General features: G+C 52.9%; 46 protein-coding genes (1 of these 46 running past the window's edge). 26 read left to right on the top strand and 20 right to left on the bottom strand.

The window, feature by feature from the left end; all coding sequences use genetic code 11:
• Positions 1-400 carry the start of a hypothetical protein gene (locus VE954_RS26455; RefSeq protein WP_324958528.1) on the bottom strand. It extends 1766 nt beyond the left edge of the window, so only the first 400 of its 2166 coding nucleotides appear in the window; the start codon lies at positions 398-400; the stop codon falls past the left edge of the window.
• A gap of 312 nt (positions 401-712) precedes the next feature.
• Between VE954_RS26455 and VE954_RS26450 the strand changes: the two genes are divergently transcribed.
• Genes VE954_RS26450 through VE954_RS26440 form a run of 3 tightly spaced genes read left to right on the top strand, consistent with a single transcriptional unit; the run spans position 713 to position 3171 of the window.
• Entirely contained in the window at positions 713-1819 is a 1107-nt protein-coding gene (locus tag VE954_RS26450; protein ID WP_324958526.1) for a hypothetical protein, read from the top strand.
• 10 nt (positions 1820-1829) lie between these two features.
• The gene (locus tag VE954_RS26445) at positions 1830-2747 is read left to right on the top strand and encodes a hypothetical protein (RefSeq protein WP_324958524.1); all 918 of its coding nucleotides are present in this window, start codon (positions 1830-1832) and stop codon (positions 2745-2747) included.
• Between the two features lie 22 nt (positions 2748-2769).
• Complete coding sequence (locus tag VE954_RS26440; protein WP_324958522.1) at positions 2770-3171, top strand: response regulator; 402 nt, start codon at positions 2770-2772, stop codon at positions 3169-3171.
• A gap of 35 nt (positions 3172-3206) precedes the next feature.
• Here the strand turns inward: VE954_RS26440 and VE954_RS26435 are convergent, their stop codons facing one another.
• Together VE954_RS26435 and udk are read right to left on the bottom strand one after the other, a co-directional pair.
• Positions 3207-5357: a hypothetical protein gene (locus VE954_RS26435; protein WP_324958520.1), complete on the bottom strand. Its 2151-nt coding sequence runs from the start codon at positions 5355-5357 to the stop codon at positions 3207-3209.
• 326 nt (positions 5358-5683) lie between these two features.
• On the bottom strand, positions 5684-6325 hold the full coding sequence (gene udk / locus VE954_RS26430) for a uridine kinase (RefSeq protein ID WP_324958518.1): 642 nt from the start codon (positions 6323-6325) through the stop codon (positions 5684-5686).
• Between the two features lie 316 nt (positions 6326-6641).
• Between udk and VE954_RS26425 the strand changes: the two genes are divergently transcribed.
• The 6 genes from VE954_RS26425 (at position 6642) to VE954_RS26400 (ending at position 13538) form a co-directional block, all read left to right on the top strand.
• The gene (locus tag VE954_RS26425; protein WP_324958636.1) at positions 6642-6893 is read left to right on the top strand and encodes a PHB depolymerase family esterase; all 252 of its coding nucleotides are present in this window, start codon (positions 6642-6644) and stop codon (positions 6891-6893) included.
• 5 nt (positions 6894-6898) lie between these two features.
• Positions 6899-7459: an alpha/beta hydrolase family esterase gene (locus tag VE954_RS26420; protein WP_324958516.1), complete on the top strand. Its 561-nt coding sequence runs from the start codon at positions 6899-6901 to the stop codon at positions 7457-7459.
• A gap of 98 nt (positions 7460-7557) precedes the next feature.
• A complete protein-coding gene (locus VE954_RS26415; protein ID WP_324958513.1) occupies positions 7558-8376 on the top strand; it encodes a hypothetical protein in 819 nt (272 codons plus the stop codon).
• A 445-nt stretch (positions 8377-8821) separates the two neighbouring features.
• Positions 8822-10060, top strand: coding sequence for an efflux RND transporter periplasmic adaptor subunit (locus VE954_RS26410; RefSeq protein ID WP_324958511.1), 1239 nt, complete (start codon positions 8822-8824; stop codon positions 10058-10060).
• Complete coding sequence (locus VE954_RS26405) at positions 10057-12105, top strand: ATP-binding cassette domain-containing protein (RefSeq protein WP_324958509.1); 2049 nt, start codon at positions 10057-10059, stop codon at positions 12103-12105. Before VE954_RS26410 ends, VE954_RS26405 begins: the two co-directional genes overlap by 4 nt.
• Positions 12106-12107: 2 nt before the next feature.
• The gene (locus VE954_RS26400; protein WP_324958507.1) at positions 12108-13538 is read left to right on the top strand and encodes a TolC family protein; all 1431 of its coding nucleotides are present in this window, start codon (positions 12108-12110) and stop codon (positions 13536-13538) included.
• A 36-nt stretch (positions 13539-13574) separates the two neighbouring features.
• Here the strand turns inward: VE954_RS26400 and VE954_RS26395 are convergent, their stop codons facing one another.
• Both VE954_RS26395 and VE954_RS26390 read right to left on the bottom strand, forming a co-directional pair.
• Positions 13575-14087, bottom strand: coding sequence for a peroxiredoxin (locus VE954_RS26395; protein ID WP_324958505.1), 513 nt, complete (start codon positions 14085-14087; stop codon positions 13575-13577).
• Complete coding sequence (locus VE954_RS26390; RefSeq protein WP_324958503.1) at positions 14084-14938, bottom strand: alpha/beta hydrolase; 855 nt, start codon at positions 14936-14938, stop codon at positions 14084-14086. The genes VE954_RS26395 and VE954_RS26390 overlap by 4 nt, the downstream gene beginning before the upstream one ends.
• Before the next feature lie 139 nt (positions 14939-15077).
• Here VE954_RS26390 and VE954_RS26385 point away from each other — a divergent pair, with 139 nt between their 5' ends.
• A complete protein-coding gene (locus VE954_RS26385; RefSeq protein WP_324958501.1) occupies positions 15078-15701 on the top strand; it encodes a hypothetical protein in 624 nt (207 codons plus the stop codon).
• On the opposite strand, the gene VE954_RS26380 is transcribed toward VE954_RS26385, so the two are convergent.
• The 4 genes from VE954_RS26380 to VE954_RS26365 are packed head-to-tail and all read right to left on the bottom strand — an operon-like array spanning position 15698 to position 22149.
• Positions 15698-15997 (bottom strand): hypothetical protein, encoded by a 300-nt coding sequence (locus VE954_RS26380; RefSeq protein ID WP_324958499.1) that lies wholly within the window; start codon positions 15995-15997, stop codon positions 15698-15700. The genes VE954_RS26385 and VE954_RS26380 overlap by 4 nt on opposite strands.
• Positions 15998-16016: 19 nt before the next feature.
• Entirely contained in the window at positions 16017-17579 is a 1563-nt protein-coding gene (locus VE954_RS26375) for a sensor histidine kinase (RefSeq protein ID WP_324958497.1), read from the bottom strand.
• Entirely contained in the window at positions 17537-20644 is a 3108-nt protein-coding gene (locus VE954_RS26370) for an efflux RND transporter permease subunit (protein ID WP_324958495.1), read from the bottom strand. The genes VE954_RS26375 and VE954_RS26370 overlap by 43 nt, the downstream gene beginning before the upstream one ends.
• Positions 20641-22149, bottom strand: a complete 1509-nt coding sequence (locus tag VE954_RS26365) for a TolC family protein (protein WP_324958493.1) — start codon at positions 22147-22149, stop codon at positions 20641-20643. Before VE954_RS26365 ends, VE954_RS26370 begins: the two co-directional genes overlap by 4 nt.
• A 287-nt stretch (positions 22150-22436) precedes the next feature.
• On the opposite strand from VE954_RS26365, the gene VE954_RS26360 reads away from it, so the two are divergent.
• The 4 genes from VE954_RS26360 to VE954_RS26345 all read left to right on the top strand — a co-directional run bounded on the left by VE954_RS26360 (position 22437) and on the right by VE954_RS26345 (position 27208).
• Positions 22437-22817 carry a rhodanese-like domain-containing protein gene (locus VE954_RS26360; RefSeq protein WP_324958491.1) on the top strand — a complete coding sequence of 127 codons (381 nt, stop codon included), beginning with the start codon at positions 22437-22439 and terminating at the stop codon, positions 22815-22817.
• A gap of 75 nt (positions 22818-22892) precedes the next feature.
• Entirely contained in the window at positions 22893-25643 is a 2751-nt protein-coding gene (locus tag VE954_RS26355; protein ID WP_324958489.1) for a 7TM diverse intracellular signaling domain-containing protein, read from the top strand.
• Between the two features lie 234 nt (positions 25644-25877).
• A complete protein-coding gene (locus VE954_RS26350; RefSeq protein ID WP_324958487.1) occupies positions 25878-26888 on the top strand; it encodes a universal stress protein in 1011 nt (336 codons plus the stop codon).
• On the top strand, positions 26885-27208 hold the full coding sequence (locus tag VE954_RS26345) for a hypothetical protein (RefSeq protein WP_324958485.1): 324 nt from the start codon (positions 26885-26887) through the stop codon (positions 27206-27208). The genes VE954_RS26350 and VE954_RS26345 overlap by 4 nt, the downstream gene beginning before the upstream one ends.
• On the opposite strand, the gene VE954_RS26340 is transcribed toward VE954_RS26345, so the two are convergent.
• From VE954_RS26340 to VE954_RS26330, 3 genes are all read right to left on the bottom strand, one after another.
• Positions 27192-27701 (bottom strand): GNAT family N-acetyltransferase, encoded by a 510-nt coding sequence (locus tag VE954_RS26340; RefSeq protein WP_324958483.1) that lies wholly within the window; start codon positions 27699-27701, stop codon positions 27192-27194. The two genes, VE954_RS26345 and VE954_RS26340, sit on opposite strands and share 17 nt — an antisense overlap.
• Positions 27702-27844: 143 nt before the next feature.
• Entirely contained in the window at positions 27845-28219 is a 375-nt protein-coding gene (locus VE954_RS26335; RefSeq protein ID WP_324958481.1) for a hypothetical protein, read from the bottom strand.
• A gap of 170 nt (positions 28220-28389) precedes the next feature.
• Positions 28390-29088: a pirin family protein gene (locus tag VE954_RS26330; RefSeq protein ID WP_324958479.1), complete on the bottom strand. Its 699-nt coding sequence runs from the start codon at positions 29086-29088 to the stop codon at positions 28390-28392.
• A gap of 268 nt (positions 29089-29356) precedes the next feature.
• Between VE954_RS26330 and VE954_RS26325 the strand changes: the two genes are divergently transcribed.
• The 3 genes from VE954_RS26325 to VE954_RS26315 all read left to right on the top strand — a co-directional run bounded on the left by VE954_RS26325 (position 29357) and on the right by VE954_RS26315 (position 32961).
• Positions 29357-29998, top strand: coding sequence for a hypothetical protein (locus VE954_RS26325; protein ID WP_324958477.1), 642 nt, complete (start codon positions 29357-29359; stop codon positions 29996-29998).
• On the top strand, positions 29995-32649 hold the full coding sequence (locus VE954_RS26320; RefSeq protein ID WP_324958475.1) for a C25 family cysteine peptidase: 2655 nt from the start codon (positions 29995-29997) through the stop codon (positions 32647-32649). Before VE954_RS26325 ends, VE954_RS26320 begins: the two co-directional genes overlap by 4 nt.
• A 129-nt stretch (positions 32650-32778) precedes the next feature.
• Positions 32779-32961, top strand: coding sequence for a hypothetical protein (locus VE954_RS26315; RefSeq protein WP_324958474.1), 183 nt, complete (start codon positions 32779-32781; stop codon positions 32959-32961).
• 52 nt (positions 32962-33013) lie between these two features.
• Here the strand turns inward: VE954_RS26315 and VE954_RS26310 are convergent, their stop codons facing one another.
• Positions 33014-33652 carry a YceI family protein gene (locus VE954_RS26310; protein WP_324958472.1) on the bottom strand — a complete coding sequence of 213 codons (639 nt, stop codon included), beginning with the start codon at positions 33650-33652 and terminating at the stop codon, positions 33014-33016.
• Between the two features lie 277 nt (positions 33653-33929).
• Between VE954_RS26310 and VE954_RS26305 the strand changes: the two genes are divergently transcribed.
• Entirely contained in the window at positions 33930-36092 is a 2163-nt protein-coding gene (locus tag VE954_RS26305) for a S46 family peptidase (protein WP_324958470.1), read from the top strand.
• Here VE954_RS26305 and VE954_RS26300 read toward each other — a convergent pair.
• Positions 36064-36909 carry a TIGR02147 family protein gene (locus tag VE954_RS26300; RefSeq protein ID WP_324958468.1) on the bottom strand — a complete coding sequence of 282 codons (846 nt, stop codon included), beginning with the start codon at positions 36907-36909 and terminating at the stop codon, positions 36064-36066. The genes VE954_RS26305 and VE954_RS26300 overlap by 29 nt on opposite strands.
• Before the next feature lie 336 nt (positions 36910-37245).
• Complete coding sequence (locus VE954_RS26295) at positions 37246-37974, bottom strand: DUF4197 domain-containing protein (RefSeq protein ID WP_324958466.1); 729 nt, start codon at positions 37972-37974, stop codon at positions 37246-37248.
• Between the two features lie 116 nt (positions 37975-38090).
• Between VE954_RS26295 and VE954_RS26290 the strand changes: the two genes are divergently transcribed.
• The 4 genes from VE954_RS26290 (at position 38091) to VE954_RS26275 (ending at position 41391) form a co-directional block, all read left to right on the top strand.
• The gene (locus VE954_RS26290) at positions 38091-38873 is read left to right on the top strand and encodes a hypothetical protein (protein ID WP_324958464.1); all 783 of its coding nucleotides are present in this window, start codon (positions 38091-38093) and stop codon (positions 38871-38873) included.
• On the top strand, positions 38870-39361 hold the full coding sequence (locus VE954_RS26285; RefSeq protein ID WP_324958462.1) for a DUF4385 domain-containing protein: 492 nt from the start codon (positions 38870-38872) through the stop codon (positions 39359-39361). The genes VE954_RS26290 and VE954_RS26285 overlap by 4 nt, the downstream gene beginning before the upstream one ends.
• Positions 39362-39655: 294 nt before the next feature.
• Complete coding sequence (locus VE954_RS26280) at positions 39656-40567, top strand: chlorophyllase/cutinase-like alpha/beta fold protein (protein WP_324958460.1); 912 nt, start codon at positions 39656-39658, stop codon at positions 40565-40567.
• A 113-nt stretch (positions 40568-40680) separates the two neighbouring features.
• A complete protein-coding gene (locus VE954_RS26275) occupies positions 40681-41391 on the top strand; it encodes a c-type cytochrome domain-containing protein (RefSeq protein WP_324958458.1) in 711 nt (236 codons plus the stop codon).
• 62 nt (positions 41392-41453) lie between these two features.
• Here VE954_RS26275 and VE954_RS26270 read toward each other — a convergent pair whose 3' ends face one another.
• The gene (locus tag VE954_RS26270; protein ID WP_324958456.1) at positions 41454-44228 is read right to left on the bottom strand and encodes a hypothetical protein; all 2775 of its coding nucleotides are present in this window, start codon (positions 44226-44228) and stop codon (positions 41454-41456) included.
• A 104-nt stretch (positions 44229-44332) separates the two neighbouring features.
• Complete coding sequence (locus VE954_RS26265) at positions 44333-44722, bottom strand: response regulator (RefSeq protein ID WP_324958454.1); 390 nt, start codon at positions 44720-44722, stop codon at positions 44333-44335.
• Between the two features lie 181 nt (positions 44723-44903).
• Here VE954_RS26265 and VE954_RS26260 point away from each other — a divergent pair, with 181 nt between their 5' ends.
• From VE954_RS26260 to VE954_RS26245, 4 genes are all read left to right on the top strand, one after another.
• Positions 44904-45368 carry a (2Fe-2S)-binding protein gene (locus VE954_RS26260; protein WP_324958452.1) on the top strand — a complete coding sequence of 155 codons (465 nt, stop codon included), beginning with the start codon at positions 44904-44906 and terminating at the stop codon, positions 45366-45368.
• A gap of 2 nt (positions 45369-45370) precedes the next feature.
• Positions 45371-47494: a xanthine dehydrogenase family protein molybdopterin-binding subunit gene (locus VE954_RS26255; RefSeq protein WP_324958450.1), complete on the top strand. Its 2124-nt coding sequence runs from the start codon at positions 45371-45373 to the stop codon at positions 47492-47494.
• A 237-nt stretch (positions 47495-47731) separates the two neighbouring features.
• The gene (locus VE954_RS26250; protein ID WP_324958448.1) at positions 47732-50545 is read left to right on the top strand and encodes a 7TM diverse intracellular signaling domain-containing protein; all 2814 of its coding nucleotides are present in this window, start codon (positions 47732-47734) and stop codon (positions 50543-50545) included.
• A 175-nt stretch (positions 50546-50720) separates the two neighbouring features.
• Positions 50721-53498, top strand: a complete 2778-nt coding sequence (locus tag VE954_RS26245; RefSeq protein WP_324958446.1) for an ATP-binding protein — start codon at positions 50721-50723, stop codon at positions 53496-53498.
• Between the two features lie 40 nt (positions 53499-53538).
• On the opposite strand, the gene VE954_RS26240 is transcribed toward VE954_RS26245, so the two are convergent.
• From VE954_RS26240 to VE954_RS26230, 3 genes are all read right to left on the bottom strand, one after another.
• On the bottom strand, positions 53539-54291 hold the full coding sequence (locus VE954_RS26240; protein ID WP_324958634.1) for a trypsin-like serine protease: 753 nt from the start codon (positions 54289-54291) through the stop codon (positions 53539-53541).
• A gap of 409 nt (positions 54292-54700) precedes the next feature.
• Positions 54701-55372: an IS6 family transposase gene (locus VE954_RS26235; RefSeq protein ID WP_324958444.1), complete on the bottom strand. Its 672-nt coding sequence runs from the start codon at positions 55370-55372 to the stop codon at positions 54701-54703.
• Positions 55373-55681: 309 nt separating this feature from the next.
• Positions 55682-57589, bottom strand: a complete 1908-nt coding sequence (locus VE954_RS26230; protein WP_324958442.1) for a prolyl oligopeptidase family serine peptidase — start codon at positions 57587-57589, stop codon at positions 55682-55684.
• Between the last annotated feature and the right edge of the window lie 82 nt (positions 57590-57671).

Raw genomic sequence — 57671 nt, 5'->3', positions numbered from 1 at the left:
AGTTACTGCGTGTCACCGGAAGCGTAATGAGAGGGGGTGTCTCATCCCGAACCAATTGCACCCGATTCAGCCCATCCTGATCCACCAGGGTCTGGCTAGCCTCGGCTTGAAGCGGAAGCCGCAGGAAGACTTTTTCCTGCTTCTTGATCTGGAGACAGCCTGAGCTGGTAGGGCGGTACTGATCGCTGGGAACGGACACGAAACCTTCACCGAAAATTTCATAGGGTACGCTTGTCAGATCTACCGTTTGACCCTCTGCATCATGGATCCGGTAAAGTGAAAACTCCGCGTTTGGAAGGAAAACTTCAAAACCACAGACCAAACGTATGTAATCGATATGGTTATCGAGCCGACTGCACGCGGAGAGCGCAAAAGTTATAAAAGCCAGTCGAAACAACACTATTACACCCTGCTTCGCCTCAGTGAATCATTATGACGCACTTTCGGCGACATAATAGCTCACTTGGACGCTATGTCAAGAGCATCTTTATTCCGAATAACCTATTGCAATTATTATATTATTTTATCAAATGCAATCTGGCATTTGGGCTCGACCCTTCCGACGATTGATAGGCCTTGAAGGAGTCGGATGTATGCAGGTTTCAGCAAGACTTCCTCTGAGTTCTGCACCTATGACCTCAATCTCATTGACGCAGCCCTGTCGGTTTCGGGTACAATAAGCTTTATGACCTACATCTTGAGGGAGCGCCCTATGCGATTCGCCCGAAGCACTGCGCTTCTGCCGTTGCTCTATGTATCCTGTCCGGCTGGAGCTGCAGAGCGTGAAGCGCTCTTTGTTTCGCCACGTGCAGCGGGGCGCGGCGATACGTTTGTGGCCGCTTTCGATTCCAATGAAGCCACCCGACTCAACCCAGCGACGCTGGCTGAAAGCCGATCCACGTTTCAGCTGAGATTCCTGCAGTTCGATGGCATTGTTGGGCAAAACTCCATGGATACCATGTCGGATCTCATGAACATGGGCTCGGTCGACGACGGACTGGGCTTTCTGCGCAGCTTTGATGACAAGTTTGGCAAAAGACAATATCTTCGAGGCCAGCTGTCAGCACTGTCGATGCGAATCAAATCCTTTGAAGTGCAGCTCTTCGGAACCAATGCCTCATGGCTGGAACTTCGCGACCCCACGACGCCTCAAGCTGAGTTTGAATCGGATACCATGGCCGGCGTGCAGTTCTCCTATGCGAGGCCCCTCGGTTCGCAGCTCATTCTAGGCGCCACCTTCCGCCCGATGTACCGCCTTTATATTCATGGCCAAATGAGTTTCACCGACATCGTGGAATTTGTTCCCCCATCGGCAACAGAGTTTGATGATTACGCACCGCTGCAAAGCGGCCAAGGCTATGGCGGTGATCTGGGTCTGATCTGGCGGCCAAAGCCTGCCCTTCGCCTGGGTGTGACTGTCCAGAACGTTGGGGATACGGCGTTTGAAAACAGCGATAAAACCAAAACACCGCCCAAGTTGGAATCTGTTGTCAGCGCAGGCGGCCTCTATCGCATGAAATTTGGCGCCTGGGATCTGGACCTGTCCGCAGAAATGCGTGATCTGATGAATCGCCAGGGGCTCAACCTCACACGCCTTCTGCATGCCGGTGCTGAATTCGGTCGGAGTTTTTATGGCAAGGATCATGATGTGGGCGCCACAGCGGGTGTTCGTGAAGGCTATCTGACAGCAGGAGCTTTTATCGATGCCTGGGCCTTCCGTCTTGATATTTCCAATTACGCTGTCGAACTGGGAGAAACTCCAGGACAGCGTATGGACCGCCGCTGGGCCGGAACTTTGCAATCCACTATGAGTTTTTGAGGAGTACCCCATGTGGCGTCGCCTGTTGATAGCGCTTCCCGTTTTTTGGACCCTGACGGCCTGTGATTTTAATCTGTATCAATCCGTGGTGAAACCGGAAACGGATCGCGCCCTTATGGAAGACGCCCGCATCAAAATTGATGAGCAGGACTATGCGGGAGCTTTGAGCACCCTCGAAAAGGTCGAACGCGATAGCAATGATTTGCGCCTCCTCCGTAGCACGGCCCGCCTGGGCCTTTCCGGACTCAGCATGTGGACGATTCTCACCGATATCGTGGACGGCACAGGCTTTGAGAGCAGCAGCGGCAACGGAGTGGATAATCTTTTCGATCAAATCTCGGGCGCTGTCGTGGGCGAAGGCGACGAACGCACCCTGCGCCTGACCGCTCTGACGGAAAGTGTCACAGATCTTCTCGCAGCACCCGATCGCAGCGCCAGCCGCGTGAAAAATCTGGCCTGCTTTCTGGCCGGCGTCATGGCACTCCCTACCGTAGCCGATGCCACAACCGCCATTCAAAACACGACGACCAGCCTCGCGAGCCTCGCATCTACGGTCGACGTGACAAATCCCAATGCCCAATGTCCAGACCTGTCCTCGCTCAATACGAGTCTCACTACGATTGCCACCGTGCAGACCCAGTTCAGTTTGATTCTGGACGCCACAACAGATTGCAAGCTTCTCGACGCCACCGGGACGGGAGAGGACCTGAATGCCATCGAAACTCAATTGGCCAAATTCAACCAGAATGCCGATGCTGGCTGTTCCACCACCCCAGCTTGCGGATCAGGTGCAGCCTGCCAGGCCCTGGGCCTGCAGTGTGTTTATGATGCTTTGACGACGGGATCGGGCGTGTCCACAGCCGATGATGGACAGGTGACCAAATGTGAACTGGTCCAGAACTGTTTAACTCCAGGTACCTGTTTCTAAACGTTGGCTGAGGAACCGTTGCATGATCCAGAAACCGTGTCTCATTATTGCTGAAGACAGCCGAACCATTCGAGACCAGCTGCTCTTCTTTCTCAAATTGCCTGAATTGGATGTCCTGCCTGCCGAAGACGGCGTCGAGGCCCTGGCGCTCTTTGATGCGAACAAGGACCGGGTGCGCGTCGTGCTTACCGATATTCATATGCCTCGCCTGGAAGGTCTTGATTTAGCGAAGATCCTGCGTCAGGAGCGGGGTTTTACCGGACCCATTATTGTTCTGACCCAGCAAGGCGACAACTCGATGATCCGCAAAGCCAAGGAGCTTGGCGTCAACGGGTGGCTGATCAAACCTTTCAAAGGGGAAGAGCTGCTGCTGATCATCAAGCGCTTGCTGGACCAACAGGAAAGAAAGAAGGAGGTCAGCTGACCTCCTTTTTATTCTCTATTGTGTTTCTCTAGTGTTTAGCGAGTGACCTTGTAGAGACTGACGTCAACCTTGGCGTTCATCGGCAGATCCGGGAAGCCCAGGTGGTTGTCGTTGATCGTATAGATCGTCGTTTCCACACCATTGACAGCCACTTTCCAGCGGTACTGGGACAAGTCCATGTCCAGCGAACCGAGGTCGAAGCTGCTGTTATGTTCCGCGGCATAGGTGAAGTTGATCAACACACCTTCGTTGGCCTGGAACTTACAGTTACGCATGTTCAGCTCGGAACCCGCAACCGTAAAGAGACTGCCATCACAAAGGCCTGACTTCAAGCCTTTGATCGAGATGCTGTCTTCCAGAACCGTACGACCCAGGTCGATAGTTAGGGCATCCAGACCAGCAGCGGGATAAACCACCAGGATATCGCGAAGGGCGCGATAATCACGGGACTGGAACACAACTTCATCACCATCAATACTGACGGGAATGCTACGGGTCGTAGTCGCGTCATAGACACGAACCTGATTCCGCACATCAGCCGCAGCATAGATGGGATAACGCAGTTTGGGGCTCAGGGTTTGATCAAAGCTGATGCTCACGGCAGCGGCGTCCGCTGGAACCGCACTCATCCGCACCAGACCCGAAGCCGCGGTGTAGGTGAAACCAGTCGTCGGCTTGCCATTGACGGCAACCTTGATGGACGAAGCATTGGCGTTGTTACCAATTTGGAAGTCTGACTTCAGCTCGCCGTCTTTACGGTAAACAGCTTTGATTTCATACACCATGGGGGCATTGGCAAAGCGAATGCTGCGTGCGCCTTTATCATAAGTAAACGCCGTGGTGGGCGCTCCGTCCAGATAAACCTGGAGGGTGGAGCTATCCGCGAGGTTACCCAGATAGAATTCATTTTTCGGTGGTTCATTGGTGAATTCGTATTCCACGCGAATGGCGGAACCCGAAGCTGGAGCGGAGGTGAATTCCAGAACGTTACCGGTCAGCTTATAACCTGCTGACTGCAGCTGGTTGTTCACATAGACTTTCAACGAACGGGCATAAGGCTCATACTGCAAAGCGAATTGGGTTTTCAAAATCACGCTGAGGTCATACGAGATGGCACTCAGTGTGCTCGAATAATCCGCATCGCAGATCGAACCCCAGGTACCGCCGGTACGCGTGATGGCATCCGCATAGATAGTGGCAGGATGGAAGGCTGTGTTACAAGCGCTCTGTGTCACAGTTGGGTGCCACACAAGGCCATAGGTCCGGGCATTGACACCGACCTTACGGATCGTATTCAGGTAATTCACCAAATAATCCGCTTTAGCCCATGGATCGCTGCCGCAATCCTGACCTTTGAGTGAGCAGTTATCTTCATCAGTCACCACCAGGACAGCCACAGTGGAGTTGGTGCGCAGCCAGGAACCGTTCTGGTTACATTCACCCTTCAAACCGTTGACGGCTTGCAGGATACCGCGTTCGTTGCCGCTACCTTGGATGCCTGCATTCACAGCACTGGCGAAAAGCTGTTCCGCATTGCGATCGCCTTTGCGGATCAGGCCACGCAAACAGCCTTCGTTCGGGTCTGTTGTCACAACACCAATTTTCCAATCCGAGTCCTTCACATAACTCAGAAGTGGCAGAAGTTTGGTGCTGAGGTTACCCTGCTCTTCTTTCATGGAACCCGAGGTATCAACAACCACGAGCACGTCCAGCAGACCGGAAGCATTGGCGGATTGCGCGAAACTTTCGGTTTTGAATTCCTGCTCGGAACCCTGACGGAAGGCTTCGGTCACAACCGGGCGATTCACCTGATTGAAATCCAAGCGCGTGGAAACCACGTTGTTATCCATTTTAAAGCGCTGCTGGATCTGACCATTGGCCACATCCAGAGCGAGGCTGCCAGGGGCCAGTGTGGTCGCCTGGAAGCTCCAGCTGGCGGCCGCCACGGCGGGCAAACCAGGGCCGTCCTCACCGCGGTCTGCCGCGGTGTGGTCATCTCCCTGGATATCAAGATCAGTACTGCCCTTCTCAGCGGCAGTGGCGTCACCTGAATAGGTTTCGCCACCCACCACGGGAATCATCTGTTCCCGAAAGGCAGGTGGTGGATTATCACAAGCTGCGAGAATCACTGCTAACAGTGCCCCTGAAAAATGGGCACGACTCCGTAACGGGCTGAATATACTCATGGACTCCTCCTCTAAGTGCGGCTGTTGACCGTCCTTGTTCCCACCGCTTCGGATGCTTTTCCGTCCCTGCATCCAAACATACAAAACGGTAAGTGATGCTTGTCATTTATTCAAACCGTGTAGGCCATTGATACCAAAGAGGAAGAAACGGTGGATTAAATTCGCCCCAAACCCTTCGGGCGCAAGGAATTCGTGACCTCGACGGAAAAATTCAAACCTGACCATACGGCCAGGTCAGGATTTCAGAATTTAGGGCTTGGGAATAACAGGCGAAAACTGGAGTGACGTCAGGACATGATTCAGGGGCAAAACAGCTGGAGTGCGTCTTACCGGGAAGTAATATTGCGCTTGTTCAGCACTTCCATCTGGATGAGGTTCGATAGGAAGCCTAAAGCCCTCTCGTTAAAACTGTGCCAGGGTATTACGAAATCGGCTTGAGCCTTGGAAGGCTCGATGTGCTTCTGATACATGGCTTTCACAGATCCCAGATACTGGCCGGCGCAGTTATCAAAACTGCGACCACGTTCCGCAATGTCGCGTCCGATGCGACGAACCACGCGAACGTCATCTTCCACATCCAGAAAAATTTTCAAATCGAAGAGCTTCAGCAGCTCGGGATAGCAAAGAGAAAAGATGCCGTCAACGATGATGATGCTGCTGGGGTCCAGACGTTCGGTCTTAGGCAAGCGGGTATGCGTGGCAAAATCATAGCAGGGGCGCTCAACAGAAAGGCCATTGCGCAAAAGACTGATTTGCTCATGCAGCAAATCACGTTCAATGGCATCCGGATCATCAAAATTCTTTTTTGCGCGCTCTTCCAAAGCTGTTTCAGAGAGATCGCAGTAGTAGTGATCGATGCTGATCACCAAAGGACGTTCCACTTCCAAACGATTCCACAGTTTACTGACAAAGGTCGTCTTGCCTGAACCAGAACCACCGGATACGGCGATCATAAACGGGGACGTCATGGGAGGACTCCTGAATTTTTTGCGGTCGCGGCAATGTAAGGGAGTTTACCGGGAATGGCAACAGTTCTGGAATCCTGTTTGACGATAAATTTTCGACCTTCGCGGTTTTACGCAATCGTCAATCGCGGTTCAATATACGCTTTAATGTCGTCGTCTATTTGGGTAGATAGAGGCAGATTGTACGCAATTGAATTTTAGTCAGCTCCAATCAAAAAACGAGGGAAAGCCATGCTTCGCAACGTCATGCTTTGTTTTGCCAGCCTGCTCATGACAGCCGCAACCCTGGCCAAAACTTTTGACCTCGGCGGCATAAGACCTGCCAGATTGTATACGCCGCTCAACCTACAGCGAATCCAAGTCCTATCCTCTTGTCGTCATGCTGCACGGCGTGCGCAGTTCGGCCGAGCAAACGGACCTTTGGCTGGGCCTGACACGTGTGAACGATCGCCAGCAATTCCTTTTGCTCATGCCCAATGGTCAACAGGATTCCCAGGGCAAGCGCTTCTGGAACGCTACGACTGAATGCTGCGATAAGGAAAAAGCGGAGTCGACGATATCGCTTATCTGAGTGGCTTGATTGAGGAGGCGAAGAGCCGCTTTGCCGTCGATCCCGAGCGGATCTATATCATAGGTCACTCCAATGGCGGTTTCATAGCCTATACCATGGCCTGCATTCGGCCGGACCTGATCCGTGGCGTCGTATCCATCGCCGGGACCACTTACGTTACGGCCGAAGAGTGCAAAAATCCGGCGCCAACCAATATTCTCCACATTCATGGCGACCTGGATCCCACCGTTGGTTATGAAAGCCTGAACCGTTCGCCTGGAGCGCTGACAACGGTCGGCCGGTGGGCTACGATCAACGGTTGTCAAACCCGGACCGATCAAGCCGATGCTCTGGATCTTGTCCGCGTAAAATGGGAAGTGGGCGTGGATCAGCACGGTAAGCCGGCGCTGGATGGCAAGTTCCTGGATTTCGTCTCCCTCGATTTTAAGAAAGAGACGGATACCTCGATTTGGTCGGACTGCACGGGGGACAGCCGCGTGGAGCTTTGGAAAGTGAAAGGCAGCAAGCATGTGCCTTCATTCTGGGGAACCGGCGTCATCGAACAGGCCCTGAACTTTGTACGTTAAGGCGTCCGGGGGCGGTTCAGCCCCCAACTGGCCTTTGTCAGTTGACGCTCCTCCGTCACTCTTCTAAGCTGGAAAGCAAGGCTTAAAGGGAGTGGTGAATGAAACTTGTTCAGGTTTCCGTGCTCGTCAGTTTGTTGGGAATGACCGCCTGCAAAACCAGCCAGTTCCGTGGCAAAGCCATCGAAGCGGAAAAGGCCGCGGAAGAGGCCGGCGTAACCACGACCACGCCCAAGGTCACGACGACCAATCAGACGGCTAATGTCCCCGTCACCTCCACCGTCATCGACACTTCAACCACCGATTTGCAGCTCAATCAAAGCTGTGACAAACCCGTGCAGCTCCTGATGGCTCAAGTGAAGCTGAGCTTCCCCGAAAGCAAAAAATGCGAGTTCAATAAGGATCCCAACAAGGAACCGAAAGAGGCTTTTTTGCAGGCTCATAAGGTTTCGACTCTGCCCATGAAACTGCCTGAAGGCAGCGAAATTTGCAGCATGACCTTGGAGTCACCGGCCGCTACCAAGCTGCAGTATGACGACTTCATGATATTGACGATCGATGATTTCGTGATTTTTTCCAGCAATAAGGACATCGTGCCGAAGCTGGCTCAAATCAATGGTCTTTATAAGTGGGATTTTCTGAAGGTGCGGGAGATGCCTGTTGATTTCAAAGCGCTGCCCTACTGCATCGGTGCCATGGAGCGCTGTATGTTTCCCGGCACGGACACCGAGGGGCCGGTGCTTTTGAAACTGAACTATACTGAGATTGCGGGCATTACCAAGGCCATTCAGGGCAAGGTTCAGGTGCCTGTTGATATTGTGACGACCGGCGATAACGATGATTCCGATGATAAGATGGATTGCTTTCATACGGCATTGGATCTCACCGTAACACTGAATTACATCAAGAAGCCCAAGTGAGTGGAGAAGCTCAGGCCTAAAGGCCTGAGCTTCTGAAGGCTTGAGTTTGAGAAGGAGCCCCTGTATGCGAGACCTCCTGCGAATGGCCTTTTGCATCACCTGCTCCTGGCTCATGCTGGGATGCCAGTCGACCCCTCAGAAAGGCAAGGGCATCGCCGAGAGCTGCTATCAGCCTCTTTATTGGCCATCAGAGGCCTGCCCTCCTGGCAAAAAATAGCAATCCCAGCCCATCCAATTTGCTCAGTGTGAATGGTCCGGTATTCGCCGTGAACACTTGAGGACGCTCGCCACAACTCGTGGATGAATTTCCCAGAGATTTCTGCAATATTCCCCCCAACAGTTTGGTCAATTCTCATGTTGAGTCAGGTAAACCTGTCACAATCAGGATTTCCGACCGCGGATGACGAAAGTCTTCTTTCTTTTTCACTATTTAAGGATGAGCAGCATGACAAGCAAAGCGTTCAAGGCGCGCAGGTTCAGCCGTCGCCAGGTAGTACTGGCCGCTGTGGGCCTCCTGGTCCTCGTGATAGCAGGAATCAGCTGGAAGCGTTTGCAGTCGGACACTCAGAACACATCCAAGCTCTTTAAAGTACAAAGAAAGAACATAGCTCAGTCGCTGCAGCTTTCGGGCAAGATCTTCCCCGAAAAGACCATGGTAATCACGGCGCAGCAATCCGGACGAATTGTAGCCCTGGACGTCAAAGAAGGCGCCAAGGTCGAGCCCAACGATCTGCTATTCACCATGCAGCTGGAAGCAGCAGGTCAAACCGAACTTATGGATCTGCGGGCACGTGTGCGCGCCCTGGAATATGAAGTCGGATCGGCATCGAAACTGGTGAAAAATAAATCGCTGGTTAAAGAACTCATCGGTGTGGATCAGGTCGCTCGTGAAGAAAGCGATCTGCAGAAAATGCGACTGGAGCTGGACTCAGCCCGCGAACGCCTCAGTATTATGGAATCCAATCTGGGTCTTTCACAGGCGGCTCCCAAGGCCCGCAACTCGGCTGGGACTAGCGGTCTTGTTTATGTCCGCTCACCGATTCAAGGGATTGTGACCCTCGTGGACAAAAGGCCTGGTGACTTTGTTATGGGTGGCGCCGGGATGAGCGCGGGCGTTTCCGAAGTTGGCGGCAGCAACGATCGCATGGTGATGGTGGTTGCGGATATGTCCAAACTTCAGGTCCGCATCAAAGTCATGGAAGCCGATCTGCGATTTGTCAAACAAGGCCTGCCGGTCAAGGTCCGATTGGATGCCTATCCGGATATTGCCTACGATGGCGAAGTGGAACAAATCGGTGGCCAGGGTCGGGCGGAAACCAAAGCCGGTTACACCTATTTTGATGTCTATGTTGGAGTCAATCAAAAGGACGCGCGCCTGCTTCCCGAGATGAATGCCACCGTTGATCTGATTTTTGCCGAACAGGAAAACGCCCTCACCCTTCCCGTTTCCTGTGTTTTGATGCTGCCCACGCAATCTTATGTGCGGCTGCAGGATTCCAAGAATCCACAGGGCTTCCGCTACGCTCCCGTGCAAACCGGAGCCATCAACGCTATTGACGTCCAAATCGTTTCGGGTCTGAAAGAAGGTGATGAAGTCATGGAAATCGACTTCGCCTCGCCCCAGATTTTTGAAGTGGCTGAAGGCCCTGGCAAAACCGCAAAGAATGAGGCGGTGAAGCAGTGAAAGAACAAGGGACGCTCATCGATATTCACAGTCTTTCCTATCGTTATGGACGTGATGCAGCGGCTTTTCTAGCACTTAAAAATATTTCGCTGCAGATCAAACAAGGCGAATTCGTGGCCATCACCGGAGCTTCCGGCTCGGGTAAATCCACGCTCATGAACCTTCTGGGCACGCTGGCTACGGCGCAGGACGGGGTGTTTGCCATTGAAGGTGAAAACACCGCTCATTTGCATCCGGATGCTCTGGCCTCGCTGCGCAATCGCACCATCGGTTTCGTCTTCCAGCAGTTTCATCTGCTGCCGCGTCTGACCATTCTGGAAAACGTGATGCTGCCGCTGAATTACATGCAGCCGCGTCCCGATGCGGACGAGCGAGCCCGCTATCAGCAACGGGCGATGGAACTCCTGGGTCGCCTGGGCATCCAGGATCAGGCGCTCAAGCTACCGACCAATTTGAGCGGTGGGCAAAAGCAAAGAGCGGCGATCGCTCGATCCTTGCTGCTGGATCCAGCGGTTATTCTCGCCGATGAACCCACCGGGGCTTTGGACTCGCACAGTTCATCCGAAGTCATGAAAATCTTTGCGCAGCTCCATGCCGAAGGCCGGACTGTTATTTTGATCACCCACGATCCCGAGGTCACGCGTGCCGCCAAACGCCGCATTGAACTCAAGGACGGAACGGTGGTCGGCGATCACGAACAACCGGGTTTGACGGCGGAGACGACGAGTCTGCCGAAACCATCAACGACAGAACTGCCCAAGCCGGGCTGGTTGTCCAACTGGCAATCCCTGGCCCCTTTGCGTCAGGCATGGCAGGCTCTGGTGTCATCCAAACTGCGAACGGCTTTGACCTGCCTGGGTTTGATCATTGGCGTGACCTCGATCACGACCATGCTGACCCTCGGGTCGGCGGCGCAGGACGTGATTCTGAAAATTTTCGATCGCTCCGGTGCGGATCGTATTTATATAGGTCTCGATTACCAGGCGTCGCGAACCAACTCCAATGGCTATTGGCAGGGTCTGCACATCGACCAGGATCTGCCGAGCATGCAAGCGACCTTTGCCGCTTACGGCCGCATTTCCATGCTGTGGGGCGATTTCAATCAGAATGCTGTGGTAGGCGGTGTGTCCACCGAGGTGAAAATCGATAGCATGGGCAACCATCACGATTTCATCGACCAGGGTCTCAAGATCACCAAAGGCCGCATGTTTGCGCCGCATGAAATGGAAAGTGCGGGAGCTGTCGCTCTGGTGGGTTCCGACTTCGCGCAATCCATGTTTCCCAAACAATACCCGGGACGTTATACCAATCCGCAGTTTCCGATTGGTGAAGTGATCTCACTTCGCGGACGCTTGCAGACAGCCGTGACCATCATTGGGGTCATGGGCAAACGCGATACGACCTTCAGTGAAAAGGACATCAATGCCCGGATGTTCGTACCGCTTTCACTTTTGATGCATTACACCACTGAAAAACGCAGCACCTGGATATCCGTGGTGCCAAAGCCCGGTGTTTCTCATCGCTGGCTGGCGGATTCCGTGGTGCATTACCTGAAGTTGAAAACGGCGATGAAATATCCGTTCCGCGCCGAGGTCCCTGAAGAAACCATAGGCCAGATCATGCTGTTCATCACCATCTTCCAGGCTCTGACCACCTTGATAGGCGGTCTGTGCATTCTGGTGGGCGGCATCGGCATCATGAATATCATGCTGGTGACAATTGCGGAAAGGATCAAGGAAATCGGTCTGCGCAAGGCCCTCGGTGCGACAGGTCACGATATTGTACGGCAGTTCCTGGTGGAGTGCATGCTCCTTTGCGTTGTGTCCGGGGTGGTGGGAACCGTGATCGGGGCCGTGTTCTGTAACGTGGTCGCCCTGGTCGGACATGCGGCCCTGCCTGAAGTTATCCCGCGGCAGCTGCTTTTGAATCCCTTGGGTTTAATCCTCGGATTAGGCACAGCCGTGTTCTGTGGTATGACGTTCGGCATGATGCCGGCATTGCGAGCCTCGAAACTGGATCCTAGTGAAGCTTTGCGGAGTGAATAAAAATGACCTCTCTTTCGTCTTATTCCATAGCGGCGGTCTTTCTTTTGGCCGCCTTTCAAACCAGGTCTCTGAGCGCGGACACCAAACGCATGCAGGACGTGGCAACGCTGCTCGGTATTGAGAGCGCCAATGGCAGCCCGGCCTCCAAAGAAGCCGAAGCCGCCGTGGCTCGTTTGGTGGACCGGGGACTCAAATCGCACCCGAATCTGCAGACCCGGGAAGCCGAACTTCAGGCCAGTCGTGCTCGGGTGGATGCGGCTCAGGGCACTTACCAGCCCAAGCTGCAGATCAGTGCCAACGCGGTGCGGCAGCAGATTGAAGATCTGAAAACTGACGTAAAATCACGACGGGACAGCCATGACATCAATCTGGTTCTAAGAGAAAATCTTTGGCGCGGAGGACAGGATGCCGGACAAGTCGACCTTGCGAGACAAGACCAGTCTCTTGCTGAAATACGAAACGTTTATGAAGGAGAAGGGCTATCTTTTCGTATCGCTCGAGTATCTCTTGATTATAATTTCCGCTTTTTTAGACAGTTGATTGATGAAGCATCCCTGGTCGATGCTGTGGAACTTCGGTCGTTGGCCGACCGAAAATTTAATGCAGGTCAGGTGGGAAAAATCGATCTTCATTTGACCGGTATGCGGGAAAGTGGATCCCGGGCAGCGGCGGCGCGAGCTGCGATTGAAACCAGGCAGGCGTACCTTGAACTCTTGAGCGCTTTGGGGCCGCAGGAACCATCTGAGGCGCTCACCCAGGACATTCAGGCTCTTACCAAATCAGCTCTGCCTATTCCATCCGCACTGCCTGAGCTCAAGGATATTCAGACGCCAACCCTGAACGAGCAAAATTCCCTGATTGTGCAGAAGCGGGCTGAAATAACCCTGGATCAAGGCTACCGCGGACGTTACCTGCCCCAGATTGATCTGGTCGGAACCGTGGGCCGGAACAATGCCAGCAGCTGGCTTATGGAGAATGACGATCAAAAAGCCAACAGCAGGTCGATGGACAGCACGGTGCAGCTCCAGTTCTCGTGGAACCTTTGGGATCGCACGCAGGACTATCTGATTCGGGCCGCAGCGGCTGAAAAAAATGCCGCGACCAGCGAAGTGAACGCCGTTCGGCACGAAGCGAATATGGAAGTTCAGAGCTTAAAGGCTTATATCGTCGACCTGCATAAGTCGCTCAGCATTTCCCGGGACGCCTACCGCCAGGCAGGTGAGCTGTATGATGCGCAGCGAAAACTCTATGAAGCCGGTGTCATCGGGATTCAGCCCCTGATGGATGCCGAGCGCGAGAAACGTGATGCCATTGGCACCTGGCACCAAAGCGTCCATGAGCTGCAGCTCAGCCTTCTGCGCTGGCAGGCCCTGCAGAAGGGTTACCTGACATCAGGTTCCATCCCGTCCAGTGAAGTGGCTCGCAACAATTAAGATGAGACCCGCGATGCCAGGCGCGGGTCCCGACTGTCACTTCTTTTTCAGCGCCGCAATCTGGTCAGCGATTTTTTCGGAATCCACGACCGGATCCACATCCTTATCGATTGCGGCAATTTTCAATTCAGGATTGACGATAAAGGTCCAACGGTTGGACATATTCGCCGCGGGCATCTTTGCGCCATACTGCTCAATGATTTTGGCCTCAGGATCGGCCAGCAAAGCAAAATTTAAACGCTGGGATTTGTGAAAGCTCGCATGCTTTTCCACGGTATCCGCGCTGATCCCATAGACCTCTGCACTTTGCGCCCGAATCTTTTTGATGTTATCGCGAAACGCACAGGCCTGCTTGGTGCAGCCGGGGGTATCATCTTTCGGATAGAAATACAGCACGGTCCATTGACCCGCGCGCGATTTCAACTCAAAATCCTTGCCTTCATGGGTCTTCAAAGTGAAGTTCGGAGCTGGATCGTTGACCTTAAGCTCCGCAGCCTGCGCGACCGAAAAAGAAGACACCAAAGCCAGACCGGTCAGCCAACGTTTCATACAACCTCCAATTTTAAAAAGCGCCGCATGGCCTGGGCCACCGGCTCGGGATCATCCATGTGTAAATGATGTCCGCCATCCAAAATTACCGTTTCCAACCTGGGGACGCGCTGTTTGCGTGTGCGCGTCAGCTCATTATCAGGAATGATGGACTGTCGGGCTTCGATGTAAAGGGTAGGCGCCGTGATGCCTTCCAGATAAGCCAAGGTCTGTGCCTCGCTGAATTGATAACGTGACGGTAATTTCAAGCGTGGATCATGCTTCCAGCCCACGCCCTGGCCACGCACCTCGGCCCCGCGCTCGGCGAGAGTTTGGGCGCTGGACATGGTCAAAGGTCCATTTTTATGCCGAGCCCGCACAGCCTCGTCCCAGTTCTCATAGATGGAATTGCGCAGACGACCCTGCTGGATCCAGCTCTGAATATAAGCTCGCATCTTCTGCGGCGCTTCCTGTTCAGGCGTGCTGAAGGGCCCAAGGCCCTCGATAAGAATGAGCTGGGGAATCCTTTCGGGAAAGACACCGGCATACAAACTCGATATGACCGCGCCCATCGAATGACCGAGGAGGATATCAGGAGCCTCGTCCAAAGCCTCCATCAGTTCATGAACCCACACCAGGTAGTTATGAAAATCGTAGGCCACACCCTCGGGAAGCGCACTGGAATGGCCGTGTCCTGGCAGGTCGAAAGCCATGATGTTGACTTCAGGGAGCAGTTCGGACAAAGGCCGGAAGCTGTAGCAGTTATCCAGCCAACCATGCAGGGCTACCGCGCGTCGCGACGCGTAAGGGTTGGACTGAAAACCATGCATTTCAAGCCGTGAATGGGGCAGTTTGATCTGAATTGGAACCATGAATTGTCCTGAACAAAAGGGGCATGGATGCAACGGTCGTCGCCCATTATGTCCATATCTTCACAAACCTGCATTGAATTTTTTTTTGAAATCAGCAAGATTGTGTCGTTTGTCATTCCAAGGAAGGAATGGGAGTCACATGAAGAATTGGTATATGGACTGGGTGTTTGGCACCATCTCCGGTATTTCGATTATGGCGGCAAAAGGCCTGCCGCGAACTCTTGAAGAGGCCGCCCTGTGGCTGGGTTATGCGGCTTTCTTTGCTTACTGCTGCCGCTATCTCAACCCCGACCTGGATGTCCGTGGCAATCGCTGCGGCCTTCGTACAGCGCCTCTAGGATTTCTCACGCACGGTTTAAAAAAGCTGCGCCTGCGGCTGCTCCTGGGGCTCATCAAACCCTTGCAGTACGTGCTGAACATCCTGCACAACATGATTTGGGCGCCGTTTGGCTATTTCTTCACCCACCGAGGCATTCTGCATTGGCCACTGATCGGCACCTGGCTCAAAGCATCCTGGCTGTTTCTTTTAGTGGCGCCCTGGCTCCATTATGAGGGTTATGCACTTGTTGACGTTTATAAGAATGTGATCCTCTCACCCTGGTATTTGATCTGGACGTTCGCCGACCTTTCCCACATTGTCAGCGACATCCTGATTGCCAAGATTCAAAAACGCAAAGCCTTCGTCCCACCGGCATTTATTGCGCCGCGGGGTTGGATTATGAAGGTTTTGGGTCTGAAATCGAGTCGATGGTTTGCGATCTAGCGGATCATGCGCAGAATGTGCCAGCCAAAAAAGGCGCCGGGCAGGAGAGCCGAATAGATAATTTCCAAAAGGAACACGGGGACGGAGCGCGGCGTTTTCATGCTGCCCCAGGCGATATTCCAAAAATTGATCAGGGCCACGGGACCAGCAACCATAGCCACGACCAACATGCCAACGGCCGCATAAGGGGGCTGTCCTGTCTGTCCACTGGGCGTCCTGGCCCAAAGCCAAACACCGAGTCCAGCAGCATAAAGAAGGGTGGCGCGGGTTATTGAGGGTCCATGAATTTTTGCCAAGGGCTATCCTTTCCCAGTTTTAAGACGCCTTCCGGGTCTTCTGGTGTTCCAACGGCAACTCGATCACAAAACAGGTATTGAACTTCTGTTTATCGAGATAGAGCCGCCCTCGATGCTGTTCGACGATACCAAGACTCATACTCAGGCCGAGGCCCGTGCCTTTGCCCACTTCCTTGGTCGTGAAGAAAGGCTCGAAGATTTTGGTCGCCACAGCGTCGGGAATACCTTCACCGCAGTCGATGACTTCAATTCGCACGCGTTCGTGATCGCCGTGTCCAGCCACTCGAATCCAGGGATCAGCACGATCCTGATCGACTATCGCATCGATCGCATTATTGATCAGGTTAATCAGCACCTGCGCAATTTGAACCTGACTGCATTCCACCCGCAAAAGTTCATCCAGCTCCTCGACGTCCACTTCAAAGCGAATGCCGTGATTTTCAGCCAAGGGTTGCGTGATCGAAACCACCTGATCGATGAGCTTGGAAAGGCTGATCAATTCAAAAATCTCCTGATCGCCCTTCCGGGAGAACATCAGAAGACTGGATACGATACGAGCGATGCGATTGGTGTTCTTGTCAATCACCAGAGAGGCCCGGTGCAGGACTTCACGGTCCATGATCCCCTGCCCCAACTGGTCGACCAGGATATCGTTGTAGCCTTTGATGATGTGCAGTGGGTTATTGATTTCGTGAGCGATGCCGCCGGCCATCTCCCCTAGCGTGGCCAGTTTCACAACGTTGCTGGCGATCGCACGCTGATCGCGCACTTCCTGATCCTTGAGGTGAAACTGCTGCTGCATACGCGAGTTAAAATAGTGCAAGCGTGTGGACAGGGTATTGACCGTATCCACCATGGCATCCAGTTCATCAGGGCGCCGCGGAGGAACACGGTCCAAGGCCAAGGGGTCCCCAGCCTGATCCGCTTGGAAATCATAGATACCGAGATATTCCACGATCCGCTTCATATGCTGCGTGACGAGGACCTGGAAGATCCAGATGATAATAAGGGAAACAATAAGGGTCTTGAGTCCCTGGGTCAGGAAAAAGTAGATGGCCTTGTTCGAGAGCCTCACAAACATATTCCGCTGCGAGGCCTCGACGGAAAGGACACCGATCTGCTGCGTCGGAACCTTGGGATTGAAAAGCGGGTAGATTTTGAGCGTTCGCCGCTCGTTGAAAATCTTTTCCAGCCCCACGTAGCTGAGGACAGCCCCTTGGGCAGGATCCGCATAGGCCTCGGCATAGACCTTGCCGTCCTCGCCAAGGACGACAACCTTCATGATGTCACGAATGCCGGTGATGCCATTGATCTGTGTTTTGACCGATTCCACATCGAAATCATAGAGGGACTCGGTGATATTTTTCACGCTGCTATGCTGAATACTCTCAAACGTGGCCTCAAGGCTGCTCACTTCCACACGATAGTCCATGTAGAAGGAAATCGCGGTAAAAAGAGTCGTCAAAGCCGAACTCGCCACCAGGATGGTGATGACGAGCCGTCTCTGGAGAGATCGACTGTATTTCCGCTCTTCTGCCATCAGCTCGCCATAAATATTTTCTTCATGAGACCAAGACTCCACACCCGGAATCGATCGATATACGAATACGCGGCTGGAATCACAATCAAGGTCAAAAGTGTCGATGAAATCAAACCACCGATGATCGCCACACCCATACTCGTCCGCTGCGCGGAAGCTTCATTCAAACCGATGGCAATGGGCAACATACCGGCAATCAGCGCAAAGGTGGTCATCAGAATCGGCCGCAGACGCGTTCGACCGGCCAGAATCATGGCCTCGTTGCGTCCCATGCCCTCCAGGACTTTCTGATTGGCAAAGTCAACCAGCAGAATGGAGTTTTTGATCGCCACCCCGAGCAGGAGAATGCAACCGATCATCGAGAACAGATCCAGTGATTTATTGCCCAGATACAGAGCGGCCACGGCCCCGCAGATGGCCAAGGGCAAAACCAACATGATCGTAAGGGGCGTGATGAAGGACTCATAGAGACTCGCCAGAACCAGATAGATGAAGAGCACACCCAGGGTCATGGCGACGATCATATTTTCTTTCATTTCCTGGTAGCTTTCACCCTGACCGACGAACTTGAACGTAATCCCGGGGGGAATCTTCATTTCCTCTTGCAGGATCCTCGCCGTGTCAGTCATGGCCGCATCCAGACCGGCTCCACCAGGCGTGATATCCGCATTCAACTGAATATAACGCATCCGGTTACGGCGGTTGATCGTGGACGGACCTTCGGCTTCCTCATAGCTGGCAAAATCGTTCAAGCGCACGTTGGAAAAATTCATGTTCGGGACGTAGATTTGCGACCATTCCTGCTTCAGATTCCGCTGGTTCTCCTGCATGCGCAGGCGGATATCATACTCCTCGCCATTCAAACGGTACACGGCCGGTGTCACACCTTCAATTTGTCCACGCAGTTCAGCGCCGACACTATTGACCAGCACACCCAGGCGTTGCGCCCGCTTCTGATCGATATGGACCTGAACTTCAGGTTTGCCGGGACGATAGTTGATGTCCACATCCTGCAGCGCGGGATGGGTCTTGATACGATTGAAGAGTTCGCGAGATATGACTTCAATCTGTGCCAGGTCAGCGCCTTCGATGTTCACATTATAAGGACGCATACCAGCCGCGACCAGGTCAATATCCTTGACGATGGGATTGGCACTTTTAAACTTGGATAGCTTTTTGCGGAGCTCATCCTTGAATTCAGACGTGTTGATGTTACGATCCTTACGCGGAACCAGCTCGACAAAATATTCCGCGAAATTACTCTTATTGTTTTTTCCGACTGTCATCGCCGTACGTCTGACTTCGGAGAAATTGCGGACTGTGTTTTCCACTTCCAGGGCCAGCTTCGACATTTCATCCAGACTCGTGCCGGGTGGGGTATCGAGTGTGATCAGGAACTCGCCGAAATCCTGAGGCGTAAGGAACGTTTTAGGCACATACTTGGCCAGACTCATGCAGGCCACGAACACAATGAGCGCACCAATGATGAAGAGTGAGGGCCACCGCACCACGCGATTCAAAAGACCTTCATAGAGGTGCTCCAGCCAATCCTGGAAACGACCAAAGCCGCGCAGCAGAACCCCCATGGTATGGTAATAAACGCCTTTTTTAACTTCCTTATGCGCAGAACCGGCAAGGTAAGCCGACAGCATGGGCGCAATGGTCAAAGCATCGAAGAGACTGATGGCCATCGCAAAGCAAATGGTCAGTCCAAATTCCTTCAGAAACTGACCCACGATCCCCTGGAGGAACGCGATCGGACCGAACACGGCGATAACCGCCAGCGTCGTGGCGACAACCGCCAGCGTCACCTCTGACGTTCCCGTGATCGCAGCCTCGACCGGAGACTTGCCCATTTCGATATGCCGGAAAATATTCTCACGGACCACAATCGCGTCATCCACGAGAAGGCCGACGGCCAGACTCAAAGCCAGAAGGGTCATGATGTTAATGGTAAAACCAAAGATCGCCATCAGGATAAAGGCGCCGAGCAGAGAGTTCGGCAGGGCAAGGCCTGTGATAATCGTGGAACGGCCGTTGGCCAGAAAGAAATACACCACGATAATGGTCAGGATGATACCGATGATGATCGATTCTTCCACATCGGCAATGTTAGCCCGAATCAACTTGCTGCCATCGCGCACGAGTTCGATCTGCGGAGCGCCCGGCTGATCCTTCATCGTGACCGCCAGTTTTTCCATTTTCTTGATGACGCTGTCCACCACCTGCACGGTGTTCGAACCCGACTGACGGTAGACGTTCAGAAAGATGGCCTGCTTGCCATTGAAATAGGTGCGTGTGGTTTCATCCTTCATGTTATCGGTGACCTGAGCCACATCGCGAACCTGAACGGGAACTTCGTTGCCCAGAAAATTCACAACCGTCTTGCTGATTTCATCAAGCGAACGGTATTCACCCAGGGTACGATAAACGATTTCCTTGCCACCTTCGGTCACCTTGCCTGCGGGGATATTCATCCCGGATGCGCCAAGCCTTTGTGCAATCATGTTCACAGAAAGCTCGCGGGCTTTCATCTTCTGGCGGTCGAGCAGAACATGGATCTCGCGTTTACGGCCACCCAGGACTTCCACCAGGCCCACTTGAGCAATCTGTTCAAACAGCGGACGTATATTACGATCCGCTAGATCATAAAGCTGCGTGGGGGGAAGATCGGCAGCCACGGCAATGATCGCGACCGGTTGTTCGGAAGGATCGATACGGCGAATCAAAGGCTCGTCGACCCCATCCGGCAGGCTGCGCCGAATCAAGGCAATTTTGTCTTTGATCTGCTGCTCGGCATACTTGACGTCGGTTTCCAGCGTGAATTCCGCGGAAACCACACTCAGGCCTTCCTGGTTCGTCGAGCCGACGCTTTTCAAGCCTGGAATCGTCGCGATCTGATCTTCCAGTATCTTGGAAACGAGCGTTTCGATTTCCTTGGGGCCAGCGCCTGGATAAACCGTCCAGACCGACACAAAGGGGAAAGTCACGTTCGGGAAGAGGTCCACGCCCAATCTGAAGAAGGACATGCCACCTGCCGCCAGCATCGCCAACACAAGGCAGGTGATAAAGACAGGCCGTTTGATGGATAGACTGGCGAGATTCATGCGGCATCTCCGAAGGACTTGAGTTTGGCTATAATACCAAGGATGTCAGCTTTCGCTTTAATCGTCCCGAGCTGAGCACTGGAATAATCCTGTTCAAAGAGCAGGATCTGATAGGTCGTGGTACGACCGCGTTCGAGGCGGTTCTTCTCATATTCAAGCTTTTGCTTCTGTGCGCTTTCAATTTCGGTGGCCAGGTGCAAACGGGTCTTGGCGTCGCTCAGCTGGCGAACCAAATCCTCCCACTCCTGACGCGCATTGAATTCCTTCTGCTCCCGATCCAATCGCGCCGCTTCACTGGCTTTCACCAGACCACTGCGCTCCCGGTTGATCAGATCCCGATCGAGTGGGGTCGAGAATTTCACGCCGATCACCATGCTGGGCTTGTCGGCCTTGAAAGCATCGGTGGCCGCTGTGCCGAAGGATTCATCCCGTGAGTTGGTGGCATAACTGCCGAACACGGAGACTTCAGGTTTGAATTTTTCGCGCCACTGTTCCACTTCCGAGGCCGCGACTTTTTCCAAGGAGCGAGCGACTTCTATATCAAGACGCTTGATGGCACCGGCAGCCATGGTCATATCACTCAGCATGCGCGAGCTAATGGGCATCACGTCGGCTTCCAGGCGGTCCCCTTGCTGGGAACGCAGGGAATTGAACGTGCGTTGCAGGGAGACGCGGTCGCGTACGGTCAGTTCCAATTCGAAGCGGCGGGCTTTTAAACCCGCTTCCGCCTGCAGAAGATCGGCGCGATCGGCCAGAGACATGTTCACGCGATTTTTAACCCAATCACGAATTTTTTGGAAACGCACCAAGGCGCTTTCCTGAGTCCGAACCGCGTCAGTGGCCAGGGCCAGCTGCCAGTAGATAAACTCCGCTTGAGCGAGCAGGGCCTTGACCTTGTACTGTTCACCCTGTCTTTGCGCAGACAGTTTTGCTTGCGTGGTTTCACGGGTCAGATCATATTCACGGCCCATCCAGTTTTTCCAAAGAGGCTGCACCAGGTCGAGCTGAGCTCGGCCTTCGGACCAGTGCTTGGTGCTATCATCATTCAATCCAACCAGGGGATTCACCACCCCGGGGGCTAGAAAAGGTGGAAAGTTTTCACGCTCGATATCAATCTTGCTGAGGTTATAGGTCAGCTGGGACTGCAAACCGAAACTCCAGGCTTTCTGAACGCCCAGGCTATAGGACAAGGCTTCCATCTTATCGCCTGACAAGGGACTGCTGGGCGGCTTTTCATCCACCGAGCGGGCCACCTGACCAAATACCTGAGGGGTAGTGTTCAAATCGCTGGAATATTCCCTCTGCCGGGTTGCTTCGATAGTGGCGTTGGCGCTTTTCATCGACTGGTTGCTGCTGCGCACCTGGTTGAGGTACTCCTCAAGCGTCAGCGTTCGCGCTTCACCCACGCTCCCCAAATCCAATGACAGCAGCAGGGCCCACAGAGCCAGAAGCACTCGTTCTGTTGGAACGAGTACGATTCCCCGCTTTTTGAAAAACTCGAACATCACGGCCTCCACAAGACGCGCAACTACAGACTTTTAAGCAGACCTTATGACTCAGGATAAACGGCTCTGCGGCCCAAGTCGAATTTTCCAGACGCAGAGTTTCGCATTTCCCCGATAGCTTAACGGACATCGCCTACAGGACTTGAGACATCATGTGTCGATTCAAGACCTTCTGTTCAAAAGCTAGGCAAAACACCCAGTGCAGAACCCTTTGGTGTTTTGACAAGACCATCGGGCTATGAGACCATCGGCGCAGAGTTACCTGCGCATGCCTTAGGAGTTATGCATTGGACCATACCCCAGGATTTCTTAAACTCGTTGCACAAGCCCAAAAGGAAGTGAAGGAAATCGACATCGATGAGGTGGCGAAGCGTTTAAAGTCCAGTAAGGATTTTGTGCTGATCGATGTCCGTGAAGAGTCGGAATGGAAAACCGGCCATCTGCCTGGCGCTATCCATATCTCCAAGGGACTGATTGAACGGGATATAGAAACGAAAATTCCCGATGTCTCAACACCGCTCATTCTTTACTGTGGTGGCGGCTATCGTTCCATTCTTGCCACCCAGAATATTCAGAAAATGGGCTATACCCAGGTCCTTTCCATGACGGGTGGCTTTCGCGGCTGGACCGAGAAAAATTTACCGCTGGTTGAAGACGAAGGACCTTGAGTCCAAAGGGAAAACAGCCGATGCCAAGAGCGAATCCCTGGCATCGGAGGCTTCCTGGTCACACTGGGCTACAGATTGCTCTTGATCCTGCTCCTCGTTCTGCATGGAACGAGCTATGGGCAAACTCTGCAAAAGGGTGTCGCGGATCTGCGTTCCTGGAACCCTGACGAAACTCCCCTCTTGAAACTGCAAGGCGAAACGGAATTCTATTGGCAGCAATGGATTGTCACCGAAGGCCGAACCGCACCACCCGTGCTGATGCACATCCCATCGGGTTGGAATTTTGATCATCCGTTTCCGGCCCATGGGTATGCGAGCTATCGCATCCACGTGATTCTTGATCATCCGCGCGAGCTGCGTTTGATGATTCAAAGCATTTATTCAAGCGCACGCATCTTCGTTGACGGGCGGCTTATCACCACGATCGGACAGTTGGGAAAGACCCCCGAAACGAGTGTGGGAGCCTTGCAAGGAGCCTGGGACTACAGTTTCACACCCAGCCAGGCCGCGTTCGATATCGTCGTCGAAGCGGCCAACTTCGATATCTTTCTAGGTGGCATGATGACGCCGATTTATATGGGAACGCAGGACGGCGTAAGGGCCAACCTTCAGGGTTTGACCGCCTACACGTTCTTCATTGTCGGCACCCTGTTTATCATGAGCCTTTATCATTTTGGCCTGTTTTTCCTGCGACGGACGGACCGGTCCACGCTCTACTACGGACTGCACTGTTTTTTTGTGGGTCTCTATAGCCTGTCAGCTGATCCGGCCGACACTTGGGGCGTGCTCCTGCCCACTGAAATGCCGGTGCGAATTTATTTTTATAATTTTGGCTGGATTGCTTGTATTTCATCCTTCTTTCTTTACACGAAATCCCTGTTCCCTCAAGAAATGTCGTCGCGCCTGGTGAATGGGACCGCGGCTTTTGGCGCCATTTATCTCGGGACCATTGCCTTGCTCCCTGTTCGAACCTACGTGAACAGCACCCAGACCTATCAGCTGGTCGCCCTGATGATTATCTTCTACAGTCTGCTCGTGATCGCCCGAGCCTACCGACGCAAAAGGGATGGCGCTCGGGTGTTTCTCGTGTCCTTTCTGATTCTGTTCGCCATGACCGCGCACGACCTTGTGATGGTACGTGGCTATTATTCGCATATTCCCCTGGCCGGACTTGGTGTCTTTATCTTTACGCTATGCCAGTCCTATTTGATCTCCGCGCGTTTCTCCCATGCGTTTCATCGCGCCGAAACATCGGAAGCCGAGGTCAGGCAGCTGGCCTCCACGCTGGAAGCCAGGGTCGAGGAACAGACGCGAGAAATCCGTTCCATCATGCAATCGATTGAACTGGGCATCTTCGCCATTCATGGTTCAAATCAGGTGATTCATAAGGATTACTCGCAGTATCTGGAAAATATCCTGGAAACGCAAAATCTCGAAGATCAAAAAGCGCTCCCGCTTCTGTTCGCGCAAAGCAATATCTCCGAAGATTTGCAGCATCAGATTCAAAGTGTGGTTCTCACCACTCTGGGTGAAGACGTTTTGAATTTTGAACTGAATAAAGAATCCTTCCCCCGCAGCATGGTGCGTTATACCCGAGACGGCGAAGTTCGCAATTTCGAACTGGGTTGGAACCCCATCATGAATGATGCGGATAAAGTGGATAAACTCCTGGTGAGTGTGAGTGATGTCACCGATCTTCGCAAATGGCAGGAAGAGGCCAGGCATTCGGCAGAAGAACTGAACATGGTCGCCGAAGTCATCAATATTCGCGAAAGCGAATTTCACCGCTTTGTTAAAAGCTCCTGTGAACTTTTGCAGCAGAATATCCTGATCCTGACCCAACCGGATGTCAACGTGCCGATCGCCGAACTCTCCAAAATCGTTCTGATGAATCTGCATACCGTGAAAGGCGCGGCACGGACCTTACAATTCCGGGGTCTCGCCGAACGTATTCATCAGCTGGAGCAAACCACCAGTGATGGCGTGAATCGCGGCCATCTGATGGATGAGCATCAGCTGCTGGTTCGGCACTTGGAAGAATACCAGCGTCTGGCCGTGGAAAAGTTGGGCAGGACAGCCGACAACCAAATTCGTTTGGTCCTGCCTGCGGGTCAGGCCATCAGCGCCTATTCATTCCTTCAGGACTTGCGACAGCGGGCGGAAGCGACGCCGCTTGATCCCCTGCTGGCAGCGCTTCGGCAGCAGCTCTTCACGACTCTGCCCGATCTGATGCGGGAGATCCTGCGCAGTGCCGAATCGCTAGCCCGCGACCTGCGCAAACCCATGCCGGTCATAACCTTGAAAGTTCCTCAACTGCTCGTGGAGAGCAAGGTGGATGAAATGCTCCGTCACATCTTTTTTCATCTGATTCGTAACGCCATGGATCACGGCATCGAGACATCCGAACAGCGTGTCCAAAGAGGCAAATCCCCGGCTGGTCATATCCAGCTGCAAATTGAAGAGGACGGTGCCGACCTCGTCTTCCGGCTCCAGGATGATGGACAAGGGCTCCGCCTCGACAGGATCCAGGCTCTGGCCCAGGAACAGGGGCGGCTCACTTCAACGTTATCCATGGACCCGCAGTCCATAGCCGACATGATGTTCTCGATCGGGGTCAGTACGGCCTCGCACATAACCCAGATTTCAGGCCGAGGCATTGGCATGACAGCGGTCGCCCGCTTTATACAAGAGGCTGGCGGCAGCATCCGGATTCAGCTGCTGTCTCTGGAAGTTAAACCGGGTGAAGGCTATCCCTTTGCCTTGGTCATGCGCCTGCCTCTGCATCGATTCCAACGCCCCTCATCCATCACATATCAAGCCGCTTGAAGACCTCCCGTTCAGCTTGGTCGTATGGGCCAGGTCTGTAGCAAATCGCTCACCGTTTTTTGGGAATTGGTTCGGCTGCCTACATCAAATAGCCATATATAACGGTTTTATGGATGGCCCAGGAATTGCTCCATGAGATGGAGGCCCTAAGACCTGGATGACCCTTCGATGAAGACAGGTGGGTTATGGGAGACCGTGAGACTCTCACGGCCATTCGATAAAGAGAGGTGAGTTATGAAGACTGCGAATTGGAACCCTCGAAGCAAACCGATTGTTGTAGGTGTTTCTTTGGACAAATCCGACGAACCGATGATCCAAAGCGCCTCGGCTTTGGCCCGCAGGCTGGGGAGTCCACTGGAGCTGGTTCATGCCACTCAGCCTATTTTTAACTACATGGGAGCGGGCGACGTCGTCGTGAATCCCTATTATGGCTACGATCGCGTCATCAACGATATGGAAGATGAAGAATCACGCAAAGGCTTGGAAAAGCTGCGCCTGAGTTTGCCCCAGGACCTTCGGATCGGCACTCATGTTCTGCGCGATTATACCTCCGAAGCCCTGACGACCATTGCCTTGGAAGTTCAGGCAGGGCTTATCATGTGTGGGATGAGCAAGCGGGCAGGCCATAACCTTTTCGAAGGCATATCGACCGCTTTCTCGCTGGCGGCGCACGCCGACATCCCTGTACTGATCCTGCCTTCCGGTGTGCCACAGAATTTTGCCGAACGGCCGCGCATTGTGGTCGCAGACAATCTCCAGCTCGAAGGACGTTGCGCGCTTGCAGCCGCGATTCAAATGGCAATATCCATGGAATGCTCTGAGTTTGGCCACGCTCATGTGCATAAGTTGAGCCACGCCGGGGTGCACCACATGGTCGATAAAGTTCGCGCAGCGATGAACCTTGGTAAAATACAGCCCAATCCGGAATTTACGGCTGCCAGCTATACGGAACAGCTCCGCGCAAAAATAAGCGAGGATCTGCGTTCCCGTTTTCAGAATATTCCCGGCGCGCAGGACGTGGCCTCGCGCTACGAAGCCCTGGTCAGCTTCGGTCAACCGGCAGAGGAATTGCAAAAAATCACTCAAAATCGCCGTCCGCAGCTCCTGATTTTTGGTCGTCACCATCTGTTCCATCGTCAACGTTTTTCAATTGGCAAAATCCCGTACGATGCGATGATGGAAGAAGGCGTGGCCACCATGATTGTGCCTGATGCCGGCTCGATAGAGGAAAGGGGGAACGTATGAAGCGCATACTCGCATCATGTTTTCTGATCGGCTGGACCGCGACGGCATGGGGAGCTGAAGAGTTGAAAATTCCGTCCACCGAACAGGCTTCGGAACGGGGCCGATCAGCGTATGCCTCGGAGCAAAAGGCCCGGGAACGGCCGATCCGTTTCGAACAGGATTGCCCGCCGCCTGAAATGGTGGATGTCATCCAAAGTTCGAGCTGGAATACAGTGGAAATGGGGGTGAGCTTTCCATTAGGTGAGGGCCTGGGTCAAGTCAGACCTTACACACGCTACACCTGCCCGTCCCCTGCCCCTGCGGTTAAAGATCGCAGGTGAAGAGCTTGAGTCTCTCCTCGTCTCCGGGAAATTGAATCATCTCCTGGAGCGAAAAACCGATGCCCTGCAGCAATCGGATGGAAGCCTCGTTGTCGAGGCTGGTCACCGCCAGAAGTTTCAAAAGGCCAAGGCTTTGTTTCGCATACTGGAGCGTCGCGACCGCTGCCTCGCGCGCCAGGCCCTGAGACCAGTACGCCGGCAGGAACGCGAAACCTAAATCGGGTCCCGGTAACGTATCCCTTTTCACCAGCCCACAGATGCCCGCAGGTGACGGTGCGCCGTGTAATTCCACGGCGTAAAGACCGTAGCCAAGCCGTTCGTAGTTATCGATGAAACGGGTCTGAATATAGTTCAACGCGCCGGGCACATCGCGAACCCCTCGATCGCCAATAAAACGGTGATAGGACGGTTGATTCATCAAATCCAAAAGGAACGCAGCATCGTATAGAGTCACATGCCTCAGGAAAAGACGCGGGGTTTGTGCAATGACCATGGTTTTAATTCCTTGTGACCAGGACCAGAGGAACGTGGGGCGAGAATAATTCTAAGGTTCGGGGAATTCAAGAGAGGGAAAAAGACAAGAGAGGGAAAAAGACCAGGGGCTTTGTTAGCAACAAAGCCCGAAGTGCAGCCCGATCAGCTGCAGGTCCAGCTCATGCCACGCAGCTTATCCACAAAACCGCTGTAGCTTTCCTTGCACTTTTCAAACTCATGGTTGAACTCCCAGAGTTTGTTTTCTGTGCCAGGCATTTCCGTCTCTTTGTAATAAAGAACCTGACATTTTTGATTGCTCATATCCATTTTTACGCGACGGGTGTTGCCAGAGAGCTTGCACACGGCTTCCATGGCATTGGCTGAAGCGGCAGCCGGTGTTTCAGGATTGACCGCCTCCGTTGGGGCCATGGTTTGCGCGGCAGGCGCGGCGGCTGCGGGTTGAGTCGCAGCGGCGTCAGCAGCCAGGGCTACGCTGGATGCAAAGAGTTGGCAAGCTAATATCAGACTGATTTTCATTGGGTTTCCTCCACCAGTTGGACAGACCAAAAACCATTCGGCGCCTCACCCGCAAATATTCACAGTTTTTTTGAGGCAAGGCCCGTCCAGTGGAGTTCGCCTGTTGTCCCAGGCGATTACAAATCTGATTCGGCCGAAGAATGCGGCGCTTTTTCAAGCGCCATCGCGTCTCATGACAAATCAAAGAGCAAAAATGAGGTGTCGCCTGCATCCGCGGTGATCAGCAGTTCCTTCTCACGGGATATCGCGAGGCCGTCACCCGGCTTTAAACTCTGATCTTTAATAAGAAGACTGCCGCTGATCATTTGCAGCCAGCCGTAACGTTCCGCAGCGAGCGGCAGCTCCAGGGATTCGCCCTTGCCGATTTCGCCGCGATAGATTCTTACATCCTGATGAATATGCACAGGCGCTGTTTCCTGCATCGGTGCGACCAACAGCCGAAGTTTTTCACCTTCCAGATTCTTGACGGCCACCTGCTCATAACTGGGTTCGATGCCGCGTTCCGCCGGTTCAATCCAGATCTGCAAGAGCTCCAGGTCTTCCGTGGCGGAAGGATTGAACTCGCTATGTTTAACGCCGGTCCCGGCGCTCATACGCTGGATTTCTCCTGCTTTCACCAGCTCCTTGTTACCCATACTATCTTTATGCTCGATGGTTCCACGCAGCACCACCGTGATGATTTCCATGTCGGCGTGTCCATGGGTAGGAAAGCCCTGGCCAGGGGCCACGATATCCTGATTGATCACGCGCAGCTGACGAAAACCCATGTGCCGGGGGTCATAGTAGTTAGAAAATGAGAAGCTATGCCAGCTCTTGAGCCATCCGTCATTGGCGAAGCCTCGATCTGAACTTTTTCTTGGTAGCAACATGATCGTTCTCCCTCAGGTTGATCCCTACCTTATCGGTAAAACACGATCTAAATATAGTATAATTATTAGTTTGACATGATCAACTCTATAGATCATGTTGAGGTAGGTAAGCGTAACCATGCTGCTTTGAAGTGTTCTTGAAATGTGCGAATTGAAGAACAGTTTCTACACTGCCTCCATATTTCGCCTTTTATCATATTCGTCTTCAAAGACATATTGAGACCGAACGCCTTCAATCCATCGACACACCTAGGAAAAAGGAATCGACATGCAAGCCCAGCTGTTCATTTCAAGCGCTTTACTTTTTTTCGCGTCCGCTCCCTCATCCATGGCGTGCGGCCCTGAGAGTCCGGATCAGGTGCCCGGACCGCAGTTCAGTGTGCACGACCAGGATGACAAAATTGTGTTGACGTACCGTGACAAAACCGCACACGCAATCTTTGATCATCTTCGTGATCCTGAAGTGAGACGTTTCACCTCGAATTTTTTTCAGATAAAAACTGGCTTTGGTGTCCTCTGTGTCGCCCAGCCTGGTCTGCAGAAGTATGAGTGCTTCCAGGAGTTCCAGAATGATGGCGCCGTTCAGGGTTTCTTTCCTTATGCGCAGGCTTTGAAAAACAGTGCCTACTGGCTCAAACTGAATCTCAAGAGTCCCGCCTTGGAAGCTCTCTATAATAAATTGTCCGATCGGGTGAATATGTTCGTCAATGACGATGGCTCCGTCGCGACCATCAAACAACGGACCGCGATCACTTGCACTAAGCTCGAGCAGCCCGATGCCACGCTGGTGTTTGATTGCAGTCAGCTCCTATCGGGTGGCGGTTTGCCCATCGGCACGGGCTCGGATCCCATGATCGGGTCTGGCACTCATCCTGTCCAGCTTGACGTTGAGGAAGGAGCCAATCCATGAAACACCTCATCCTGCTGGGTTTGTTCCTGGCCGGGACCGCCGGGGCACAATCGGTCAAAAACATTTATTTTCCACCGGTGGAAACGGTGAAGGTACCCTACACCATCTATCTTTCGGCTGAGGGCAACACCAAAGCCTCGGCCGGATCCTGCACGCTGAACCATAAGGGGATTGTGCTGGTTGATCAGAGATTGGAAGGCAAGGATAGCTTCAAACTGAGCGGAACTTTCCACCTCAATGATCGCGTCAAAGCCGTCCAGCTTCGCTGCGAGATCGAGGGTTACGAACCAATTGTGGAATCGGTGGAACTGGTCAACAACAGCATCAAAACCGAACAGTGTTTTTGCGACCACAAACTGTATCAGGAACCCGTGGTGGACCTGGATCGCGGCATAGCCCACGTTCGTTTGAAAATTCCCACTTTCCGTGAAGAAAAAGTCTGGTTGGGCGGCAAGTCTTTTGTCCAGCTCACGAGCCATCACAGCGACATCGTCAGCAGCAGCTATACGGGCGAACCCCTGCTGCCAGAACTCCCGATGACCAACTTTTATTTTGCCCTGCCGCTCGATGCCCAAGTCACAGGCGTAACCGTCAAGCCGGGCCAGGTCGTGGGTGGTCTGAATTTACCTTTAGTGCCGCTGGCAGAAGAAGGGTCGCCTCAATTTGCAGGGGCCATTCCTCCGCGCTTTGATGACAAGATGTATTTCAGCAGCAAAAATGAAATTCTTGTCGAACGGGATGCCCGATTCCAATCGCTCGTCGATCGCGAACAGAATCTGGTGAAAGTCTCGGTTCCCCTGGTGGATTTTATCGCCAAACAATCCAATATACGATATTACGACGAACTTGATGTCATCGTTAACTTCAAGAGCGCGTCGCGATGCTTTCGGGCTCCGTTCCGCGGGCGCGATGCGGTCGATTTTTATCGATCGCAGCAGCTGGTGGGATTGAATCAGCTGATCCTCAACCCAAACGATGTGCTGGATATTTGCCGCTCGGGTGAGCCCATCCTGCGTCTTCGACGAGACCAGCCGCAGATGGCGCGTGCATCGATTAATTTTGCCGGACCTAATCTCATCATTGTGTCACCCCGAGATTTCCGGGACGCGGCCGAACGCCTCCGTCTGCACAAGGAAACGCTTGGCATTCGGACCGCTGTTCTCGAGTGGGACGGTGGAACGGCTGCAGACCTGAAGGAAAAGCTCGCTTCGGCAGCGCAGGGGTTGCGACCCAATTATATGCAATGGGTGCTGCTCCTGGGCGATGTCGATCGCATCCCAACGTATTATGATGCAGCCCTGGGCGATCCCGCGCTCGGTGATTATGCCCTGAGTGCAGGTGATGTGTACTACACGCAGTTTCCTGATCAACCGGAAAGCTACACGCCATCGCTGGATCCCAAATTCAGCATTGGCCGCATTCCCGTCAAATCGTTGGACGAGCTGCAAAAAGTCATGGACCGCACCATAAATTACGAAAATAATCCACCGACCGTGGATTATTATTATCAGTCGCCAACCATTGCAGCGACTCTGCAGATGACCAATTCTCGCGATACGGGCAGCGCTAATAACTATGCTGAGTTCATGGAGAACAGGATAGCGAAGCGCTATTTCAACGCTGGATTCCGGCCGGAGCGAATTTTCCGCACGGATACGGAAAAGCCTTTGAAACCTGTGAATTGGTCTCCGGCCAAACCCATTGATTATGCGGCTCTGACCGTGGCCAGCCCCGAGCTTTACCCGCAGCTGCTATTCCACATGGAAGGTTCGCAGGATCTGATCGACAATGCCGTCAAGCGCGGTACGAGTATTCTGATCAATCGAGGGCATGCCACCACCCGGCAATGGGCCTGGCCGGGCTTCAGTTACGACACCCAACGTTTTTCCCTGTATCCCACCGATAAACCACCGGTCGTCTTTGCGATTGCCTGTCTGACTGGATTTTTCGACAGCGAAACTATTCATCAGGGTCACATCACGAGTGATCGCAGTGAATTTCAAACGGCCGATCCGAACGGACGATTCATGGCCGAGCAGATGTTACTCGATAGCAACGGCGCGCTTGGGCTGGTGGCCGCCTCGCGCCAGAGTAACTGGACTTATAATAACCGCCTGACCCTGGGCCTGGCGCGTTCATTGATCGATCGAGAGAATAACGGACTGCCGATGAGTCAGCGGCTGGGTGATGTGATGGTGGATGCCAAGGTCTTCGCTAAAAAAATCACGGGTTCCATCGAGGAAGCCAAACTTTTGGAAAGCACCAACCGGCATCATCTCCTGGTATACAACCTGCTCGGCGATCCGTCGGTCGAGATTCGCCAGGCAGCCCCCATGCGGATCCAGGGACGCCCGTCCTTGAATTATAATGATGAACAAAAGACCTTGCGCGTGCGCTTTAAAATGGAAGCCCTGAGCTGTCCCGGCTGCGATCTTTCGCTGCAGAAGGACCAGCCGATCGCTGTGTTGATGGACGCGAAAAACCAGGTCATTCACCGCGCGCTGGCAACACCCGTCGTGAGCGAATCCGGCGAAAATCGGGAGCTCGTCCTGAACGGCGTGACGAATTACTGGGGCAACTCTTTTAGAATTTATATTAGCAACGCCGGCTTGATTCCTTACCAGCAGGTGATCGACAATCGTATCCAATGATCGATGTGATCTCAGCGTAACTGGGTGACCGGTGCAGGCCGGTTGCCCAAAAATTCCTCACAGTGATTCCGAATTGCCTTTCCCACAAAGAGCCAGTCATACTAACAGCATCTTGCCAGGAGGGCTTTGATGAAATCGAAAGGGAAAGACGAGAGAGGGCCGGAATCATTTCTGACCACGGATCCCAAACTGATCCTAAGGCCGCCACGCCCCTTCAGTGAACGCCATAGAACAATGCTCAAGATCCTCGCAGGCATTGCGGGAGCAGCGCTGGCCCTCATACTGATGACACGGTTGAAAAGATTGTTCTGAGGTAGAATGAGGAGGAGAAGTCCGCCCCAGGGCGGACTCTCGCGAATGAGGCTTAGGCTTTGGTTTTTCCAACCAGTTTCACGTCCACCGAAAAGTCATTCTTGATGACCTTGTCCTTAACATCCTTGATCTTGCTTTCCACGACCTTCGACACATCGGTAATGCTGAAGCTGGCAGGGCTGCCGTAGGCGACACCATACTTGGTACGATCGATGTTGATCTTGCCAGTCACTTCCACTTTGCCAGCGTTTTCCACCACGGTTGCAGGAAAGCTGATTTCCTGAGTTTTGCCGCGGATGGTCAGGTCGCCTTTGACATCATATTTGGTTTTGTCAGTGGCGTTCTGCTTCATATCCTTGATCACCAGGACGGCTTCCTTGAATTCATCCACCTTGAAGAAATCTTCCGACTTCAGGTGACCTTCCAGTTTGCTTTTATACTTGGGATCGGTCACGTCCTGGTTGGCGATCGTGGTCATATCGATCACAACGCGACCTTTGGCCGCACCCTTGGCGGGCAAGTCGAGCTCACCTTCCTTCAGGCCGACAGTCCCGGTATGCGCGCTGTCCGTGAATTGCTTGCTACCACTCCAGGTGATGGTGCTGGCGCTTTTGTCAAACTGGTATGTGGCCGAGTAGGCTGCAGAGCTGGCAAAAACGAGAGCGGCAGCGACGAGCGAATACTTTTTCATCGATTCAATCTCCTGAAAGTGTAAAATCCCAACGGTCAGTTTTCAAACTGAGTCCGAAGAACCAGCCATTGTCAGCAACAACTGACACCCATCTTAACGGAAAAACATGATTGAAATAAAATATAATTATTCATTATATTTGATCGATTTAATCGATCATGTTTCCGGCGAGAGGCCATCCCTCTGAATTGTCTACCATTATAGACCGAACTGACCGCGTTGTCAGCCCCCACAAGGGTTGGTAGACTCGCCGATCAACCAGCCTGGAGAGTGTCCCTTGTTGAAGCGTATTCTCTTCCCAAGTCTCATCATCGCCCTGCCCCTGACAGCTCAGGCGGACGAGGGCCAATGGCAACCGCATCAACTGCCCCTATTGAAGAGCGAGCTTAAACGCATCGGCATTCAGACGCCGGCCGAAAAACTCGCCGATCTGAACCGGGCGCCGATGACCGCAATTGTTTCGTTGGGTGGCTGTTCCGCATCCTTTGTCTCCCCAAAGGGACTGATTGTCACCAATCATCACTGTGCCTATGGAGACATTCAACATAACTCCACCGCCCAGAGAAATTTTATCGCGGACGGCTTCCTGGCCCGATCCCGGACCGAGGAACTGCCGGCCAGCCCCAATACACGCATTTATGTGACGGACCGGGTCGATGATGTGACCAAGGACGTGCTCAACGGACTTGATGCCAAACTATCTGGCAAAGCGCGCTATGAGGGAATTGAAAAACGCATCAAGGCGCTGATTGCGACGTGCGAACAGGACAAAGCGTATCGCTGTTCCGTGCCGAGCTTTCATCGTGGCATGGAATATTATCGTATTCGGCAGATGATGATCCGCGATGTGCGCCTCGTCTACGCCCCATCTGATAAAATTGGTAACTTCGGTGGTGAAATCGATAATTTTGAATGGCCCCGCCACACCGGTGACTTTGCTTTTCTGCGAGCTTATGTCGGCAAGGACGGTCGACCTGCGGATCCGTCGCCTGAGAATGTACCCCTGGCGTCCAAGGATTTCCTGACCGTTTCCGCCGAAGGGCTTAAAAACGGCGATCCTATTTTGCTGGCAGGTTATCCCGGTCGTACCAATCGTTATAAACTGCCCAGTGAGATTCGCTTCGTGCGTGACCTGAGCTACCCTCGGCGGGTCGCGGAGTATGAAGCAGATCTGGCTGCCATAGCCCAGGCGACGAAAAATAATCAGGAAGCCAGTGTTCGCTACGCGAGCGTTGCGAAAAGCATCAGCAATGGCTTGAAAAAAACCAAAGGTTTGCTCGAAGGGTTTGGGCGCCGGGATATCGCGACGATCAAGGACGAACAGCAGGCTGAATTTCGCAAATGGATGGAACGCCAACCGAACGCGAAAACTTTACAGGGCGTGCTCGCCGAGATGGATCAACTGATCCAGGCCGATTTCGTTTTAACGGAGCAGCAGTTCGCGTGGTCCGTCGCGACCAAAAGCGACCTCCTGACCAGTGCCATCGCTCTGCATCGACTGGCTGTGGAAAGGCAGAAACCGGATGCGGAACGTGAATCCGGCTATCAGGATCGCGATCTGCCCTTTATCAAAGCCCGCCTGAGCCGCCTGGAGCAGACCTTTGTCAGCGAAGTGGATCAGACGCGATGGAACACGGCGCTACAGCGTTACCGGAAGTTACCGGGTGACACGCACCCGCTGGGACTGGACGCGCTTCTGCCAGATGTGGGAGCGATTCCTGGCCTCTATCAAAATTCCACTCTGCACGACACCAATAAAAGATTGGAATGGATGAGCAAGGACCTTGCAAGCTTGACTCAATCCAACGATACACTGGTGCAGCTGGCCGTGAAACTTCATGACATCAACATGTCGCTGCAAAACCGCAGAAAGGAAATCGACGGCAACCTGGATCGCGTGATTCCTGAGTATATGCGAGCTGTGATTGCCTGGAAAAAATCCCAAGGCAAACCGGTTTATCCCGATGCCAACTCCACGCTACGCGTCACCTATGGGACTGTGGCGTCCTACGCCCCCAAGGATGGCCTCGTCAAAGGGCCCTTCACGACGGTCGAAGGTATTTTGGAGAAATACACAGGCAAAACTCCGTTTGATACGACCAAGGGTGTCCTGGACGCTATCCATAGCCACCGTTACAGCGTCTATAAGGATAAGTCCCTCGGCACGGTTCCGGTGAATTTTTTATCCACCGCGGACACGACCGGTGGCAATTCCGGCTCGGCCGTGATGAATAAACGCGGGGAACTGGTCGGGTTGAATTTCGATTCCACCTATGAATCCGTAACCAAAGACTGGTATTTCGATCCTTTGATGACCCGGGCTATTCACGTGGATATCCGCTACATGCTCTGGATCATGGCCGAGGTGGATAAGGCGGAGAACCTTCTGAAGGAGATGACTATCCGATATCCTAGTGCAAAGGATAAATCTGCACATTGAATCGGATCAGCATGTCGGCTTCCGTGGATTCAACTTCCTGAGCGGAAAGGATACTATGATCCTTGACCTTCTCAATGAATTCCGGGAGCCGACTTTTTTTGACGGAAATCATCATCGTTTCAAAATACGCATCCTGCGAGGAATACCACTTTTTGAAGGCACGTTCCGCATCCTGCACAGCATAATGATGGAAATTATTCATCGTCATGCCGCTGTCATCACTGTCGGTGAAGCGAATGGTATTCTCGCGAATAAAATAGCGCTGCGTTTCGGTATTTAAACCCACCACTTCTATGCCCAGAAGACAAGCCAGCGCATATTCAACGTCGAGAGCGCGATCGCGTCCAAAATAACCCTTGAGTTGTTCCTTGGTAGGATTATTCCCATAAAGACCAAAGGCACAGTAAACCTCAGCCGCAAACACCATCCCGTGCAGGCGGGAAGGAAAACTTTCCTCGACTTTCTTAAAGGACCGTTTCAGGCTATCCAGTTTTTCCTGCAAAACGCGTCGTTCTTCCGGCTCCTCCGTGGCGTCCATTTCGAACACCAAAAGTCCAGCTGTCGCCAAACGACCAGTCAGACCGAAGCATTTAATAAAACTTTTCCAGTAGCGGCTGTTCAATCGACGTTTGCCATTTAAAAATTCGGACAAATATCCCCGCGAAGGAATGCCGCAGGACTTGCAAAGTTGGGCTATGGAAAAATGCGGATGCGATTGTTTTTTCCGCTCAAACAGGGCGCGGAATATGGTGGATGGCTTATCACTGCCTAAAAACTGATTATAGATGAAGGACCGTTCTTCCACCGTCAGTGCCATACTTCGCTCCGCGCATATTTGACTATTAAGAAACATAGGGATATAAGCCATAGTCCTGACGTATGAAGCAGGGATTTAATGCACAAGTGTTCTTGAAAAGTTCCTTATGAGAACACAAACAAGTTCTATTTGATAAAAATGCTGGACACTTGGAGTCTAAACCCCGGCTCAAACTTTTTCAAGCACACGGGCCAGGGTCAAGCCGCCGTAGCAGGCTGCCAGATGCGGAGGGAAAACTTTCAAGCCCAGAATGCCCAGCCCATAGCGCAGCAGGACCCCGAGCATTCCAAAACTCATCATCACATGAGGGCCAGCTGCTTCATGCCCGTTCAGCTCCTAGCCCTTTTTGTTCGCGTAATAGCCAAACACTTTTTGCAGCAGCGCGGTGCTTCGTTCCACCGGATTGTCGCGAATCATTTTTTCCTGACGCCCGATTTCCACAAAAAGGGCGTTGGTGGCTTTCTGACTCACATACTCGTCAAGATTGACGGCGGGCAGGGGCACACCAGCCAAGGCTGCCGCAGGACGGACGGTCGTTATCAGCTGCGTGTAGTATTTGCCAACATTGTTCTGCTGTGTGGCTTTCGCGACAATCGGTTTAAAAGTATCCATCAACTGTCTTTCACTGGTACTGCGAAAGTAGTTGGTCGCCGCCTGGTCGGGTCCAGTGAGAATGGTTACGACATCCTGGAACGTCAGCTGAGTGATGGCGCGCTTGAAAATCGGCATGGCCGAACTCATGGCCTGCTCAGCAGCACGATTCAGGCTTTTTTCAAAACCATCCACCTGGGCGCCGAGTCCCGCGCTACGGGCCAGTTGAGCCGCCTTCTGGAGTTCCGTAGGAATCAGAATGCGATGCATCGATTGACTGAAACCGCCATCCTTCTGCAAAAGATTGATGCCGACTGTGACACCTTTCTCCAGAGCCTGTCGCGTGGCTGAGACCGATTCTCCCGGGGTTGGGGCCATACTGGCCTGACCGATTTGGATGGCCTCGGTGATGGTGTCTTCATAACCAACACAAGAGCTCATAACGCATGCAAGACCCAGTAGCAGTTTTTTCATGACCCGACCTTTCCTGTTATTGCCAAGGCGGCTGGCCAAAAACTTGGCAAATGCCCCGCGTGTTGTCAACTGTTTCGGTGCAGACGGCACGGGTTCTGCAAGTCAGGGGATAGCAGATGGCGGGCTCAAAACAGAACACGCGCATAAAGGAATATGCAGTGGATGTAAATGAAAAAGCGCTGGCTGTGCATCACATGCTTTGTCGTGTTTATCAGTGTCCCATCCCTTACTTCCACGAACTCGATCCACTCAGTGAACTGATTTCATCTCTCCTCTCCCATCGCACCAAAAACCGGGACTCGGGCCGGGCCTTTAAAACATTACGCGCCCGTTTCCCGGAATGGGAACTCGTTCGCGATGCCAGGGTTCAGGACGTGGAAGAGGCGATTCAAGCCGCGACCTGGCCGGAGCAGAAGGCACCTCGCATTCAAGGCGTTCTGCAAGAGAGTACCCGGAGGCGCGGGGAGACACTGTCTCTGGAGTTTCTGGCCGATATGCCTGTGCACGAGGCGAGGCTTTGGCTGGAACAACTCAAAGGGGTCGGTCCGAAAACCAGCGCTGCTGTGCTGCTGTTCAGTCGCTTGCGCATGCCGGCTCTTCCGGTGGACTGCCATCACCAACGCGTGGCTGAACGCCTGGAACTCATCCCAAAGCGCCTGACGGCGAGCAAAATGCACGACCGCCTTGCAGGTCAATTACCGGAATATTTTTCGGCCCAGGAGGTTTATGACAATCATGAAGTCCTCATGCTTCATGGTCAGCGCTGCTGCTTTTTGCATAATCCAACCTGCAGTCGTTGCGCGGTGCTTGAACTTTGTCCAGAAGGACAGCGTCGGCTCATGCCGCGAACCGTGGATAAGGGCTATGATGAAACCATAAGCACCGTGGGGGCGCCATGAGCAAACTCCTGCCCTTCAATTATGAACTCGACTACAAGACTTTGAACTTCCGCGAGCATCCGGAACTCTATCGGGTGGGTAAAGGCGAGCAAGGGGTGCTCATGGTGGAACCCTATAAGAGCGAAATACTACCCCACTGGAAATTCAAAACCCCGGCACTGGCCAAAGCATCCGCACAAAAAATCCATGAGCTTTTTTTGCAGTACAAAGCAGTTCATGATTTTGTGGGTATGGATATGGCGCGTAAATTCCTGCAGATGGGCTTCACCCGAGCCCGCCGTTATGCGAACCATCCCAGCGGCCGTAAGTATAAACCGGGAACGCGCGAAGAAACGCCGCGCGGTAACGATCCTGAAAAAGCGGAATCCGCCCGTATCTATTACGACATTTATGTTAAGGCGCGCGAGGACGCTGAGTATAAACATCTCAAGCAGCAGCATCAGCAGACCTATGAGCGCGCCCCTTCGCCTTCCGCATTTGATAGTTAGACTTGACAACAAAGTCAAATTCACCTTCGCTCGCCAGGTTTCTTACAACCTCACATGCACTTCCACTCATTTTTTTTCTGCATGCATTTCCACACAAATCAATGAAACACAGGATTGCATTGAGTTTACTGTTGTCACACAAAAAACAGTTCATGAAATATTAAATGAAATCCCCGGCGACACCGTTTAAACCATACTCAGAACATCTTTCGAAAAAAATTTGTAACCCTTCAGTCGTAGCGCGTGCAGCTCAACTTCGAGACGACGCGTTCCATCAAATTCAAGGAGAAATGAATGAAATTTTCCATGGGTAACCTTTTGCGTTTTGGAATGGCCTGCCTTCTAACCGTTGCTGGGCAACAGGCTTATGGTGCCAGCGTCAAGGAACTGATTATCAAAACCAAGGATGGCGTGAAAGTCGACACGCTGGTGATGGTACCCGAGCAAAGTTCGGCACAAGAACTTGGCGTCGTCGTGATGAATCATGGTTTTCTGATGAGTAATGCCTACTATCGGAATGTGCTGGCGGAAATCGCCAACCAGGGTTTTGTTGTCGTCGCACCCCAAACCATGGCTGCCGGCGGGCTGCCCTTCGGCAAACCTTCCACAGCTGTCGAAGCCAAAACCACAGCCGACGTCATCACCTGGATGAGTACGAATCTGAGCGCTCGAATCGGTCAGGACGTGGACTTCACCAAACTCGCTCTGGTGAACCATTCCCGCGGGAGCAAGGTAGCCTGGACCATGCTCCGTGATGGTCTCGTGAACGCCAAGGCGATCGCTGCGATTGACCCCGTCGACGGAACCATGGACGGAACCGGTCTTGCCACCAAAGGCGTTCAGTTGAAAATCCCGGCCATGATCATCGGCACCGGCCTCGGCGGTCAGAAGAATTTGGGTCAGGCCTGCGCGCCGAGCAACGTGAACTACAACCTGTTCTGGGACACCGTCAGTGATTCCCCATCGTGGCTCTTCGTCGCCAACGACTATGGCCACATGGATTTTCTGGATGAAAAAACCAATTGTGGCCTCACCTGCAGCGTGTGCGTGAGCGCCGCCAAAGACAAGTCACGTCCTGACCTGCGTAACTGGATCGGCACCACCATCGGGTCCTTCCTGCGTGGAGTTGTTCTGGGCGACAACAATTCCCTCGAAAGCGTGGAAAACAACCCGCTTAACCTTTCGTTGACCAAAGCGAATCGTTAAAAAGTCTATCGAGGGCGGCCGGTCCCGTTGGGGCTGGCCGCCCATTTTTTTTGTTCAAGATTTCCGGGAATTATACCGAAAAGGCCCATATAAATAGATCCCGGAGGGCCTCCATGCGCAGCCTTATCATCGCCTGGACACTCGTCAGTGCCTGCACCCCCGTTAATGTCAGTGATAATCGAGTGATGTCCGACGGAAAATCGAACGGCGCGATCGGTGTGTCGACCGGTAACGGCGATGCCACTCCCTCGCCAGGCACCAATCCCAAGCCAGCACCTGGGGATCCGAATCCCGCCTTGGCCAGTTTTCTGCCCGTGGCTTATACCGACGAACTCGAACCGATGATGCAGCGCCTGTGCACAGAAAGCTGCCACCAGGGTGCGCCCACTCCAGGTCCGATGGCTCTGAATACTTCAGATGCTCTGAAGGCGGCGCGCGCGGGAGCATCCGCCGCGATTGATGCGGGGCGCATGCCACCCAATCAGGCAAGCTTGAGTGCAACGGATAAAAAATTCCTGAGTCAGCTGAGCGTTTCTCTGAAGAACTGGAGCAAGAACGAAGCTTATGCTCAGACACTCGGCGAATTTAAAATCACCTATACGCCTGCTGTGGTGGCTTTGAGCACAGCCTTGTGTGTGACCTGTCACCAGGGCGACCAACCATCAGGTGGATTGCGTTTGGATTCTCAGGACCAGTGGAAGATCGCGATGCCACGCATTCTCAGTGCGATTGAAGCGGGACGGATGCCACCACGCGTGGATGAGGTCCAGGGACCACGTCTGATAAAATTTTTGAGCACGTGGCAGGATCAGGGATTTCCCTAAAAAAAAGGACTCGCGCATGGCGAGTCCCCGCATGTGTTGTCTCTGTCATCACCTAAGCTGATTTAGCGAGCAGCCGGAGCTGCTTCCAAAGTCCAGGCGACCTGAGGCACTTTAAAGCCCGGAGCGCCGATGGTCAAGGTCCCTTGTGCCTGGGCGAAATTTTCGCGGTTTTCTGCAGAAAACACGAGTTTTCCTGCAACCAAACTGGCATCAGCCAGAGACGAGACGCCACCCGGTCCCGCCATGGGCAAAGCAAAAGGCTGCAGACGGACCCGATCACCATCCTGATAAAGACGCACGTTCTGCTGACGGCCACTGCCGAGTTCCAATCGTCCTATCAAACCATTGGCATCCTGACCGATAATCTGCAGCGACAACGCCACTTCCTTGAGGGGGGGCGGCATGGTCGGGCCCGGCACAGGCACCATGATTTTCAAAACCAGATTTTTGGGAAGCACTGCGGCGGCCGGTTGGGCCACGGTAAATGTTGTGCTGCGATCCGCCTCCAAAATTCCACCATCACGGAAGGGCAAGCCAGCCTTGACCCGAAATGTGTAACGCTCGCCAGCTGTCAGCGGCGATGTCGGAATCAATTCCAATCGACCACCATCAACCACAATATCGGATGACACGTCCTCGCCTGCTGCATTCTGCAGACTCACATACATCTTCGCCACATCCACAGCAGAATAATTCGGCCTTGTGTCATCCACCGGTTCGGCAAATGCCACGGACGGGCGTACAGTCGGAGCGATCATATCGTTATTGCCAAGGTCAGGATACAGACCGAGGGGATGAGACCCCTTGGGAGTCAACTCCTTCAGAAAGCTCACGAGGGCGGTTTTTTCATCGGCCGTCGGTGTCCAGCTCACATAACTGGTGGCGACATCAACAGCATCTTCAAGCGAGCGAGCCTGCCCCTTCATAAAGAAAATACCGTGACGGTACGCGCCCAGGAGCGAGGGAACTTCAGCCGGTTCACCCGATTTTCCCTTGGGCACGATGACGCGACTCGTATAAAGCGGAGGCACATGGCAGCTGGTGCAACGCCCTTGGCCTTCAAACAGAGCTTTCCCCTGCTGGCCCAAAGCGCTGAACGAACCGTCGAGTTGCGTGCGATCCGTTGGACGTGGAGCACCCAGGAGAGAGTTCAAAAATGCGGAAAGACCAGCAGCTTCTTCATTTGTTGGCGGACGGTTCAGGATGGACGTAGGTCCCATAAATCCGAAGGAATCGGCATTCGACGCATAACCGGTCCAGCCCAGCGAGGTGGTCGCGGCTAGAATCTGCAGAGGCCTTACATTGTGCCACACATTGGGTCCGAAGCGCCAGATCATGCCATCATTCTGAGCTTCCACATGGCAGCTGGTACATGAATGATTGGTGGCATATGTCTGACCTGGCCGCATAAAGACTTTTTCACCCAAGGCAAGGCCCGGTGCACGTGGATCATCGGTCAGCGGGATCACCTGACGAATCGTTCCATCGAAATTGAGGATGTACAGTTCAAAACTTTGAAAGCAATGCACAGCGACCGCATCCTTCATCACTACAATCTGACGAGGACCCGAGCCAACGCTGATACGGTTTTTCTCGACCATGCTGGCTCGATCCAGAATCGCGACCTGGTTGGAACTTTCAGACGCCACCCAAACCTGATCGCCCTGAACAGCTACGCCGCTGGGGTTGACAAAGGGCCCCTGGGACCCATCCTGTCGCGTAAGATCCGTGAGCTGCATTGATTCCGGCCGCCCTTCTGCATGGGAAGCAAGGTCCACAGACGCGACCATATGGGTGAAAGGCTTCGCTGTTGGATCGGCCTGCGATGGCAAAGTCTGCCCGTCGGTTGCGGCCACGTAAAGGCGATCCCCTTCAGGACTGAGAGCGATGGCACGCAGATCCGCGGCCACGGAACCAATGCTCCGAATCATCTGCCCTCTGTTCGTATCGACCACGAAAATATCCTGGTCTTCGGCTGCCGGACGAGTCTTTCCAGGACCATATTCCTGGTTGGCGGAACGATAGGAGGCTGCATAAAGAGTGGAGCCATCCTGCGATAGAGCCAAGGCTCGCGGATCAAAACCGACCTTGATGCGTGGTTTCAAACGACGACTGGGCAGATCGACAACGGCTATGGCGCGCTCGGTCGCAAGCGATACGTAAAGTGTCCTGGCATCAGGACTCAAAGCCAAGCCCGTGGGTTCATCGCCGACCCAAAGCGCATCGATCAAAATATTGCGCCGACGATCGATAAAACCAATCGAATCCGCCCCACGCTGAGCGACCACAATGTAAGGCAGTGCCTCACTTCCGATCACTGCGGCTGGCCAGGATCCGGTGATGACATCAGCCGCCTTGGCAAAGGTTCCATCAGCATTTTGTTGAAGGCGTGTCACGGTATAGGAGGCGCCGTTGGCTGTCCAGATATCGGAACCCACCTGTGCGGCACCATAAAGCGGTGTGAGATAATGATTCCGAAAACGTTCGGATGCTGGACGAAGTTCCGCCTTCATTTCCAGTGTGTGTCCACCCGCCTGGCTCACAAATCGGTATACGCCGGGCTGATCGGGAGTGAAACGCGGATGTTCGCTGCCTTGATTGTGGACATGATTCTGCGCGCCCTTGGGTGATGCCTCCAGGGTCCATGCAAGCTTTGCTGGACAGGTTTTTCCACCTGCCGATTTTGGCAAATAAAAGGTGTCGCCTATGCTGATCGCTCGCGCATTTTGCAAAGGCAAACGGACGAGACATTCTTCTGAAGCAGGGAGGGGCCCGCTCATCGGTAATTGCCCCAATGCCAGGACCGCTGCCGCGGCCATCCATCGTCGCCTATACATTTCGAACTCCCATCTTCCGGTGAAGAGAAATAGTGCGGCGACGATAGACGAAGAGAAGGTGGGAAGTATAGATAAAATTTTCGAACCAAAAATGTGCGAATCGATTAGCCGACTTTAGGATTCAGACTATGTTTCGCGGCGATCGCAGAAATGCGCATCAAGCGATCGGGGTGAACAGGTTTTTCGATGAAGAACACATTGTCGTGAACTTCGGCCTTGAATTTGAACTCGGGAACGTAACCCGACAGGAAGAGGATGGCTGTCTTTTGATTGGGCCCTTCGCGGTGTCGCACGATTTCAGTGAATTCAAGCCCATCCAGGACAGGCATGCGATAGTCTGTGCAAATCAGATCGAATTTCTTTTGCCAACATTCGTGAAGGGCCAAAGCTCCATTGCTGCATTGCGTTATCGAGATGTCGGAAAAATGTCCCTCGTACATATCGGCAAGGACTTCAAGAATGGAGGGCTCATCGTCGACCAGTAGAATATTCATGGGAGCCCCTTCGTGGCTGTGATTGTTTTTAATTATAGGCTGTCCGGCCTGGCGCGACAAGTTTCGTCGCTCGCAATCAAGGTTGGAATGTCCTTGTGAATTTTCTGGATTGTATTTCCCATCAAAGCCTGTTATCGGCCTTGATAGACGATCGAACAATCAGGGATGGGAGGGGCCCAAGATGGCGCTTTACGAACTTAATATTGATGAGAAACCATATTCGGTGGAAGCCGATCCAAGCAAACCCTTGCTCTGGGTCCTGCGCGAAGACCTGAATCAAATACAAGCCAAGTTTGGTTGCGGTTTCGGCCTCTGCGGTGCTTGCACCGTGTATGTTGATGACACTTTAGTCCGAGCCTGCGCCTACCCAATTTCGACCGCCGCCGGTAAAAAAATTACCACGATCACCGGACTCAATGATGAACTGGCGCAAAAATTAAAAGCCGCTTGGTTGAAATATGACGTCCCCCAATGCGGCTACTGCCAACCGGGGTTTGTTTTGGGCGCGCATAAGCTTTTGAAAAAGACGGCTGCCGATCAAACTCCCAATTTAAGCGAAGTCACCAATCTCTGCCGCTGTGGTACTTACGATCGCATACGTCAGGCTGTGCTCGATGTGCACGGTCAAGCATCATCGGGGAGTTGAACATGCTCAATTGGAAAAGTACACGTCGGGACATGATCGTGCGATCGGTGGGCGGAACTTTAGGACTGGCCTTTGGTTTCAGTCTGCCTTGGGCTTTGCGGGATGATGCCAACGCAGCAGGAGCGGAATCCGTAGTCTTGAATGCATTCGTTCGTATCTTTGCTGATAATCGTTTGGAAATTGCAGTGGTGAAGGCCGAGATGGGCCAGGGCGTGGCCACCTCGATGGCCATGCTGATCGCTGAGGAACTCGACGCCGACTGGTCCCTGGTCGCCATTCAACTTGAAGGCGAGACAGGGCCTTATACCGACCCTAAAGCACCGTTTGCGGGAACCTTTGGCAGCACCTCAGTCCGCACCAATTATGAACGTCTGCGCAAGGTCGGGGCTGCTGTTCGCCAGGTGCTCGTGCAGGCCGCTGCCACGCAAACAGGTAAGCTTGCCAGCGAACTGAAGACCCAGGCGTCATGGATCCTGGATGCCGAAGGACGTCAGCTTGTCAATTATGGGCAGTTGATTGAAACCGCAGCCAAACTTCCGCTGCCTACGGAAGTCGTATTGAAAGCACCCGCCCAGTTTAAGCTCATCGGTCAGCGCCAGCATCGAAAGGATACGGCCCTTAAAACGGAAGGTCAGGCGGTCTATGGCCTGGATGTGCGGCTGCCTGGAATGAAATATGCGGCTGTCCGCCAGCATAAAGTCTTTGGCTCCAGGCTCATCAATTTTGCCGAACTCCAAAGCCAGATTCCTGCGGATTACCTCCTGATGGAAGTCCGCGGAGCCATCATGGCCATTGGTGCGAGCTACTGGCAGGCCCAAAAACATCTGGATCGACTCGCGCCGAAATATGAAACGACGCCGGCGATGGATGCCAATTCGCAACCCGCAATGGAACAAAAATTAAGCGCAGCCGTTCAGAATATGAGCGGGACCAGCGTGCACAAACGTGGAGATGGCGTGGGAGCCCTGGCTCTCGCCGAAACGATCGTTGAGGCAGAATACCACACGCCGTTTTTAGCGCATAGCGCCATGGAGCCACTGAATTGTACGGCCTGGATCCAAGGCGATCGCTGTGAATTTTGGGTTCCGACCCAAAGTGCTCAACTTGTGACATTTGCTGCAGCCCAGGCCCTTGGCCGTGCGCCCCAGCAGATCAGAGTGAATGTAACCTATCTGGGTGGCGGTTTTGGCCGCAAAGTGGAAACCGACTACGTGGTGCATGCGGCTCTGGCTTCCAAAGCCATTCAGGGTCCTGTGCAGGTTATCTGGTCGCGTAACGAAGACACCCAGCACGATTTCTATCGACCCGCTTATCAGGCGAAACTCAAGGCTGGTCTCAGTGAAGGTCAGCTCAAGGTCTGGACTGGAAAAAATGCCGGGCCTTCGATCTCCAAAAGGCAGAATCCCAGCAGCACCAAGGTTGATTTTTCATCCATCGACGGTTTTGCTGATATTCCGTATGACGTCACTCATCAGGAAATGTTTCACCAGGAGGTTGATCTCGGTATACCCATTGGCTACTGGCGATCGGTTGGCAAGTCACAGAATACCTTCTTCGTGGAATCCTTTGTGGATGAAATCGCTGATCGCCTGCAGACCGATCCGCTGCAGTTGCGTAAAACTCTGTTGAGCGGCAATCCAAGGGCTGTGCGCCTACTCGACAAGCTGGCGGAATTCTGCCAATGGGACACGCGACCCAACCTCGGCCTCGCCTACTCGGAAGCTTTTGGTTCCCTGGCAGCGATGGCAGCTCAGGTGAGTCTGGTGAATAATAAAGTCAAAGTGGAACGTCTGTGGAGTGTGGTCGACTGCGGACCGATCGTCAATCCTGAGGGCGCGGAAGCGCAGGTGCAAGGCGCGGCCCTCTATGGGCTGGCCGCAGCGCTGTTAGGGAAGATCACGATAACCGGAGGCAAGGTGGACCAATCCACCTTTGCGGATCGACCCTTTGTAAAATTGGCTGATGCACCCCTGCATGAGGTGTATTTTATGCCAAGTACCGCAGCCATTGGTGGCTTGGGTGAAGTGACCACACCTCTGTCAGCTCCGGCAGTGGCGAATGCCCTGTATCGGCTGACACAAAAAAGGGTCCGTCGATTGCCATTCAGCGATTTTTCCTGGACATAAGGTCCGGTGTCAACATTCTGAGCCCAGGAACCTTTGCCTGCATGGCATTGTCTTCCTGGGCTTCTTTTTTTATGATCTCAATATTTCTTTGGAACCTCACGAGCCAGAGAGTTAGACTAGTTGCTTGCCTCTGCGCTTCAAGCCTGAATCGGATGGCTTGCGGCAATTACGTTGAAAGGTCCGGCGCAAGGGTCAGAACCCGTGGGCCTACGTGGCCTTTCGTGAATCAGGAACTCTATGAGGCGGGGAATATTGGTGAGGCTTTTAATTTGGCACCTAAGTATTTTCTTCTTAAGCACTTGGACCACTCAAGCGTACTCAGAACAAGCTTTTGTTCTCGGTGAGAACCATCGAGGAGAACTCCTTGGGCGTTTCATGACTTTGCTTGAGGATCCCGGTCGGAGCCTGTCCATAAATGATTTTCTTTTAAATGAACAGCCAACGCGATTCCGGCCGAACGCAATTGCCAAACCTAATCTAGGATTCTCCAAATCGGTTCATTGGGCCAGATTCCAGATTGATAATAAAAGTACATACTCAAGAGAAATCTTCCTAAACTATCAATACCCGCTTACCGATTTTCTGGAAATTTTCCAGGTGAACTCATCAGGCGTCACCTTGAAGAAGTCGGGGGACAAGGAATTCGCCCCATCTGCCTTGATTCCCTATTTTTCGCCTGTTTCCAGTTGGCAGATTACGCCCGGCGTGAACACATTCTATGTTCGGATCCAGACCAACGGACTGGTCCAGTTCCCCGTTTCTGTTTGGACTCGTGATCAGTTTTACCAGACCAAAATGATTGAATTCCTGGCAACAGGAAGCATGTATGGCCTCATCGTTTCCATGCTGTTCTATAACTTGGTGTTGTTCGCGTCGTTCCGACAGAAACTTTATTTGGTCTATGTAACCTTTCTGGCTTTGAATTTACTAAGCATTGGCAACCTTCAAGGCGTGTTCCAGCCGCTCCTTTCGCCCTCGCTTCTTCGCTGGATGAGCAACGAAATCTACCTTTCCGCAGCCTCGGGAGCAACGGCTTTCGGGGGGCTCTTCGGCATCATGTTTCTGGATCTGAAGTCAAAGCAGAGGGCACTTTACTGGGTTCTTTTAAGCCTCTCCGGTGTTTGCTTTGTCCTTGTCCCTTTGTCTTTCATAAGCTACGATTTAACCGGAAGTCTTTTGCTTTTGGCAAGCCTTGTGATGAACGTCGCGTTGCTCGTAAGCGGCGGTGTCATGTGCCTTAGGAAATTCAGGCCTGCGTACTTCTTCACTCTGGCATGGACCACACTCTTTATCGGCAACGCGCTCTTTAATCTTTCTTTGCAGGGCATTCTTAAGGAAACATTCCTATCATCATGGTTCATCCCTATTGGGCAGGCCTTGGAAGTTATTCTGCTATCACTGGCGATCGGTGACAAGATGGACTATCTTCAGAAAAAGGCAGATGCGGAAATCCTCAGTCTGAATGCGCGCCTTGAAAGGCACATCAAAAATATCGAAATTATCGTGGATGAGAAAACACGCAATATCAAGTTGATCATGAAGCATATCCATCAAGGGATATTTACGGTCTCCGGCAATGAGCTGAAAATTGGTCCTGACTATTCCGAATATCTTCGAGCAATGCTTGCGGACTCTGATATATCAGAACGAAAGCTCTCCGATCTGATCCTGAGCAAGTCAGACCTCAGCGATGATGTTAAAAATCAGCTAGAGTCGATTCTGAGATTCTCGTTGGGTGAAAACATCCTGGCTTTTGAGCTGAATGCGGACAACCTGGTCAGAGAAATGGAATTTGTGGATACGAAAGGATCCAGAAGGATTCTCGAAATCGATTGGGCACCTGTCATGGACAAGAAGCAAATAATCGAGAGCATTCTGGTCACCGTGAAAGATGTCTCTGAAATCCGCCGTCTTCAGTTCGCTTCCCAGGTAAAAGACCGCGAACTGCAAATCATTAGCGAGATCATCAACATACCGCAAGCTAACTTTCAAAAGTTTATAGAGTCGTGCAGGCAATATGTAAGTGAGAATAGGCGGCTGATTCTATCGAATCCTGGCCTAAACCGGGATGCTTTAAAGATCCTTTTCATTAACCTTCACACCATGAAGGGGACTGCGCGGTCCTTGCTCTTAAAAGAGATGGCCACAACATTCCATCATATCGAACAATACTATGCCGGTTTGCAGCGCGGCACGGAAGTCTGGGATCAAGAGAGGCTGCTTTCCGAGTTGAATCAGGCGGAGCACCAAATAGACTTGTATGAATCGATCAATAACGAAAAGCTGGGGCGCGGCAATGTCTCACCCTATTTCCTCGATGAAAAAATCGTAAAGCATCAGATTGAACTTCTGCACAAATTGGACTTCTCCCTACTGGATGTAGATGCAAAAAATATTCTGGAAGAGACGCAGCAGGTTTTTCATCGCTTATTTTACAGCTCGTCAGTTGACTTTTTTGACCATATATTCGTTCATTTGGAAAGGTTGGCAAAAGACCTTGAAAAAGAAATGCCTATCATTTCGATAGTCGATCCTGGGATTAACCTATCGAGAGACGCTCAGGATATCTTGCAGAAAGTGTTCGTGCATATCATTCGAAATTCCATGGACCATGGCATAGAAAGCGCACGCGATCGAATCATGAACGGCAAAAACCCGCGTGCCTTGATCCGGATGAGTCTTCTCGAGAAAGATAATAACCTGATCATAAATTATTGCGATGATGGACGAGGGCTTCCTTTGGGGGCTCTTAAGAAAATCTCTGTGGAGCGTGGCATCCTGCAGGCGAATGAAAACGATGACGTGCGGATCGCAGAAGCAATATTCGAATCGGGGCTTTCGACTGCTGAAAGGATCAGCGACATTTCCGGTCGAGGCGTTGGCATGGGGGCAGTGCGGCGGCTGCTGGAAGAAGCCGGCGGAAGTATTGAAATCTGCTTTCCGGAGCCTGGGAACGAAAACACCATCGCATACCGGGCTTTTGAGTTTAATATCAAACTACCAGGAAAATACTTTCGTCTGATTCGGCAAAATGAACACCATGCGGCTTGACGGACCGTAACTACAATTCGTCAAGAAACCACACCCTTAACTTGGGCGCTATTTGACTTCATGACACTTCTTTCGCAGTGGGTGATTCGTACTCTGATCACACGGCATTATTTTCTCTGTAGGTGCTGCAGGAGCTGTCGATAGGGATCAGGCGGCAAGCTAACTCCGGTGGCAAATGAGCATTTTTCCCAAAGACAGCCCAGCATTTACGATTTTCAACAAGCTGAAAATCATGGGTTTTGCTGTGCTTCTTTCTTTTGGATCTTCCCCGGTGGTTTTGGCTAAGGACAGCCCCTCTGAAGCCGCCTTGATCCAGAAAATCGTTGTCCTCGAGGACCGCCTGATTGATAACCCTCGCGAGGTACTGGAGGAGGTCAAGCACCTCATCCAATCCATGGACGCCACCCAATATCCCCACGCTTTGTTGCGAGCGCAGCTTTTCGCCTTGGAAGCCGCTTTTTCCAGTGGAGACCGCAACCTTGATATCAGACAGATCGATTCTCTTCTGGAACAGGCCCGGAAACTGCCTGACATGCTCGAGGCCGTGCGTTTGATTGTGATAAAAGCCGCCATCGTCAGGGAAACAGACGCCAGGGAAAAATCCCTGGAGTACCTTGCGGAAGCCGAAAAGCTTTGCACCCAGTCGAGCGAGAAGGCGCTTTGTTCCAGGATCTGGCGCGATAAGGCCTACTATCACTACCTCATGGCCGAATATCCTAAGGCATTGGAACATATTCACAAAGCCTTGAGCCTTATCGATAAGGACGATCCTGCACTGCAAGTCGACTACCAGACAGCGAGCAACACACTGGCCATAATTTTGGATACACTTGGCGATTTCGACAAAGCCTTGCCACTCTACGAGAGAGTCTATAAGTATTTTTCGGATAACCACAAGCGCTACTACTCATCCGTGCTGGCCTATAACATTGCGAAAGGCATCCTGTTAAATACGAAAGGCATACCCCGAGACAAAGCCCTTCCGTATTTCATGGAATCAGCGGCCATGGCGGAAGGGATCAATGATGTGCTCAGCGTAGCCTGGGCTCGAATGGGAATAGGCGAGTATTATATTGCTGTCGGGCAGTATGAACAGGCCCTGGAACCGCTTCGATCCGCCGCGCAAGTCTTTGCCCGCCTGTCCGTCAAACCTCAAGTCGGGGACTGCTCGCTCCTCCTGGCCCGCGCCTACCTCAAACTGAAGAACGTGAGGGAGATGGAAAAAGAGCTAACGACTGCAAAAGAAAATATTCCTACCGAACGTCAGGCTGAAATGAATGAAATAAGACGTTCAGATTACGAACTCGCCAAATTAAAAGGCGATTTCACCCAGGCCCTGGAGCATCTTGAAAGTTATAACAAGGCCTTCGAAGAGAAAGCCGAGAAAGATCAGCAAAACCAGCTCAACAGCCTTCGTGTCACGCTGGGACTTGAGGCCGAAGAGCAGCGATCCGACGCCCTGAAGCGCGAAATTGAACTCAAGCAGAAGCTTCTGAACGAATCTGAAACCATTACCTATCTTTTTCAGGGACTCTTCGCAGCTTCTATTCTTTCCATTCTCAGTGTCGTTCTTGTCGTCATTCAGCAGCGCCGGAATCACAAGCGGCGCTTATGGATGGAACAGGTCCTCGATTCCATCGACGAGGGCGTTGTCACAATTGGGCGGGATCTTCGGGTGCAAAGTGGTTTCTCCAACCAGGTGATCGCGATACTCGGGCTGGAAAACCAGGAGGTAGCGGGCGCTTCCATGGTGGATTTGGTGTTTCAAAAAAGCCGATTCAGCTCAGACGAAAGGGCTCTATTCCTTGAGGTCCTGAAAGTGTCTCTCGATGGAGGGGAATTGGGCTGGGACTTAAACGGTCATCAGCTGCCCAGCGAGATCGCCCTCAATGTGGAGCCGCAGCGTATCATTTCGGCTAGCTGGCAGCCCATTTACTCAGGGAGCGAAATTGTTCGGTTCATTGTGGTCATCAAGGACATCACAGAAAAGAAAATGGCCGAACTTGAGTTGATTCAGCGCCGCGAGCTGCAGGCCAAGTCGCAGGTCCTCCTGGAGGAGGTGCTCGGCGTGAAAATGAGCCGAGGTCTTGCTTTTATACAGGATATGAATCAGCTCAGCGAAATCCTGAAGTTGAAGATTCTTGATTCCACTCAGATCGGTTCATGTCTAAGAGAGCTGCATACCAGGAAGGGCATTGCACGTACGCTCGGGCTCAGGACTATTTCGGACGCCATCCATAGTCTGGAAAGTAGTCTTGTCCAGTTTCAAAAGATGACTGGAGCCGGCACCGACGTCCAGAGAGACTGGCAGGCGCTCCTGCATATCCTGCACGAAGTCGATGACCTTCTGAGCTTTTCCCGCGCCAGGTCGCGCACGGAAGAGAACGATCACCTATTCAACCTGATGGCAGATCTGAGCCAGGAGGCCGAGCGGCAGCTTATTGAAAATGACTGCGTTTATGAGGCGATGGTTGTGGAAGACGGCTATCACGCCTGGACAGCCGGCACTCTTGCGATCCTGCGGAATATCCTCGTGCATGCGGTGGCGAATAGCGCTGATCACGGCTTTATCCGGGCCAAACGAAAAGGCCGGGACATACGTCCAGCCAGGTTCTCTGTAAGTGCTCGGCGCGTTGCGAACATGGTTCATGTCACGTTTGAAGATAATGGCATTGGTTTGGATCGGCATGCACTTCAAAAGCTCGCAGACGCACGGGGTTTTGTTCCGAAGGCTGGGCAATCGATTGTGGATGTTGTGTTTCTGGATGGGGTCTCGACCGCGGAATCTGTCACAACTCGCAGTGGTCGCGGTGTGGGAATGGCCGCGATTCGCGAAATCTGCGTTGCCTCTGGCGGCAGTGTTAGTCTGTCTGAAAGGAAAGACAGTGGCGTCACCCTTGAGCTGGCTTTTCCCTGTGACGCCAACCCTCAAAACTTTTCAAATGCCGGATGACTCCAAGAATCCTTGCGGAAAGCCCACCAAAATCCAGAAGCTAGAATGGAATGATCTGGTCTGCGACCGCTTCCAGTGTATCCACCTGAGGTTTCGCTCCAGTTGATCGCATCCACGAAATCAGCGGGCGCACGTCGGTGTTATAGGAAGAGGAACTGCAGTTGCCACCGATATGAACACCGATCTGCCTTAATTCACCCTGCACCAATACGAAATCAGGACCGCCGGAATCACCACCACAGATCGTTTTCTGAGGAGAAAACGTATCGTAGGTTCCCTGACTCTTGTTGAACTTCGACATGTAGCTTTTGACTGAACGTAAAATACCACGCTCCCGACCATCGGATTCATACGATGTCTTCCCATAGCCCGCTTGAATAAGAGGTGTCCCGATAGGCGTATGAACCAGCGTGGCAAAACTAACTGGCCTGTAGGGTTTGGGAAGCCCTCCTGTGAATCCAACGATCGCCACGTCTTTGCTGGGATGAACATGCATCGCAGTAACAGGGCGCATAGGTATTTCCTCTGACCATTGAATTCCAAAGGCCAGGACCAAATCTGGAACTGCATCGGTGCCGGCAAGACAGTGCTTAGCTGTGAGTGCGTGTGATGAGTCCAGGATTGTTGCAGTACAACCATGAAGGCCCTGGAGCGAACGCGCCGTAAACAATAAGGTGTGCTCGGCGACTAAGCTGTTGGACTGTTCCAATTTGCCACCCACTATTCGGCTCGAACTTACGGATTCCTGGCCTGCGCACGCAGAAAAAAGAAGCAGTGAGATCAACGCTCTCATCATTATCGTTCCTTCAGTATCCACTCTTTAAAAAATACGCGCCTCTTATTGGCCTCGCTATCATAGTTCTTCGCCCATCTCACGATAGGTGACCACAAAGAACTTTCAGCAGCTCAGCCTGTATCATATCAATCGTCGGTTAAAACTACTTTGATTTTGGATGATTGCCACCATGCGGCTCCTGAAAGAACCACTCAATTCAATGGCAGAGCGCGATTCATCCATCGTAGGAATTGATCGAAAGGTCGAGCGTGATGGGCGCTTGGGTTGAAGTGTGTAATCGATTGCGATATAAGTTCGCACGATGTCCGTACATGCCATTCATCACTAAAGGATTGATTTATGGGCTCTGTCGCAAACATTTCCGAGGCTAAAGTGAGTTTCTGAAGGGATCATTCCCTGGACGCAGTTATCCCGCGAGGGCGTAAAACTGCTCGAATGGAGTGGAGCCCTGAATATCGATCTGACCTTTTTTGATCATGGCCATCATCTCAATTCCGGCGATGGTCTTCGCGGCCGACATGAAAGTTTTAAAGCCTAGCATGGGCCTTGTCCTTTGCCTCACTCGCCTGTGATCCTGCTCGACGATATTATTGAGATACTTCACCTGCCAGAGCTCAATGTCTGTTGAATGTTCGTGATTGAAAGCCTTGAGACCAGCGGCGTTTGCTCCCGACTTGTCTGCGTTGATCTTTTCGGGGACACCGTGCTGACGAACGGCCTTTTTCAAAAGCCTCAGCGCCGCTTTCTGATCCCGCTTGGCTGTGAGCAGAAAATCGATGGTCTCACCATCCTCATCAACCGCGCGGTAAAGCCATTTGAGCTTTCCCTTGACCTTGATGGCCAGCTCATCCCAGAACCACCGGCCCGATACCGGCTTTTTCCTTTCTCTGAGCTCGGTCTCGAGTTCGGGGGTATAGTGAAGGACCCACCTGTGGATGGTCGAGTGATCAACGTAAACGCCGCGCTCAGAGATCATTTCCTCGAGGTCTCTGAGGGATAGCTTATAGGAGAGATACCAGCGGATGGAGGTCAGGATGATGGACTTTTGAAAATGCCGTCCTTTGAAGCTCAGTGCCATAACCACTCCCTCGGTACGGTGAACTGGCAACTATGATTAGTTCTGTGTCAAGATGCTAGAGATTTTTGCAACAGAATGCTCTCTTGTCATAGGCGATGTTCAAGGCTTTCAGGGGTAGGAATGCCGGTAAAGAAATCAAAGTCAGAATATACAGTCCGACTGCGAGTTTATTTACTGATCGACAGCAACGTGGAGCACAGAGCGGTCTTTCGAGGATATGGTGGTTTTTTTTGGCAATCCTTACCACTGCCCGTATTCTGCAACAGAGCCGCCCAAGCGGGCGAACTCCGTGTGCTCACCAAATGGAGATCAGAGGTGATCTTTGACGAAAGCGGTCACGCACTGCAAGGCATCCTTCTGGTTCTCGGGCTTGTTGATAGTATGGAATTCATCTGGATACGTAATCTCCTCGACGGTGCGACCCAGCTTGCGTAATTCTCCGAGGTAGTCTTTGACCATAGAGCCTTCTTCTTCACCTCCAGACATCACGAATAGAGGTGCCTTCGCCTGAGAGATAAACGGTCTCGCGCTGTTGGCCTCGATCCGTCGCTTGCACTCCTCAGGATCGCTGCCGAGTTCGAAGGTATTCTCGCTGCATGCATCGACACCGAGGATCTCGAACTCGTCAGCGAGGTTGGCGACGCCACCCTTCGCAAAGACAAAGCGAAACCTCTCACTATGCCGGGCATGGAGTTGGAACGCGAGCATCGCGCCGGCGCTGTGCCCCATTACACCGACGCGCTTTCCATCAATTCCACCGCGTGCTACTACCGCGTCGATTCCTGTCAGCACGTCCTCGGAGGGGAGGGTCGTCCAATCGCCTACGTTCACCATCGACTGGTAAGGACCGATACCATGAATGTTGCTCCGGCGGTCGTCTGGGATGAACACTGCGTAGCCGAGCGCGGCCCAATATTGCCATTCTGCAGTCGAGCCGATCGTCACCGCGGGCACGCCAAGTGCGATCCCCCCCATTGGACCGCCGTGGAGGTCGACGAGCAACGGCACCGACCCGGCCGATACACGTGGACGGACCAGAAATCCATAAAGTTCAAGTCCGTCGGTTCCTTGCCAGCTCACTTCCTTGATCTCAGCATGTTGGAAGGTGCTCGGGCCAACGAGCTCAATCACGAGCTGGTCATGCTTGCCATTGGCGTCGATGACCCGGATTTCCCTCTCGTCTAGCAATCCATCGGCCTGATAAGCAATCCGACGACGATCGGGTGACGGCGACATGCTATCGTTCTCAAATCGCGAGCGGAGTGCGATGGTCTGTAGACTTCCATCGAGGCCAACAGTACAGACGTGGCTCTGGAGTGCAGACTTCTGGCAGGGAAACGAGATCGACCCGCCGTCGGCAGACCACCACGCCGATAGACTGGCACCAACAAAATGGGGAAACTCGGCGAGCAAACGATGCGGCGCGCTCCCGTTCGTTCCGACCACCGCTGGCTCCGCCACCTGCAACACATCCTGCACGCGGTCCCACTCAAAGTACACGCGAGTTCCATCCGGGCTTGGCGCGAACGAGAACAGGCCCTCAGCGGGTACCGGATCAACGAGCAAAGAACACGCGTCCGAGTTGGCGTCACATCGCAGCAATGACCCATCGAGCTGCGTGGCATTGGTGGTAGCCACGAGGAGGTCTTCTCCCAGCCAATCAAGCTTGGTCACCCAGGCCCCGGAGATGGACTGCCGGGGCTTTAGCAAAGTCCCCTCGATACTCCACAATCGGGAACCTTTATCACTGTGGGTAGCCACGGCCAGCCTGGAGCCGTCAGCATTCCAGGCGATCGCAGGATCGGCCCAGAAACTGGAACTTAGTGATTCGGGCAAGGCAACACGACCAAGCTTTTGGCCATTGAGTCCTACAAAGACGATCTCCGATGCGGTAGCGATGGCAACACGGTCTCCATAGGGAGATGGAAGGCCGGTGCTGCCGAATCCGAGGATCGTCCGTTTGCCGGTATCAAGAGCGATGCGCTCGATCTGTCTTCCCTTGGGGCTGAACAAGGTCACGACGAGGCTGCTGCCATCGGCGGTCCACGCGATCCTGTCCACGCCGATCCCCTCGTTCATCTGCTGGTTGCGGGCCACGACAGAGTCGATGAGCGTGGGCTCGTTGAGCCCACTGATTGACGAATCGTCATTATCCACACCGTAGCAAGTCGCGCACACTACAAAACCCATCAAGAGCGCGCAATTCATTCGTTGCATTTGTTTACTCCTCATTCCAATTTAATACCCAAGCATTTGACCCGATGGCTTCGCAGATAAGGCCTCTAGGATGGTACAAAGA

It is taken from the genome of Oligoflexus sp. (assembly GCF_035638955.1).
Taxonomy (GTDB): domain Bacteria; phylum Bdellovibrionota_B; class Oligoflexia; order Oligoflexales; family Oligoflexaceae; genus Oligoflexus.
The sequence above is the reverse complement of the archived record's forward strand: the minus strand, read 5'-3'. Positions and strand labels throughout refer to the sequence as shown.

What these genes read in the sequence shown, in the direction of transcription:
- VE954_RS26230 (WP_324958442.1), bottom strand. Translation starts at nt 57,589, where the DNA reads ATGCAACGAATGAATTGCGCGCTCTTGATGGGTTTTGTAGTGTGCGCG.
- VE954_RS26365 (WP_324958493.1), bottom strand. Translation starts at nt 22,149, where the DNA reads ATGTTCGAGTTTTTCAAAAAGCGGGGAATCGTACTCGTTCCAACAGAA.
- VE954_RS26290 (WP_324958464.1), top strand. Translation starts at nt 38,091, where the DNA reads ATGGCGGGCTCAAAACAGAACACGCGCATAAAGGAATATGCAGTGGAT.
- VE954_RS26275 (WP_324958458.1), top strand. Translation starts at nt 40,681, where the DNA reads ATGCGCAGCCTTATCATCGCCTGGACACTCGTCAGTGCCTGCACCCCC.
- VE954_RS26450 (WP_324958526.1), top strand. Translation starts at nt 713, where the DNA reads ATGCGATTCGCCCGAAGCACTGCGCTTCTGCCGTTGCTCTATGTATCC.
- VE954_RS26340 (WP_324958483.1), bottom strand. Translation starts at nt 27,701, where the DNA reads ATGGTCATTGCACAAACCCCGCGTCTTTTCCTGAGGCATGTGACTCTA.
- VE954_RS26370 (WP_324958495.1), bottom strand. Translation starts at nt 20,644, where the DNA reads ATGAATCTCGCCAGTCTATCCATCAAACGGCCTGTCTTTATCACCTGC.
- VE954_RS26295 (WP_324958466.1), bottom strand. Translation starts at nt 37,974, where the DNA reads ATGAAAAAACTGCTACTGGGTCTTGCATGCGTTATGAGCTCTTGTGTT.
- VE954_RS26400 (WP_324958507.1), top strand. Translation starts at nt 12,108, where the DNA reads ATGACCTCTCTTTCGTCTTATTCCATAGCGGCGGTCTTTCTTTTGGCC.
- VE954_RS26300 (WP_324958468.1), bottom strand. Translation starts at nt 36,909, where the DNA reads ATGGCACTGACGGTGGAAGAACGGTCCTTCATCTATAATCAGTTTTTA.
- VE954_RS26315 (WP_324958474.1), top strand. Translation starts at nt 32,779, where the DNA reads ATGAAATCGAAAGGGAAAGACGAGAGAGGGCCGGAATCATTTCTGACC.
- VE954_RS26415 (WP_324958513.1), top strand. Translation starts at nt 7,558, where the DNA reads ATGAAACTTGTTCAGGTTTCCGTGCTCGTCAGTTTGTTGGGAATGACC.
- VE954_RS26330 (WP_324958479.1), bottom strand. Translation starts at nt 29,088, where the DNA reads ATGTTGCTACCAAGAAAAAGTTCAGATCGAGGCTTCGCCAATGACGGA.
- VE954_RS26410 (WP_324958511.1), top strand. Translation starts at nt 8,822, where the DNA reads ATGACAAGCAAAGCGTTCAAGGCGCGCAGGTTCAGCCGTCGCCAGGTA.
- VE954_RS26350 (WP_324958487.1), top strand. Translation starts at nt 25,878, where the DNA reads ATGAAGACTGCGAATTGGAACCCTCGAAGCAAACCGATTGTTGTAGGT.
- VE954_RS26285 (WP_324958462.1), top strand. Translation starts at nt 38,870, where the DNA reads ATGAGCAAACTCCTGCCCTTCAATTATGAACTCGACTACAAGACTTTG.
- VE954_RS26435 (WP_324958520.1), bottom strand. Translation starts at nt 5,357, where the DNA reads ATGAGTATATTCAGCCCGTTACGGAGTCGTGCCCATTTTTCAGGGGCA.
- VE954_RS26265 (WP_324958454.1), bottom strand. Translation starts at nt 44,722, where the DNA reads ATGAATATTCTACTGGTCGACGATGAGCCCTCCATTCTTGAAGTCCTT.
- VE954_RS26325 (WP_324958477.1), top strand. Translation starts at nt 29,357, where the DNA reads ATGCAAGCCCAGCTGTTCATTTCAAGCGCTTTACTTTTTTTCGCGTCC.
- VE954_RS26270 (WP_324958456.1), bottom strand. Translation starts at nt 44,228, where the DNA reads ATGTATAGGCGACGATGGATGGCCGCGGCAGCGGTCCTGGCATTGGGG.
- VE954_RS26445 (WP_324958524.1), top strand. Translation starts at nt 1,830, where the DNA reads ATGTGGCGTCGCCTGTTGATAGCGCTTCCCGTTTTTTGGACCCTGACG.
- VE954_RS26390 (WP_324958503.1), bottom strand. Translation starts at nt 14,938, where the DNA reads ATGGTTCCAATTCAGATCAAACTGCCCCATTCACGGCTTGAAATGCAT.
- VE954_RS26440 (WP_324958522.1), top strand. Translation starts at nt 2,770, where the DNA reads ATGATCCAGAAACCGTGTCTCATTATTGCTGAAGACAGCCGAACCATT.
- VE954_RS26395 (WP_324958505.1), bottom strand. Translation starts at nt 14,087, where the DNA reads ATGAAACGTTGGCTGACCGGTCTGGCTTTGGTGTCTTCTTTTTCGGTC.
- VE954_RS26280 (WP_324958460.1), top strand. Translation starts at nt 39,656, where the DNA reads ATGAAATTTTCCATGGGTAACCTTTTGCGTTTTGGAATGGCCTGCCTT.
- VE954_RS26245 (WP_324958446.1), top strand. Translation starts at nt 50,721, where the DNA reads ATGAGCATTTTTCCCAAAGACAGCCCAGCATTTACGATTTTCAACAAG.
- udk (WP_324958518.1), bottom strand. Translation starts at nt 6,325, where the DNA reads ATGACGTCCCCGTTTATGATCGCCGTATCCGGTGGTTCTGGTTCAGGC.
- VE954_RS26240 (WP_324958634.1), bottom strand. Translation starts at nt 54,291, where the DNA reads ATGAGAGCGTTGATCTCACTGCTTCTTTTTTCTGCGTGCGCAGGCCAG.
- VE954_RS26260 (WP_324958452.1), top strand. Translation starts at nt 44,904, where the DNA reads ATGGCGCTTTACGAACTTAATATTGATGAGAAACCATATTCGGTGGAA.
- VE954_RS26235 (WP_324958444.1), bottom strand. Translation starts at nt 55,372, where the DNA reads ATGGCACTGAGCTTCAAAGGACGGCATTTTCAAAAGTCCATCATCCTG.
- VE954_RS26385 (WP_324958501.1), top strand. Translation starts at nt 15,078, where the DNA reads ATGAAGAATTGGTATATGGACTGGGTGTTTGGCACCATCTCCGGTATT.
- VE954_RS26255 (WP_324958450.1), top strand. Translation starts at nt 45,371, where the DNA reads ATGCTCAATTGGAAAAGTACACGTCGGGACATGATCGTGCGATCGGTG.
- VE954_RS26250 (WP_324958448.1), top strand. Translation starts at nt 47,732, where the DNA reads ATGAGGCGGGGAATATTGGTGAGGCTTTTAATTTGGCACCTAAGTATT.
- VE954_RS26320 (WP_324958475.1), top strand. Translation starts at nt 29,995, where the DNA reads ATGAAACACCTCATCCTGCTGGGTTTGTTCCTGGCCGGGACCGCCGGG.
- VE954_RS26345 (WP_324958485.1), top strand. Translation starts at nt 26,885, where the DNA reads ATGAAGCGCATACTCGCATCATGTTTTCTGATCGGCTGGACCGCGACG.
- VE954_RS26335 (WP_324958481.1), bottom strand. Translation starts at nt 28,219, where the DNA reads ATGAAAATCAGTCTGATATTAGCTTGCCAACTCTTTGCATCCAGCGTA.
- VE954_RS26310 (WP_324958472.1), bottom strand. Translation starts at nt 33,652, where the DNA reads ATGAAAAAGTATTCGCTCGTCGCTGCCGCTCTCGTTTTTGCCAGCTCT.